The organism is Variovorax sp. J22R115 (genome assembly GCF_030317005.1).
GTDB lineage: Bacteria > Pseudomonadota > Gammaproteobacteria > Burkholderiales > Burkholderiaceae_C > Variovorax.
On the sequence record NZ_JASZYM010000025.1, the window covers coordinates 1 to 57,261 of the forward strand.

Annotated in this window: 54 protein-coding genes, 1 tRNA gene and 1 pseudogene (1 of these 56 only partly in view); 48 read left to right on the forward strand and 8 right to left on the reverse strand. The window is 61.9% G+C overall.

What is annotated here, in order from left to right; all coding sequences use genetic code 11:
• Positions 1–107: 107 nt before the first annotated feature.
• The gene (locus QTI04_RS30965; protein WP_286619016.1) at positions 108–1,628 is read right to left on the reverse strand and encodes a helicase HerA-like domain-containing protein; all 1,521 of its coding nucleotides are present in this window, start codon (positions 1,626–1,628) and stop codon (positions 108–110) included.
• Positions 1,629–1,728: 100 nt separating this feature from the next.
• Here QTI04_RS30965 and QTI04_RS30970 point away from each other — a divergent pair, with 100 nt between their 5' ends.
• From QTI04_RS30970 to QTI04_RS31110, 29 genes are all read left to right on the forward strand, one after another.
• Entirely contained in the window at positions 1,729–2,040 is a 312-nt protein-coding gene (locus QTI04_RS30970) for a phosphopantetheine-binding protein (protein ID WP_286598939.1), read from the forward strand.
• 18 nt (positions 2,041–2,058) lie between these two features.
• Positions 2,059–2,682 carry a hypothetical protein gene (locus tag QTI04_RS30975; RefSeq protein WP_286619018.1) on the forward strand — a complete coding sequence of 208 codons (624 nt, stop codon included), beginning with the start codon at positions 2,059–2,061 and terminating at the stop codon, positions 2,680–2,682.
• Positions 2,683–2,695: 13 nt separating this feature from the next.
• Complete coding sequence (locus QTI04_RS30980) at positions 2,696–4,399, forward strand: AMP-binding protein (protein ID WP_286619019.1); 1,704 nt, start codon at positions 2,696–2,698, stop codon at positions 4,397–4,399.
• A complete protein-coding gene (locus QTI04_RS30985; protein WP_286619021.1) occupies positions 4,396–5,379 on the forward strand; it encodes an acyl-CoA synthetase in 984 nt (327 codons plus the stop codon). The genes QTI04_RS30980 and QTI04_RS30985 overlap by 4 nt, the downstream gene beginning before the upstream one ends.
• A 25-nt stretch (positions 5,380–5,404) precedes the next feature.
• A complete protein-coding gene (locus tag QTI04_RS30990) occupies positions 5,405–5,980 on the forward strand; it encodes a LolA-related protein (protein WP_336621919.1) in 576 nt (191 codons plus the stop codon).
• On the forward strand, positions 5,977–8,367 hold the full coding sequence (locus tag QTI04_RS30995; protein ID WP_286619025.1) for an MMPL family transporter: 2,391 nt from the start codon (positions 5,977–5,979) through the stop codon (positions 8,365–8,367). The genes QTI04_RS30990 and QTI04_RS30995 overlap by 4 nt, the downstream gene beginning before the upstream one ends.
• A 41-nt stretch (positions 8,368–8,408) precedes the next feature.
• Positions 8,409–9,236: a polysaccharide deacetylase family protein gene (locus QTI04_RS31000; protein WP_286598931.1), complete on the forward strand. Its 828-nt coding sequence runs from the start codon at positions 8,409–8,411 to the stop codon at positions 9,234–9,236.
• Positions 9,233–9,982: a trans-aconitate 2-methyltransferase gene (locus QTI04_RS31005; RefSeq protein WP_286598930.1), complete on the forward strand. Its 750-nt coding sequence runs from the start codon at positions 9,233–9,235 to the stop codon at positions 9,980–9,982. The genes QTI04_RS31000 and QTI04_RS31005 overlap by 4 nt, the downstream gene beginning before the upstream one ends.
• Entirely contained in the window at positions 9,979–10,446 is a 468-nt protein-coding gene (locus QTI04_RS31010) for a hydroxymyristoyl-ACP dehydratase (RefSeq protein ID WP_286619027.1), read from the forward strand. Before QTI04_RS31005 ends, QTI04_RS31010 begins: the two co-directional genes overlap by 4 nt.
• Complete coding sequence (gene fabG, locus QTI04_RS31015) at positions 10,443–11,174, forward strand: 3-oxoacyl-ACP reductase FabG (protein WP_286619029.1); 732 nt, start codon at positions 10,443–10,445, stop codon at positions 11,172–11,174. Before QTI04_RS31010 ends, fabG begins: the two co-directional genes overlap by 4 nt.
• A 523-nt stretch (positions 11,175–11,697) precedes the next feature.
• Entirely contained in the window at positions 11,698–12,477 is a 780-nt protein-coding gene (locus tag QTI04_RS31020) for a hypothetical protein (RefSeq protein WP_286619030.1), read from the forward strand.
• A 130-nt stretch (positions 12,478–12,607) separates the two neighbouring features.
• The gene (locus QTI04_RS31025; protein WP_286619032.1) at positions 12,608–14,863 is read left to right on the forward strand and encodes a YjbH domain-containing protein; all 2,256 of its coding nucleotides are present in this window, start codon (positions 12,608–12,610) and stop codon (positions 14,861–14,863) included.
• A 15-nt stretch (positions 14,864–14,878) separates the two neighbouring features.
• Positions 14,879–16,066 carry a polysaccharide biosynthesis/export family protein gene (locus QTI04_RS31030; RefSeq protein ID WP_286619034.1) on the forward strand — a complete coding sequence of 396 codons (1,188 nt, stop codon included), beginning with the start codon at positions 14,879–14,881 and terminating at the stop codon, positions 16,064–16,066.
• Entirely contained in the window at positions 16,066–16,500 is a 435-nt protein-coding gene (locus QTI04_RS31035; RefSeq protein WP_286619036.1) for a low molecular weight protein-tyrosine-phosphatase, read from the forward strand. The genes QTI04_RS31030 and QTI04_RS31035 overlap by 1 nt, the downstream gene beginning before the upstream one ends.
• 43 nt (positions 16,501–16,543) lie before the next feature.
• Positions 16,544–18,775, forward strand: coding sequence for a polysaccharide biosynthesis tyrosine autokinase (locus tag QTI04_RS31040; RefSeq protein ID WP_286619037.1), 2,232 nt, complete (start codon positions 16,544–16,546; stop codon positions 18,773–18,775).
• 60 nt (positions 18,776–18,835) lie between these two features.
• On the forward strand, positions 18,836–20,131 hold the full coding sequence (locus QTI04_RS31045) for a nucleotide sugar dehydrogenase (protein WP_286619039.1): 1,296 nt from the start codon (positions 18,836–18,838) through the stop codon (positions 20,129–20,131).
• 26 nt (positions 20,132–20,157) lie between these two features.
• Positions 20,158–21,105 (forward strand): Gfo/Idh/MocA family protein, encoded by a 948-nt coding sequence (locus QTI04_RS31050; protein ID WP_286619041.1) that lies wholly within the window; start codon positions 20,158–20,160, stop codon positions 21,103–21,105.
• 18 nt (positions 21,106–21,123) lie between these two features.
• The gene (locus QTI04_RS31055; RefSeq protein ID WP_286619043.1) at positions 21,124–21,714 is read left to right on the forward strand and encodes an acyltransferase; all 591 of its coding nucleotides are present in this window, start codon (positions 21,124–21,126) and stop codon (positions 21,712–21,714) included.
• The gene (locus QTI04_RS31060; protein ID WP_286619045.1) at positions 21,711–22,796 is read left to right on the forward strand and encodes a DegT/DnrJ/EryC1/StrS aminotransferase family protein; all 1,086 of its coding nucleotides are present in this window, start codon (positions 21,711–21,713) and stop codon (positions 22,794–22,796) included. Before QTI04_RS31055 ends, QTI04_RS31060 begins: the two co-directional genes overlap by 4 nt.
• A gap of 6 nt (positions 22,797–22,802) precedes the next feature.
• Positions 22,803–24,191: a lipopolysaccharide biosynthesis protein gene (locus QTI04_RS31065; protein WP_286619046.1), complete on the forward strand. Its 1,389-nt coding sequence runs from the start codon at positions 22,803–22,805 to the stop codon at positions 24,189–24,191.
• The gene (locus QTI04_RS31070) at positions 24,191–24,790 is read left to right on the forward strand and encodes a DapH/DapD/GlmU-related protein (protein WP_286619048.1); all 600 of its coding nucleotides are present in this window, start codon (positions 24,191–24,193) and stop codon (positions 24,788–24,790) included. Before QTI04_RS31065 ends, QTI04_RS31070 begins: the two co-directional genes overlap by 1 nt.
• A 61-nt stretch (positions 24,791–24,851) precedes the next feature.
• Positions 24,852–25,970 carry a hypothetical protein gene (locus QTI04_RS31075; protein WP_286619050.1) on the forward strand — a complete coding sequence of 373 codons (1,119 nt, stop codon included), beginning with the start codon at positions 24,852–24,854 and terminating at the stop codon, positions 25,968–25,970.
• A 14-nt stretch (positions 25,971–25,984) separates the two neighbouring features.
• Positions 25,985–27,139: a glycosyltransferase family 4 protein gene (locus QTI04_RS31080; protein ID WP_286619051.1), complete on the forward strand. Its 1,155-nt coding sequence runs from the start codon at positions 25,985–25,987 to the stop codon at positions 27,137–27,139.
• Positions 27,136–28,251: a glycosyltransferase gene (locus QTI04_RS31085; protein ID WP_286619053.1), complete on the forward strand. Its 1,116-nt coding sequence runs from the start codon at positions 27,136–27,138 to the stop codon at positions 28,249–28,251. The genes QTI04_RS31080 and QTI04_RS31085 overlap by 4 nt, the downstream gene beginning before the upstream one ends.
• Positions 28,252–28,583: 332 nt before the next feature.
• Positions 28,584–29,630, forward strand: coding sequence for a UDP-glucose 4-epimerase GalE (galE, locus tag QTI04_RS31090; protein ID WP_286619054.1), 1,047 nt, complete (start codon positions 28,584–28,586; stop codon positions 29,628–29,630).
• A gap of 13 nt (positions 29,631–29,643) precedes the next feature.
• Entirely contained in the window at positions 29,644–30,750 is a 1,107-nt protein-coding gene (locus QTI04_RS31095; RefSeq protein ID WP_286619056.1) for a glycosyltransferase family 4 protein, read from the forward strand.
• Between the two features lie 16 nt (positions 30,751–30,766).
• Entirely contained in the window at positions 30,767–31,726 is a 960-nt protein-coding gene (locus QTI04_RS31100; protein WP_286619058.1) for an SDR family oxidoreductase, read from the forward strand.
• On the forward strand, positions 31,710–32,270 hold the full coding sequence (locus tag QTI04_RS31105) for a sugar transferase (RefSeq protein WP_286619059.1): 561 nt from the start codon (positions 31,710–31,712) through the stop codon (positions 32,268–32,270). The genes QTI04_RS31100 and QTI04_RS31105 overlap by 17 nt, the downstream gene beginning before the upstream one ends.
• A gap of 239 nt (positions 32,271–32,509) precedes the next feature.
• Positions 32,510–34,810: a VanZ family protein gene (locus tag QTI04_RS31110; protein WP_286619060.1), complete on the forward strand. Its 2,301-nt coding sequence runs from the start codon at positions 32,510–32,512 to the stop codon at positions 34,808–34,810.
• A gap of 16 nt (positions 34,811–34,826) precedes the next feature.
• Here the strand turns inward: QTI04_RS31110 and QTI04_RS31115 are convergent, their stop codons facing one another.
• Genes QTI04_RS31115 through QTI04_RS31125 form a run of 3 tightly spaced genes read right to left on the reverse strand, consistent with a single transcriptional unit; the run spans position 34,827 to position 37,417 of the window.
• Positions 34,827–35,603: a glycosyltransferase family 2 protein gene (locus QTI04_RS31115; RefSeq protein WP_286619061.1), complete on the reverse strand. Its 777-nt coding sequence runs from the start codon at positions 35,601–35,603 to the stop codon at positions 34,827–34,829.
• Positions 35,570–36,370, reverse strand: coding sequence for a 1-acyl-sn-glycerol-3-phosphate acyltransferase (locus QTI04_RS31120; RefSeq protein WP_286619062.1), 801 nt, complete (start codon positions 36,368–36,370; stop codon positions 35,570–35,572). The genes QTI04_RS31115 and QTI04_RS31120 overlap by 34 nt, the downstream gene beginning before the upstream one ends.
• 15 nt (positions 36,371–36,385) lie before the next feature.
• A complete protein-coding gene (locus QTI04_RS31125) occupies positions 36,386–37,417 on the reverse strand; it encodes a hypothetical protein (protein WP_286619063.1) in 1,032 nt (343 codons plus the stop codon).
• 291 nt (positions 37,418–37,708) lie between these two features.
• Here QTI04_RS31125 and QTI04_RS31130 point away from each other — a divergent pair, with 291 nt between their 5' ends.
• From QTI04_RS31130 to rng, 8 genes are read left to right on the forward strand one after another with little or no spacing between them, the layout of a single operon-like run.
• The gene (locus QTI04_RS31130) at positions 37,709–38,434 is read left to right on the forward strand and encodes a YebC/PmpR family DNA-binding transcriptional regulator (RefSeq protein WP_286598887.1); all 726 of its coding nucleotides are present in this window, start codon (positions 37,709–37,711) and stop codon (positions 38,432–38,434) included.
• A 25-nt stretch (positions 38,435–38,459) separates the two neighbouring features.
• Entirely contained in the window at positions 38,460–39,755 is a 1,296-nt protein-coding gene (gene purD, locus QTI04_RS31135; RefSeq protein ID WP_286598886.1) for a phosphoribosylamine--glycine ligase, read from the forward strand.
• Positions 39,755–40,681 (forward strand): oxygen-dependent coproporphyrinogen oxidase, encoded by a 927-nt coding sequence (hemF, locus tag QTI04_RS31140; RefSeq protein WP_286619064.1) that lies wholly within the window; start codon positions 39,755–39,757, stop codon positions 40,679–40,681. Before purD ends, hemF begins: the two co-directional genes overlap by 1 nt.
• A complete protein-coding gene (gene nadD, locus QTI04_RS31145) occupies positions 40,672–41,292 on the forward strand; it encodes a nicotinate (nicotinamide) nucleotide adenylyltransferase (RefSeq protein ID WP_286619065.1) in 621 nt (206 codons plus the stop codon). Before hemF ends, nadD begins: the two co-directional genes overlap by 10 nt.
• Complete coding sequence (rsfS, locus tag QTI04_RS31150; protein ID WP_286619066.1) at positions 41,292–41,951, forward strand: ribosome silencing factor; 660 nt, start codon at positions 41,292–41,294, stop codon at positions 41,949–41,951. Before nadD ends, rsfS begins: the two co-directional genes overlap by 1 nt.
• Complete coding sequence (rlmH, locus tag QTI04_RS31155; RefSeq protein WP_076997156.1) at positions 41,948–42,415, forward strand: 23S rRNA (pseudouridine(1915)-N(3))-methyltransferase RlmH; 468 nt, start codon at positions 41,948–41,950, stop codon at positions 42,413–42,415. Before rsfS ends, rlmH begins: the two co-directional genes overlap by 4 nt.
• Entirely contained in the window at positions 42,412–43,020 is a 609-nt protein-coding gene (locus QTI04_RS31160; protein ID WP_286598881.1) for a nucleoside triphosphate pyrophosphatase, read from the forward strand. Before rlmH ends, QTI04_RS31160 begins: the two co-directional genes overlap by 4 nt.
• Positions 43,021–43,025: 5 nt before the next feature.
• A complete protein-coding gene (gene rng / locus QTI04_RS31165; protein ID WP_286598880.1) occupies positions 43,026–44,552 on the forward strand; it encodes a ribonuclease G in 1,527 nt (508 codons plus the stop codon).
• A 21-nt stretch (positions 44,553–44,573) separates the two neighbouring features.
• Here rng and msbA read toward each other — a convergent pair whose 3' ends face one another.
• Positions 44,574–46,358: a lipid A export permease/ATP-binding protein MsbA gene (gene msbA / locus QTI04_RS31170; protein ID WP_286619067.1), complete on the reverse strand. Its 1,785-nt coding sequence runs from the start codon at positions 46,356–46,358 to the stop codon at positions 44,574–44,576.
• A 209-nt stretch (positions 46,359–46,567) separates the two neighbouring features.
• On the opposite strand from msbA, the gene tolB reads away from it, so the two are divergent.
• The 6 genes from tolB (at position 46,568) to QTI04_RS34215 (ending at position 50,498) form a co-directional block, all read left to right on the forward strand.
• Entirely contained in the window at positions 46,568–47,821 is a 1,254-nt protein-coding gene (tolB, locus tag QTI04_RS31175; protein ID WP_286599282.1) for a Tol-Pal system beta propeller repeat protein TolB, read from the forward strand.
• 20 nt (positions 47,822–47,841) lie between these two features.
• The gene (pal, locus tag QTI04_RS31180; RefSeq protein WP_286598876.1) at positions 47,842–48,354 is read left to right on the forward strand and encodes a peptidoglycan-associated lipoprotein Pal; all 513 of its coding nucleotides are present in this window, start codon (positions 47,842–47,844) and stop codon (positions 48,352–48,354) included.
• Between the two features lie 2 nt (positions 48,355–48,356).
• Complete coding sequence (ybgF, locus tag QTI04_RS31185) at positions 48,357–49,106, forward strand: tol-pal system protein YbgF (protein ID WP_286598874.1); 750 nt, start codon at positions 48,357–48,359, stop codon at positions 49,104–49,106.
• 13 nt (positions 49,107–49,119) lie between these two features.
• Positions 49,120–49,935 (forward strand): tRNA threonylcarbamoyladenosine dehydratase, encoded by an 816-nt coding sequence (locus tag QTI04_RS31190; protein ID WP_286598873.1) that lies wholly within the window; start codon positions 49,120–49,122, stop codon positions 49,933–49,935.
• A gap of 56 nt (positions 49,936–49,991) precedes the next feature.
• Positions 49,992–50,067 (forward strand) — tRNA-Lys (locus QTI04_RS31195).
• A 116-nt stretch (positions 50,068–50,183) separates the two neighbouring features.
• Entirely contained in the window at positions 50,184–50,498 is a 315-nt protein-coding gene (locus QTI04_RS34215) for a DUF2061 domain-containing protein (protein WP_336621918.1), read from the forward strand.
• A gap of 66 nt (positions 50,499–50,564) precedes the next feature.
• On the opposite strand, the pseudogene QTI04_RS31205 reads toward QTI04_RS34215, so the two are convergent.
• Positions 50,565–50,819: pseudogene (locus tag QTI04_RS31205) on the reverse strand (ABC transporter substrate binding protein); the annotation flags it as partial.
• Between the two features lie 28 nt (positions 50,820–50,847).
• Between QTI04_RS31205 and QTI04_RS31210 the strand changes: the two are divergent.
• A complete protein-coding gene (locus QTI04_RS31210) occupies positions 50,848–52,731 on the forward strand; it encodes a D-alanyl-D-alanine carboxypeptidase family protein (protein ID WP_286619069.1) in 1,884 nt (627 codons plus the stop codon).
• A gap of 137 nt (positions 52,732–52,868) precedes the next feature.
• Here the strand turns inward: QTI04_RS31210 and QTI04_RS31215 are convergent, their stop codons facing one another.
• Positions 52,869–53,264 (reverse strand): TfoX/Sxy family protein, encoded by a 396-nt coding sequence (locus tag QTI04_RS31215; RefSeq protein WP_286598865.1) that lies wholly within the window; start codon positions 53,262–53,264, stop codon positions 52,869–52,871.
• A gap of 71 nt (positions 53,265–53,335) precedes the next feature.
• Here QTI04_RS31215 and QTI04_RS31220 point away from each other — a divergent pair, with 71 nt between their 5' ends.
• Positions 53,336–53,926, forward strand: coding sequence for a hypothetical protein (locus QTI04_RS31220; protein WP_286619087.1), 591 nt, complete (start codon positions 53,336–53,338; stop codon positions 53,924–53,926).
• A 276-nt stretch (positions 53,927–54,202) separates the two neighbouring features.
• Here the strand turns inward: QTI04_RS31220 and QTI04_RS31225 are convergent, their stop codons facing one another.
• Entirely contained in the window at positions 54,203–54,460 is a 258-nt protein-coding gene (locus QTI04_RS31225) for a hypothetical protein (RefSeq protein ID WP_286598864.1), read from the reverse strand.
• Between the two features lie 625 nt (positions 54,461–55,085).
• Between QTI04_RS31225 and QTI04_RS31230 the strand changes: the two genes are divergently transcribed.
• The 3 genes from QTI04_RS31230 to QTI04_RS31240 all read left to right on the forward strand — a co-directional run.
• On the forward strand, positions 55,086–56,300 hold the full coding sequence (locus QTI04_RS31230) for a LanC-like protein (RefSeq protein ID WP_286598862.1): 1,215 nt from the start codon (positions 55,086–55,088) through the stop codon (positions 56,298–56,300).
• A 255-nt stretch (positions 56,301–56,555) separates the two neighbouring features.
• A complete protein-coding gene (locus QTI04_RS31235) occupies positions 56,556–56,879 on the forward strand; it encodes a helix-turn-helix transcriptional regulator (RefSeq protein ID WP_286598861.1) in 324 nt (107 codons plus the stop codon).
• 71 nt (positions 56,880–56,950) lie between these two features.
• A protein-coding gene (locus tag QTI04_RS31240; protein ID WP_286619071.1) for an arsenate reductase ArsC crosses the window boundary here: on the forward strand, positions 56,951–57,261 show its 5' portion. Its footprint extends 196 nt past the window's final position; 311 of the gene's 507 nt are visible here — the first part of the coding sequence; it begins with the start codon at positions 56,951–56,953; the stop codon falls past the right edge of the window.

Sequence of the window (57,261 nt, forward strand, 5' to 3'; positions counted from 1 at the left end):
GGCGCACTCGCAGTGCGCAACCCACGGTACTACTGCAGGAGGCAGACCCTTTCCCTCTTACCCAATCACTTCAGCCCGCCTCCGAGGATGAGGACGGGCCATCATGTCTAGCGCTTCTTCGAACCGAAGATGCCGCCGAGCACGCCTCGCAGGATTTCCCTGCCGACCGTGGTGCCCATCGTGCGGACCGCCGACTTGGCCATCGTCTGCGCCAGTCCGTCGCGCTTGCCGCCGCGCGGACCGGTGGAACCGAAGAGGATCTCGTTGAGGCTGCCCATCACGCCGCCGGATTCCTGCGGCGCGGCCGTGCCCGTTCCTGCCTTTCCGGTGACGACGGGCGCATCGGGCGCCGTTTCGGCCCGGCCCTTGAGCTTTTCGTAGGCCGATTCGCGGTCCACCGCCTTCTCGTACACACCGGCGACCAGCGAATTCGCGATCAGCGCCTGCCGCTGGGCCGGCGTGATCGGGCCGATCTGGCTGCCGGGCGGGAGCACGAACACTCTTTCAGTGATGGACGGGCGCCCCTTCTCGTCGAGAAAGCTCACCAGGGCCTCGCCGACCGCGAGTTCCGTGATCGCCGCCTCGATATCCAGCCCCGGCTTTTGCCGCATGGTGGTCGCCGTGGCCTTGACAGCCTTCTGGTCGCGCGGCGTGAAGGCCCGCAACGCATGTTGCACCCTGTTGCCAAGCTGGGCGAGCACCGAATCCGGGATGTCCAGGGGGTTTTGCGTCACGAAAAACACGCCTACGCCCTTGGAGCGCACCAGCCGCACCACCAGCTCGATGCGCTCGACCAGCGCCTTGGGCGCCTCGTTGAAGAGCAAATGCGCCTCGTCGAAAAAGAACACGAGCTTCGGCTGCTCGGGATCACCGATTTCGGGCAGGTGCTCGAACAGTTCCGACAGCAGCCACAGCAGGAAGGTCGCGTAGAGACGTGGCGAGTTCATGAGCTTGTCGGCCGTGAGGATGTTGATGACACCCTTGCCGCCTTCCGTCTGCATGAAGTCGGCGATGTTGAGCATCGGCTCGCCGAAGAACCTGTCGCCGCCCTGGGCCTCGATCTGGAGCAGGCCGCGCTGGATGGCGCCCACGCTGGCGGCGCTGACGTTGCCGTACTCGGTCGTGAACTGGCTGGCGTTCTCGCCGACGTGCTGCAGCATCGCGCGCAAGTCCTTGAGGTCCAGCAGCAGGAGGCCGTTGTCGTCCGCGATCTTGAACACGAGGTTCAGCACGCCGGACTGCGTTTCGTTCAGGTTGAGCATGCGGCCCAGCAGCAGCGGGCCCATGTCGGACACCGTGGCTCGCACCGGGTGGCCCTGTTCGCCGAACACGTCCCACAGCGTGACGGGGCAGGCGACGGGCTCGGGCTGGTCGAGGCCGCGGTCCTTCAGCGTGGCGGCCATCTTGGTACCGATGCTCCCTTTCTGGCTGACGCCGGTCAGGTCACCCTTGACGTCCGCCATGAACACCGGCACGCCGATGTTCGAGAGCTTTTCAGCGATGGTCTGGAGCGTGACGGTCTTGCCGGTACCGGTCGCGCCGGTGATCAGGCCGTGGCGGTTGGCGAGGCCTGGCAGCAGACTGCATTCGAAAGTGTCGTGACGGGCGATCAGAAGAGGGTCGGCCATGGGGGTTTCCGTTCGTTGGCAGGGGAGCCAGTCTAGCGAAGCCCGCCTTCTATAATTCCGACCCCATGCGATAGTTCACCTACGTTCCCGGAGTTTCCTCTTGTCATTGACAGCCCATTCCCCCATTCCCGCCGCTGGCGACGCGACCGAACAGTCACCCCTCGAGAATGAATTGGCCGTGCTCCTCGTCGAGTCGCTCAACCTGGAGGTTGCGCCGTCCGAGATCGTGCCGACCGCGCCTCTCTATGGCGAAGGGCTCGGACTCGATTCGATCGACATCCTGGAAGTGGCTCTCGAAGTCTCCCGCAAGTACGGGTTCCAGTTGCGCTCGGACGACGAGCGCAACCAGCAGATCTTCTCGTCGCTGCGCAGTCTTGCGGCGCACGTCGCGCAGCATCGCGGCGCTTCCTGATCCATGTCCCGATGGCGCATGGCGCTCCTGCTGCTTGCGGGAGTGGCCTATGCCTGTGTTTCCCACTGGATGATGCTCTACCACCCGGCGGAGCCGTGGGCCTTGGCAGTGCTGCTGGGGCCCTTGTGGCTGACCGCGCTGGGCGTCGCCGGCAGCCGTTTCGGCAGTTGGGGCCTGGCGTTCGCCGGGGCGGCGGGGGTGCTGCTGTTTGCGCTCGTGCTGCATGGCGAGGCGGGCGATCCGAACAGGCTCTATGTGTTCCAGCACGTGGGCATCAACGTCTTGCTGTGCGCCTGGTTCGGCGGCTCGCTGCGCGGCGGGCGGCTGTCTCTCATCGGCCAGTTCGCCGAGCGCGTGCATCCGCTGTCGCCGGCCATGCGTACCTACACCTCGCAAGTCACGCTCGTCTGGACGCTTTACTTCGCCTCGATGGCCGTGGCCTCGGTGGTGGTGTATGCGAGCTTCTCGTTCGCCGCCTGGTCGGTGCTGGCGAACCTGCTGACGCCGGCAATGATCGGCTTGCTTTTCGTCGGCGAGTACCTGGTGCGCTATCGGCTGCATCCTGAATTCGAGCGCACCCGTCTGATCGATGCAGTGCGGGCCTTCTACGGCGCGCCGGTCGATCGCACCGCGCGGCATTGAACCGGACACCTCGGTGAGTTCCAAATCATCCCTGCCTCTGCTCGCCGAACGCGACCTGGACCGGCCCCTGGCCTGGCGCGCCGGCGTGCCGGTGAGCGGGCGCCAATTCCTTGCCGACGTCGCGCAGTTTGCGCCTGAATTGCATGCCGGCGGCCCGGTCGTCAACCTTTGCGTCGACCGCTACGCCTTTGCCGTGAGCCTTGCCGCCGCGCTGGTGCGTGGCGAGACGAGCCTCCTGCCCCCGGACGCGCGACCCGACACGCTGGCCCGGCTGCACGAAATCGGCGACCCCGCCTTCGCGGTCACCGATGACGTGCACGTCGAGACGCCCGGCCTGCCGCGCGTGCTGGTCGAAACCCGCCGCGCTGCCGCCGGGGCATCCGACGCCACCGTGCCGAGGATCGATCGCGACATGCATGCCGTGAGCCTGCTGACCTCCGGCTCGACCGGCGCGCCGCAGCCGCATGCCAAGACCTGGGGAACGCTGGTGGGCGACGTCGCGGCGGCCGTCGGTCGGCTGTCCAGCCTGCTCGGGCGTCCATCGCTCACCGGGCTGACGCTGGTGGCGACGGTGCCGGTGCAGCACAGCTATGGACTGGAGTCCTCCGCCTTGCTGGCAATGCTGGGCGGGGCCGCATTCGACAGCGGCCGGCCGTTTTTCCCTGCCGACGTCGTGCAGTCGCTCGCGTCCGTGCCGCAACCGCGTGCGCTGGTGACGACGCCGTTCCACTTGAAGACGCTCCTGCTGTCCGGCATCGAGTTGCCGCCCGTGGACCTGATCCTCTCGGCGACTGCGCCGCTTTCGCCGCAACTGGCGGCCCAGGCCGAGCAGGCCATGGGCGGGGCGTTGATCGAGATCTACGGCAGCACCGAATCCGGCCAGGTCGCGACCCGCCGCCCGACGCAAAGCGAAGTCTGGGAGACCTTCGGTGAGATTCGCGTGCATGCGGAACACGACGATTCCGGCACCGAGCGCTTCGTCTTCGAAGGCGACTTCATCCCCGAGCCCACGCCGATGGCCGACGTGCTGGAACTGGTCGACGATCGCTCCTTCCGCCTGCTGGGCCGCGCCAACGACCTGATCCACGTGGCGGGCCGGCGCAGTTCGTTGGGCTATCTCAATCACCACCTCAACAGCATTCCCGGCATCGAAGACGGCGCCTTCTGGCTGCCGGACGACGTCGTCGACGGCGTAGTGCGCCCGGTGGCCTTCGTCGTGGCGCCGACGCTCGACGCGCACGCCATCATCGCGGCGCTGCGTGAGCGGCTGGAAGCGGTCTTCGTGCCGCGCCGCGTGGTGCACGTGGCTGCGTTTCCGCGCGAAGGCACGGGCAAGCTCACCGCGCGCTCGCTGCGCGAATTCGCGCTCGCGCATCTGGCCTCGGACAGCACGCCGGTGCAACTCACGCGCGAAGTGCCGGTGGACCATCCCGCTTTCGCCGGTCATTTTCCGGGCGAGCCGCTGATGCCCGGTGCGCTGCTGGTGTCCGAAGTGCTCGAAGCCGTGCGCAGCGTTCCCGCGCTCGCCGCGCGCATCGGCACGCAGCCGACGCTGGCCGCGGCCAAGTTCCTGGCGCCGGTGCGGCCGGGCAGCACGCTCCGGATCGATCTCGTCCCCGAAACCGGCACATCGCGGGGATTGCGCTTCGAAGTGCGTTGCGGCGACGTGATCGCCGTGAGCGGGCGCTGGACACCCGGCGTCGGCGCGCAGCCATGAATGCCGACCGCCGGCCCGAAGCCGGCGACGTGAAGTCGCGCCAAGCCGAGTGGTCGCGCGCGCCGGAGCGCAGCAACTTGCTTGCGTTGCGCGTGATCTGCTGGATCGCCATCCAATGCGGCCGGCCGCTGACGCGCCTCATCCTTCACCCGATCGCGCTCTACTTCCTGCTGTTCTCTCCCACGCCCCGGCGACACATCAAGCGGTATCTGTTCCGGGTCATCGGGCCGAAAGCCGGGTGGGGCGATGGCTACCGTCTGCTGCATGCCTTCGCCTCGACGGTTCTGGACCGCCTCTACTTCCTGCGCGGGCGCCTGGACCTGTTCGACATCCGTGTCTACGGCAACGAGCCGGTCGAAGCCGAGACCAATGCGGGGAGAGGCGCCTTCATGCTCGGCGCGCATGTCGGCAGCTTCGAAGCCGTGGGCGCGGCCACGAATCGCAGTCCCACGCCCGAACGCCTGCGCCCCGCGATGCTGATGTACCCGGATAACGCGCAGCAGATCAACGCGGTGCTCGACGCCATCAGCCTGCCCGGTTTGCGGCCGCACATCATCGCGTTGGGCCGTCCGCATTCCATGCTTGACTTGCGCGACTGGCTCGACTCGGGCGGCCTGGCGGGCTTGCTGGCCGACCGCACCCTGGCGGGGCCGGAAGAAGCGGGGCAGCAACGCGGGAGCACCATCGAGTTGTCCTTTCTGGGCAAGCCGGCGCTCTTCAACGACGGCCCGTTTCGCTTGGCGGCCTTGTTGCGCCGCAAGGTGTTCTTCATGGCGGGGCTCTATGCGGGCGGCGCCCGCTACGATGTGCTGTTTGAGCCGCTCGCCGATTTCAGCGAAAGGGTGACCGATCCCGTCGAGCGGGAACGGCGTATTCGTGCCGCGCTCGAAAGCTACGTGGCTCGGCTCGAGGAACTGTGTCGCGCCTATCCGTACAACTGGTTCAATTTCCATGATTTCTGGCTCGAAGATTCGGTTTGACCGCTGGTGCAGGGCCTTGTTGACGGTGCTGGCCCTGTCGGCATCGTCCGCCTGGGCCTTCGACCTGCCCGAACTGATGGGTCTGCTGGCACAGCAGAAGAGCGGCGAGGCGCGATTCACCGAGCAGCGCTTCGTGCGCGGGCTGGAGGGGCCGCTCGAGGCCAGCGGCGTGCTCAGCTTCACCGCGCCCGACAAACTCGTGCGGCGCACGCTCGCGCCGCGCCCCGAAACCATGAGCGTCGAAGGAAACACGCTGACCCTGTCTCGCGGCAGTCGTACCCGCACGCTGCAACTGGACAGCATGCCGGAACTGCTCGGCATGGTCGAAGCCATGCGCGGCACCTTGAGTGGCAATTCGCAAGGCTTGCAGCGCTACTTCCGCAGCACGCTTTCGGGTTCCAGCAATAGCTGGACGCTCGACCTGCAGCCGGTCGACGAGCGCCTCGCGGCCCAGGTGCGCACCATGCGCCTGAGCGGGCGAGGCGGCGAGGTGCTCGGCATCGAGATGGAGTTCATCGGCGGTGACCGCTCGGTGATGAACATCACGCCCGAACGCGGCACCGGTGGCCCGGCACGCACGCCCGCGCGTTCCGCGCCGTGACATCCACTGCTCCGGCACTCGACCGCCGGCGCGCCGCGCTGGCGCTGGGAATCTGGCTGGCACTGCTGCTCGCCGGCGTCGTGCTGATCGCACGCACGCATTTCAGCGCGGACCTCTCGGCCTTCCTGCCGGCCAGCCCGGATGCGCAGCAGCGCGTGCTGATCGAGCAATTGCAGAGCGGCATCGCGTCGCGCACCATCTTCATCGGTATCGAGGGCGGCAAGGATGCGGCGCAGCGCGCTTCTGTTTCGCGCGCCGTGGCGTCGGCGATGCGCGAGAGCAAGCTGTTCGATCAGGTCCAGAACGGCGACACCAGCGAGTGGAAGGAGACGGGCACGTGGGTGTTCGATCATCGCTACCAGTTGTCGCCGGCCGTGACGCCAGAGCGCTTCACCACGGAGGGGCTGCGCGACGCGATCGTCGACAGCCTGTCGATGCTCGGCACACCCGCCGGCAACGCGCTCAAACCGCTGCTGGAGCGTGATCCGACAGGGGAGACGCAGCGCATCGCAGAAGGCCTGATCCCTGCGACCTCGCCGCGCAGCGAGGAGGGCGTCTGGGTGTCGCGCTCGGCGCCGCGCGCGCTGATCCTGGCCACGACGCACGCGCCCGGCAGCGACCTCGATGCCATCGCCAAGGCGATCGCGCGCGTGCAGGGTGCCTTCGACGCCGCCACGCGCGATCTGGCTAGCGCCGGCCCGCAATTGCAGATGACGGGTGCGCCCGTCTTCTCGGTGCAGAGCCGCGACCAGATCAAGAGCGAGGCGATCCATCTCGCCGTCGTCGGCGGGATCGTCATGGGCACGCTGCTATTGCTCGCCTTCGCATCGCCGCGTGCGCTGGTGATTGCGCTTCTGCCGGTTGCCACCGGCGTGGTTGCGGGAACCGCGACGGTGAGCCTGGTGTTCGGCGGGGTGCACGGGCTGACCATGGGATTCGGCAGCACCTTGATCGGCGAAACCGTCGACTACGCGATCTACTACCTGATCCAGGCGCGCGGCGCCGCCGTTCCAGGCACCGGCTGGCAGCGCTGGCGCGATATTCACTGGCCCACGGTGAGGCTGGGTTTGCTGACGTCGGTCTGCGGTTTCGCTGCGCTGGTGTTTTCGGGTTTTCCGGGGCTGGCCCAGCTCGGCGTGTTCTCGCTCGCCGGGCTGATCGCCGCGGCGCTCGTCGCGCGCTACGTACTGCCCGCTCTGGCGCCGGACGGAGCGACCGGCATGGGCATGCGGCGGCAGATGGCACAGGTGGCTGGCATCCTGGTACGCGCGCTGCCGCGTCTGCGCTACGTCTTCGTGGGGCTCGGCGTCGCGGCCCTGGCGCTGGTTCTGTGGCAGGGCGGTCACCTCTGGAGAGCCGATCTCGGCGCGATGAGCCCGGTCCCCAAGGCTGCGCAGCAACTCGATGCCGAACTGCGCGAGGACGTCGGAGCCAGCGATGGCGGCACGCTGGTCGTGGTTCACGGCGCGGACGTGCAATCGGTCCTGCGCAGCACCGAAGCCGCAGGCGCGCGTCTCGAAGCGCTGGTGGACAAGGGCGATCTGGCGGGATTCGAATCCGTCACCCGCGTGCTGCCCAGCGAGGCGGCGCAAGCGGCGCGCCTTGCGAGCCTGCCCGATGCGGAGACTCTGCGTACCCGGCTTGCCGAAGCGACCCGGGGGCTGCCGTTGCCTGCGACGCGCCTCGAACCCTTCATCGCCGGCGTGCAGGCCGCCAAGGGGCAGCCGATGATCCAGCGCACCGATTTGCAGGGCGGCCCGCTCGACGCCGTGGTCAGTGCGCTGATGTTCGAGCGCCAGGCGGGGGGATGGTCGACGCTGATCTCGCTGCATCCGGGCGCCAGCTTCGACGCAGGGCGCCTTGCTGCGGCGCTCCACGGTCTTCCCGATGTGCAGGTCGTCAATGTGGGGCAGGAACTTTCCAGCCTCTACAAGCGCTACTTGCACGAAGCCTTCGTTCAGGTCCTGGTGGGCGCGCTGGCGGTGGTTGTACTTCTTGCCATCTACTTGCGTTCCGGCCGGCGGCTGCTGGCCGTGTGCCAGCCGTTGGTGGTGGCGGTCGTGCTCACGCTGGGCGGCATGGCGGCGCTCCAAGTGCCGCTGGGCATCCTGCACCTGGTCGGGCTGCTGCTGATCGTTGCCGTGGGATCGAACTACGCGCTCTTCTTCGATCAGTTGCGCGAAACCGGGCGCGCCGACGAGGACACGCTCGCTTCGTTGATGCTGGCGAATCTGACCACCGTCGTCTCCTTTGGATTGATCGCGATCTCCAACATCCCGGCGCTGTCGTCGATCGGCCGCGTGGTTGCGCCCGGCGCCTTGCTGGCACTGCTGCTGTCGGCCGCTTTCGCGCGCGCCGTGTCGCCCATGGCCTCGAACCGCCGCTGATGGGAAAATCCACCACGCCCCGCGCTACGCTCCCTTCCCCCATGCAGCAATTCGCTCCCGTCCCTGCCTCTCCTTCATGGCCTTGGCCGCCGATCATTCGCGCCAGCGTCGGCTGGCATCTGCTCGCCGGCGGCGCGGCCATGCTCGTGCCCGGCGCAGCGCCCTGGGCCATCGGCGGGATCGTGCTGAATCACGCGCTGATCACCGCCGCGGGCCTGACGCCGCGCAGCAGCCTGCTGGGGCCCAACGTGACGAGGCTGCCGCAGGCAGCAGTGGCACGGCGCGAAATCGCGATCACCATCGACGACGGCCCGGACCCGGAGGTCACGCCGCAAGTGCTGGACCTGCTCGATGCGCACGGCCAGCGCGCAACCTTCTTCTGTATCGCGGAGCGAGTGCTCGAATACCCGGCGCTGGCCCGCGAGATCGTGGCGCGCGGCCACAGCGTGCAGAACCACACGGTTCGGCATCGCCACAACTTTTCATTTCTCGGCCCGCGCGGCTTCGCGGCAGAGATCTCGCGCGCGCAGCAGGTGCTGCAGGAAGTCACCGGCCACCGCGCGACATGCTTCCGCGCACCCGCGGGCTTGCGCAACCCATTCCTGGGGCCGGTGCTGCATCGGCTGGGGCTGTCGCTGGTGAGCTGGACACGCCGCGGCTTCGACACACGCGAAGGCAATGCTGGCACCGTGCTCGCGCGCCTGACCGACGAACTGCAGGCTGGCGACATCCTTCTGCTGCACGATGGCAATGCCGCGCGCACGGATGCCGGACGCGCCGTGGTGCTGGACGTGCTGCCGCCGCTGCTGGCGCGTATCCGTGCCGACGGCCTGCGAACCGTGACCTTGCCGGAAGCCTTCGCGGCATGAGTGCCCAGGTCTCGACGGACGCCGCGTGGCGTCGATTGCATGAGCGCGCGACTGCGCCCTACAAGAAGGCCGGCAAGTTCGCCTGGCATTTCGCGCGCGGCAAGCTGGGACGCGATCCGGTTTTTCGCGGACTCGTCGAACGCGGCCTGATTGGCGAGCGCCGCGGCCGGGTCGTGGACATTGGCTGCGGGCAGGGCTTGTTCGTGAGTCTCTTGTCCGCCATGAGCGCCATGCAGGCTCAAGCGGGCGAATGGCCCTCGAACTGGCCGGCCACGCCGCCGACGGTCCGGTACATGGGCATCGAACTCATGCCGAAGGATATTGCGCGGGCCGAGGCGTCGGTGGGGCATCTGCAGCCCGAGCCGCGATTCGTCTGCGCAGACATGTGCTCGGCCGGACTTCCGCCCAGCGACCTTGTCGTGATCCTCGACGTGCTCCACTACGTCGACCTGGACGCGCAGGAGGGCGTGCTGCGCCGCGTGCGCCATGCGCTGCAGCCCGGTGGTCGATTGCTCCTGCGCATCGGCGATGCGGACAGCCGCCGCGGCTTCGCGATCAGCCAGTGGGTCGACCGCACCGTGACCCGTATTCGCGGGCATCGCGTGTCGCCGACCTGGGGGCGCCCGCTCAAGGATTGGATGGCGCTGCTGGAGCGCCTGGGTTTCTCGGTGCAGAGTATTCCGATGAGCGAAGGCACACCCTTCGCCAACGTGCTGCTGGTGGCCGATCTGAAGGATATTGAATGACCGCGCCACAGACGCTCGATCAGGCCGGCATCGCCCGGTGCATTCCGCACAGCGGCACGATGTGCCTGCTGGAGCGGCTGGAATCGTGGGACGCGAATGCCATTCACTGCACGACCGGCACGCATACGCATGCGGACAACCCCCTGCGCACTGCGAGTGGATTGCTCTCGCCGAACCTGATCGAGTACGCCGCGCAGGCCATGGCGTTGCATGGCGGATTGCTCGCCGCGGAGGGCAGTGAGCCCTCGGCGGGCTTTCTGGCGAGTGCACGCAACGTGCGTCTTGCGGTCGAACGCATCGATGACATCGCCGGCGTGCTGCACGTGCACGCCCAGCGGATCTCCGGCGATGTCAGCCAGATCCTTTACGAATTCGCGGTGAAGGACGCGCACGGTCGGCCGCTCGCCGAAGGCCGTGCGGTGGTCGTCCTGAACACGCCGCTTGCCATGGAAGCATCCTCATGAGTCTCACCGGAAAACGTGCACTGATCACCGGCGCCAGCGGCGCACTCGGCGCGGCCTTCGCGCAACGCCTCGCGCGCGATGGCGCCACTGTGCTGCTCCACGCCAATTCCCGTCCGGAATCCGTCGAGCAGTTGGCCGCGACGATCAACGCTTCGGGCGGCAAGGCCGAGTGCGTGGTGTTCGACCTGCGCAGCGACGAAGCCTCGCGCATCGCCTGCGAACGCATGCTCGAAGGCGGCCCGGTGCAGGTCATCGTGAACAACGCCGGCGTGCACGACGACGCGGTGCTTCCCGGAATGCGGCCGGAGCAGTGGCACAAGGTCATCGACGTCTCTCTCAACGGCTTCTTCCGTGTGACGCAACCGTTGCTGCTGCCAATGCTGCGCACGCGCTGGGGACGCATTCTCAATATCTCTTCGGTCGCCTCGCTGACGGGCAATCGGGGGCAGGTCAACTACGCTGCGGCCAAGGGGGCGCTCAACAGTGCGACCAAGGCGTTGTCGCTCGAAGTGGCGGCGCGCGGCGTGACTGTCAATGCCATCGCGCCGGGCATCATCGCTTCGCCGATGGCGGATGGGGTGTTCGACGCGGCGATGATCAATCAGATGGTGCCGGTCAAGCGTGCCGGCAAGCCGGAGGAGGTGGCGGCTCTTGCTGGTTTTCTGGCCAGCGATGAAGCGGCCTATATCACCGGGCAGGTGATCTCGATCAACGGCGGAATGATTTAGTCCTATTCGTCGAATTCGCCGGTTGAATTCGATTTGCAGTCAGGTAGCCGAGAAGCCACGACTCGAATTGCTTGACAGAATGGCTCGGAAATTTTGTGTTATATTTCATACACAAAGTAATACTTTATAATTAATATTTGTTTCGAGACTCTGATTGGATTTGTAACAGAGTGGTATTTTTTCATGCCCGGCCCGAATCTGGTCAGCTTCAATGCGTTGTCATTGAGTCCGACCATGCTCGGCGCCTTGGCGCAAAAGTCGCTAAAACCGTCAAACATCGTCTAACTTGTTGATATTTGATCGGTAGTGAGTGGATCGGCTGGCTCGCTTAAGCGATCGCGTCTCCGGGGTTTGCCTGACTGGTCCCTGTTAGACTCACGTTCGGAAACAGTTGTATTCGAAAAAAGAACTCTCGTTGCCCCGCGCAGCGTCGGATTCAACTCGACACACTTCGGTCGTGTCGCTCTCCAAATCGCCCCAAACCTGCAGCGTACCTACCTCGAAATCTCAAATGAAAAGAATCATGACATTGGATGGAGCTAAATTCTTCGCATGCGCCGTTGCGCTGGCATCTCTCGCCGCCTGCGGCGGCGGCGGCGGCGGTGGTGGGGGCTTTTTGCCGAGCGGCGGCGGCAACGGCGCCGGCACCTCCATTCAGGTCACGGGTACGGGTGCCAAGGGCGCGGCCCTTGTCGGCGCGACGGTCGCAATGACCTGCGCCAACGGCGCCACGCTCGCTGGTACGACCAACGGAAACGGCGCGTACACCACCAATCAGGCTGCGCTCACCTATCCCTGCATTGGCACCGCGAAGTCCGGCGCCATCAGCTACCGCAGCGTTCTTTTCTCGGGCTCGGTGGTCAACTTCACGCCGCTGACTGACACGATGACCGAAGTCGTGCTCGCAGCGTCGATCAGCGGCAACGGCTCCTTCAGCATGGAGCAGTTCATTTCCAAGATCGCCGCCGATGCGGCCTTCGCCAACAACGTGACTTCTGCCACCGCTGCAGCCAGCTACCGTACCGCCGCGCTCGACGTCGTGAAGGCACAACTCGTGGCCTCTGGCAAGAGCGATGCAGATGCTGAAGCGATCCTGAGCGCCGCGCGTTCGCAGAACTTCGATTCGACCACCTTCACGATCGGTTCCGAGCTGGACAAGGTTCTCGACAACACCGCTTCGGTGATGCAAGAGGCCGATGGATCGGTGAAGGCCGGCGTGCTCGTCGCCGCCAAGGCCAAGGGCGATGCACTGCCTGTTCCGGGCAGTGGCGCAACCGGCGGCACCGGCGCTACGGGCGGCTGACACACAGCGCTCCTGGTGAGCCTCACCAACCGAAGGGCAGCGAAGGCTGCCCTTCGGTTCGTTTGGCCACGCTCTACGTAACTTAAAGTTTCTTGATTCGATGGGACGCGTTCACAGAGTAGGCGCAGGCATGGCCCTGCTGGCCCTGGCGACGCAGTCTGCTCTCGCGCAGCAAGAGGCTGTGCTCAATTCGGCGGGCTACTCGGGCTTGTCCGTCACGCCGACTGCGCGCCTCATGCGATGGGGCACGACGGCACTGGCCTACGACAACCAGGTGCCGGGCGCCCCTGCCAACAGCCGCTACGGCACGAGCGGGCACAACTTCGTGGCGGGTTTCGGGCTTCTGCCGAATCTCGAGGTCTCCGGGCGCATCGCCGCGAGCACGCTGAACACCCATTGCTACACCGAGCCTTGTGGCGTGCGCGACCTGTCCTTCAACTTCAAGGCCGGACTTCCTCTCGATCGCGCCGGCCGCTGGTACGCCGCTGTCGGTGCGACCGACCTGGGCGGCGCGGCCACCTATTTCCGGTCCGCCTATGGCGTGCTGACGTACAGCCCTGATCGCCAACTCGACCTGAGCCTGGGCTATGCCCGGCGTGAGAACGATCGCTTCAATCGAGCGTCCGCACCGCCGATCGATGGTCCATTCGCTAGCGCGCTGTACCGGCCCTTGCCATGGCTGCAAGGCCATGTGGAATACGTCGACGGCAGCGCATGGGCCGGTGCGCGAGTGTTCGCGCCTTCCGAATGGCTCCCTGCCGGGTGGTCGGCCCATGTGGGCGCCAACGTGAGATTGACAGGTGACGGGCACACGGCACGCAATTGGTGGAGCGTCGGCCTGACGGTGCCGCTCTACAAGGTGCCGACGCAGCGGCCATCCGGTCCGGCACCGATGTCCGAAGCCCTCCCCGGGGCCATGGTCGGGCCCGCGCCGCGGAAGGCCCCCACAACCGAATTCTCGACTGCGGGATTGCCCGCGTCTGCGCCCCTGCAGCCCATCGCTGCACCCCTTGCAGATCCCACGCCCGTTGCGCCGCCGAACACCACGGCCGAGAGTGCCGCGACACCGGCGGAGCACACCGACCGAATCAGCGACACGCAACTGCGCGCACTCGCCAAGGCGCTGGGCGCCAAGGGCTTCGAAGACATCGCAGTCGGCCGCTTGCCCGACGGCGCCGTCGCCATTCAAGTCAACAACGCCACCTACAACGTCAACAGCGTCGACGGCCTCGGCGTCGCGCTGGGCGTGATCGCGCGCCAGCTGGCGGATGTCCGTGTCGGCTACCGCCTGGTGCTGACCCAGCGACAAATTGCCATCGTCGGCGCGCGCGGCCGCACAGACTGCCTCGCGCAGTGGGTTGCGATGGAGACGCCCGCATGCACGGCAGCGCGGCTCTACACGCCCGGCACCACGGCACTCGATGCCACGCTCGATGAGGCCGCCTGGGTGGTCCAGGGCGCCGCTCCGAGCTGGACCACCACGCGACTGATGCTGCAGCCCGTCGTGCGCAGCACGCTCGCTACCGAATACGGCGTGTTCGACTACTCGGTGGGCGTTCGCGCCACCGTGCAGCAGCCCTTGTGGAAGGGAGGCTATGCAGAGGTCAGTCACGTCGCGCCGGTTGCTGAATCTTCGGACTTCCGCGACGGCGAGGTGTTCGGCGGAAGCCGCATCGTCAACGCGACCGACCGCGTGCTCCTGCATCAGTTCGCGCGCATTCCGGTCGAACGCCTGTTTGGGCAGGCCGATCGCGAGACGGCCGCGCGCTGGGGCCTCAACGCCGTCACCGCGCACGTTGCGGCGGGCCGCTTCGACAGCAACTACCGCGGGGCCTTCGGCGAATTGCGCTGGGAGCCGGGCGACGGCCGGAACCGGTTCAGCGTGGAAGGAGGGCGCTTCGAGCGAACGACCGACTACGACCGCTTCCTCCCGATCCATTCGCGCTCGCTGCTGGCGAACTACCGCTATGCCTACACGCCGACGCACACCTACTTCGAAGCGACGGCGGGGCAGTTTCTGTATAACGACCGAGGCGTCAGGCTCGGCATCAAGCAGTGGTTCCACGACGTCGCCGTGACGCTCTACGTGCGGCGAACCAAGTTCGACTGGGAGCGCCAGGCGCGCTCCTTCGCCGGCATCGAACTCTCGATCCCGCTCACGCCGCGCAAGGACATGAATCCCACGCACCACATCCAGGTGACCGGTTCGCCGCGCTGGTCGTATGGCGTCGAGACCGTGATCCAGGAAAGCAGCAACTACATCACCACCAACCAAGGTGTGTCGTCGACCGCATCGGCGCTGGACCGCACCTTCAATTCGGATCGCGCGGGCCTGGTCTATTTCGAAGACAACATGCGCCGCGTTCGCAGTGCCGCGCGCCAATAGGCCGCTACAGAAATCATGGATACCTCGAGTCACCTCACTTCGTTTTCTCCCTTGCTGCGCTCGCTGCTTCCGATCGCCCGGTGGCCGGCTCTGGCGTCTGTTGTTGCGCTGGTTGCCGGCTGCGCCTTTGCGCCCGGCATGAGCTTCGACGAGACGGCGCCGAACGACGATGCACGCACGTCGGCAACGGCGATGGATGCCGTTGCAGATCCGGCCCCGGCGGGCGCATTGCAGAAGATCACACCCGAGCTGATTCGCCGTCAGCGCGCCGCGCAGGCGACCGACGTCGGAGAGGATGTCAAGCGTCTGTACGGGGTGGCCAAGCCCTATCGCATCGGCTCTGGTGACATCCTCAACATCGTGGTGTGGGACCACCCGGATCTCGTGCTGGCGCCGGCGGGATCGCTCACGACCGACGCCACCAGCGGCTCGCCCGTGAGCAACGGCTACAACGTCAGCGCGGATGGCCTGATCCAGTTTCCCTATGTCGGCCCCTTCAAGGTCGGCGGGCTCACCGAGTACGAGGTGCGTGAGCGCTTGACCAAGGCCCTCGCGAAGTTCTTCGAAGCGCCGAAGCTCACGGTGCGAATCCAGTCCTACCGCAATGGCCGTGTCTACGTCGATGGCGCAGTGCGCACACCCGGCCTGCAGGCGGTCAACGACATTCCGATGACGCTGCCCGAGGCCATCAATCGCGCCGGTGGCTTTGCCACAGATGCCGACCGTTCGATGGTTTCCATCTCGCGCGATGGCGTGACCTCCGTCGTCAACATGCAGCAGCTCACGGCCCTCGGGGTCAACCCTGCGAACATTCTGCTGGGCAGCGGCGACCTCGTGCGCGTGTACAGCCGCGACGACGCCAAGGTCTATGTCATGGGTGAGGTGACGCGACCCATGGCTCAACCGCTGCGCAACGGCCGTCTCACGCTCAACGAAGCGCTGGGCGAGGCCGGCGGCGTGAGCACCACCACCGGCGAGCCGCGGCAGATCTACGTCGTGCGCTCGCGCGCCGACGGAACGCCCGAGATCTACCACCTCGATGCCAAGTCGCCTGTGGCGTACGCGATGGCCGAAGGCTTCGAGCTCAAGCCGCGCGACGTCGTGTACGTGGACCCCGCCGCACTGGTGCGCTGGAACCGCGTCATCAGCATGATCCTGCCGAGCGCGCAGGTCATGAACGTCGGCAACACGATGTACAAGTGATGCAGAGCATCCTGGTCGTGTGCATCGGCAACATCTGCCGCAGCCCCATCGGCGAAGCCTTGCTGGCTCGCGAATTTCCGCAGATGAAGGTCTGGTCCGCTGGCTTGGGCGCACTGGTGGGCGACCCTGCCGATCCGCTGTCGATTGAAGTGGCAGCGGCCCAAGGGCTCGACCTCTCGGCCCACCGCGCCCAGCAGATCACGAACTGGATGTGCCAGGCCGCCGATCTGATCCTGGTGATGGAGCAGGGCCACAAGACCGAACTCGAGCAGCGGTTTCCGCTGGTGCGCGGCAAGGTGTTCCGCCTGGGCGAACTCGACAAGTTCGACATCGCCGACCCCCACCGCCAGCCCAAGGCTGCATTCGAAGCGGCCTATGCCGATATCTCCCGTGGCGTCAGCGCCTGGGTGCCGCGCATCCGGCAGCTGAGCTGAGTCGCGCATCGAACCCATCACCGTCTTTCCAAGCTTCCCGTTAATGAATCCCGCACAGCCAAATCCGCCCGGCACGCAACGCCAAGCCGGCGCCGGAGACGAAATCAACCTGCTCGAACTGCTCGATGTGGTGCTAGACAACCGATGGCTCATTGCCTCGGTCATGGTCTTTGCGACCTTGATCGGGCTGGCCTATGCGCTGATCAGCACGCCCATCTACCAAGCCAACACGATGGTGCAGGTGGAGGACAGCAAGGGAGATATGGCGGGCAGCATGCTGGGCCAGGCCTCGAGTCTCTTCGATATCCGCTCGCCGGCATCGGCCGAAATGCAGATCCTCCGCTCGCGCCTGGTCGTGGGTCAGGTGGTGGAGAACTTGCACCTCGACGTGGAAGTCACGCCAAAGTACCTGCCAGTGTTGGGCCGGTGGCTTGCCAAGCGTGCGAAGGAGCCGTCGAGTCCGGGGTTTCTCGGCTTGAGTGGTTTCGTGAGCGGCAACGAATCGCTGAAGGTCGCGGCATTCGAAGTGCCTGAGGCCCTGGAAGGCAAGCGTTTTCGCGTACGCCTTGTCGACCAGGGCTACGAACTGCTGTCACCCGACAGTGATGTCGTGGGTCAGGGGCGCGTCGGCCAACCCCTGGCCTATGCAGTGGACGGCGAGAAGGGGAGCCTTCTGGTGGTCGAAGCCGTGGGCAAGCCCGGCGCGGAGTTCTATGTGACGCGCTTCCTGCCGCTGAATGTGACGGAGGATCTGCAGAAGGACCTGAGGATCACCGAAGAGGGAAAGCAGTCGGGCGTGATCCGGGCCACCCTCGAAGGTGACGACGCCAGGGAAATCGCGCGCGTGCTCAACGAAATCGGCTCGCTTTATGTGCGGCAGAACATCGAACGCAAGGCGGCCGAGGCGGAGAAGTCGCTGAACTTCCTGGGCTCGTTCCTGCCGGAGTTGCGGCAGCAGATGGAAGCGTCTGAATCGAAGTTCAACAAGTTTCGCAATCGCAACAGCACGTTCGACCTGGGCACCGAGGGCAAGCTGGTGCTGGAGCAATCCGTCAAGCTGCAAACCAGCCTGCTCGAGCTTCAGCAAAAGCGCAAGGAACTGCGCGCGCTGTACACGCCCGAGCATCACAGCATCAAGGCACTCGATGCGCAGATCGCGAGCATCAATGCCGAACTGGGCGGACTGAGCAGCCGCGTGAAGACGCTGCCCGACATCGAGCAGGAATTGTTGAGCCTGACGCGTGACGTCAAGGTCAACAACGAGCTGTATGTCAGCCTTCTCAACTCGTCGCAGCAACTGCGCCTGGTGAAGGAGGGCAAGGTCGGCAACGTGCGCATCGTGGACGTGGCCGCCGTTCCTAGGAAGCCGGTGAAGCCGCAACGCGCATTGGTGGTTGCGCTGGCAGCCGTGCTGGGCTTGCTGCTGGGCCTTGCGCTGGCATTCCTGCGCAACAGCCTGCGCCCCGGACTCAAGGACCCGGCTGATATCGAGCAGCGCGCCGGTCTGCATGTGTTTGCCAGCATTCCGCATTCCGAGGCGCAGGTGCGGCAGGCACAGGAAGTGAGCAAGAAAGTGCCGGGCAGCCATGTGCTGGCGGTGGCGGCGCCACAAGAACCGGCGGTCGAAAGCCTTCGCAGCCTGCGTACGGCGCTGCAGTTCGCGATGCTCGATGCGGCCAACAACATCATCCTGATCACAGGCCCGACGCCCGGCATCGGCAAGTCGTTCACCAGCGTGAATCTTGCGGCGGTGCTCGGTGCGGCCAACAAGAAGGTGCTGCTGATCGACGCCGACCTGCGCAAGGGTCACCTGAACCAGTACTTCGGCCTGCCGCGCGAACGGGGCATGAGCGAAGTGGTGAGCGGCAGCGTCAAGTTCGACGAAGCGGTGCATCGGCAAGTGGCGCCCAACGTGGACTTTCTTTCGACTGGCATCTTGCCGCCGAACCCCGCCGAATTGCTGATGACGCCTGCGAGCCCGGCCCTGGTGCAGGAGGCGGCGCAGCACTACGACCTGATCATCATCGACACGCCGCCTGTGCTGGCGGCATCTGATACCGCCATCCTCGCGCCACTTGCCGGTGCGGTGTTCCTGATTGCACGAGCAGAGGTGACGAGCCTGGGCGAATTGCAGGAGTCGGCCAAGCGCCTGCTCGATACCGGCGTGAAGGCGAAGGGCGTCATCTTCAACGGACTGAACATGTCGAAGCGGCGCTATGGGTATGGCATTGGCTACAAGTACGGCGGCTACAGGTACACCAACTACAAGTATTGAGCGAGCCACCGAAGCCGAGAGGCCGGCATGTCGTGTCTCTCAGAACTCAAAGAACAACAAATGAACTTGAACAACGAAACGATTGCGGTCATCGGACTTGGCTATGTTGGGCTGCCCTTGGCTGTCGAGTTTGGCAAACGGCGAGCCGTGCTGGGCTTTGACATCAATGCTGCGCGCATTGCTGAACTGCGGGGCGGGCGGGACGGCACTCTGGAAGTCAGCCACGCGGATCTGAAATCCGCGAGTCAACTGACCTTCAGCTGCGACTCGAAGGATCTGGAGTTCTGCAAGGTCTTCATCGTGACGGTTCCCACACCGGTGGATCAGGCCAATCGCCCCGACATGACCCCGCTTGTGAAAGCGAGCGAGACCGTAGGACGTGTCATGCCTCAAGGCGCGATAGTCATTTACGAATCCACGGTGTACCCCGGTGCCACTGAGGAAGTGTGCGTGCCGGTGCTCGAGAGGTTTTCAGGCAAGAAGTTCAACACCGACTTCTTCTGCGGCTACAGCCCGGAGCGCATCAATCCTGGCGACAAGGTCAACACGCTCACCAAGATCAAGAAGATCACCAGTGGCAGCACGCCCGAGGTGGCAGATGGCGTCGACGCTCTCTACAACAGCATCATCACCGCCGGCACTCACAAGGCCACCAGCATCAAGGTGGCTGAAGCTGCCAAGGTGATCGAGAACACCCAGCGTGACCTCAATATCGCGCTCGTCAATGAGCTGTCCGTCATCTTTGAGCGCTTGGGAATAGACACGCTGGACGTATTGGAGGCAGCAGGCAGCAAATGGAACTTTCTGCCGTTTCGCCCCGGGCTTGTCGGAGGCCATTGCATCGGCGTGGATCCGTACTACCTCACTCACAAGGCGGAAGAGGTGGGGTATCACCCGCAAGTCATCTTGGCCGGCCGACGTATCAACGACAACATGGCACGCTATGTGGCGCGCAACACCATCAAGCTCATGTTGAAGAACGGCATGGACGTACCGCGTTGCCGTGTTGGCGTGCTGGGTATCACCTTCAAAGAAAACTGCCCCGACATCCGCAACAGCAAAGTGGTGGACATGGTGCGCGAGTTTGAAGCCTGGGGTACCCAGGTCGTGGTCGTTGACCCGTGGGCCAGCGCCGAGGACGTGGAACATGAATATGGCCTGCAACTCGGCCGCATCGATGCTGACAACCCTGTCGATGCATTGATCGTGGCAGTAGGACACAACGAATATCGCCAGTCCACGCCCGCCGATCTGCGCCCCATGTGCCGGGGCAGCAAGCCGGTGATGGCCGACGTCAAGAGCCTCTACAACCGCGACCAAGCGATCGAGGCCGGCTTCACGGTCTTTCGTCTCTAACCCGACAATCCAGGTTCGATCTCGACATGAAAAACTTTGCACTTGTCGGCGCCGCCGGCTACATCGCGCCGCGACACATGCGCGCCATCAAGGACACCGGCAATCACCTTTCGGTGGCCTACGACATCAACGACTCGGTGGGCATCATTGACAGCATCTCGCCGCAGAGCGAGTTCTTCACTGAGTTCGAGCGGTTCTATGAGCATGCGCATCAACTCAAGCGCGACGCTGCCACCACGCTCGACTATGTGGCAATTTGCAGCCCCAACTATTTGCACCACCCCCACATTGCTGCCGGATTGCGTCTAGGTTGCGACGTGATCTGTGAAAAGCCTCTGGTACCCACTCCCGAGTTGATCGACGAGCTCGCGCTGATCGAAAAGGAAACCGGCAAGCGGGTCTTCAACATCCTGCAGCTGCGTCATCATGACGCCATCCTCAAGCTGCGCGACAAGGTCGCGGCAGCCCCCGCCGATACCAAGTTCGATGTGGAGCTGACTTACATCACCTCGCGCGGCAATTGGTACATGGAAAGCTGGAAGGGCGACAACCGCAAGTCCTTCGGCGTCGCCACGAACATCGGCGTGCACTTCTACGACATGCTGCACTTCATCTTCGGCAAGCTGCAACGCAACGTGGTGCATCACAGTGGTGTGGCCAAGGCGGCCGGGTACCTCGAGTACGAACGGGCCCGCGTGCGCTGGTTCCTGTCGATCGATTCCAACGACCTCCCGGCCGACGTAAAAGGCAAGAAGTCCACTTACCGCAACATCGACATCAGCGGCGAGCAACTGGAATTTTCCGAGGGCTTCACGGACCTGCACACGACCAGCTATCAGGAGATCCTGGCCGGTCGTGGCTATGGATTGAATGACGCGCGCCACTGCGTCGAGACTGTGAACGTCATCCGCAGCGCTGCTGGAGTCGGGGGCGAGCAAGGTGAAGTTCATCCCTTTGTTCGGCGCCTTGCCTGACCTGGGGCCCGATCGACCATGACCTACTCCAGCCACCCCAGCGCCATCGTTGACGAAGGTGCCCAGATTGGCGACGGCACGCGCATCTGGCACTGGGTACACGTGAGCGCACAGGCCCGTATCGGGGCGCGCTGCTCGCTCGGACAGAACGTCTATGTGGGCAACGACGTCAACATCGGCGACAACGTCAAGATCCAGAACAACGTCAGCGTCTATGACACCGTCACTTTGGAGGACGACGTCTTCTGTGGGCCCAGCATGGTGTTTACCAATGTCTACAACCCTCGTTCTGCCGTCACCCGCAAGGGCGAATACCGTCGCACTCTCGTCAAGAGGGGGGCCACGCTGGGCGCCAATTGCACGATCGTGTGCGGTCACACGGTGGGCGAATACGCCTTCGTGGGCGCCGGTGCCGTTGTCAACAAGGATGTCCCCGCATTCGCCCTCATGGTCGGCGTGCCTGCTCGGCAAATCGGCTGGATGAGTGAATTTGGCGAACAACTCGCGTTGCCCCTGCAAGGCGAGGGCGAAGTTCTTTGTCCACACACCGGCGCTCGCTATGTGCTTGACGGCCAATTCGTGGCCAAGTTTGAGCCGAAAACACCATGATCGAATTCATCGACCTCAAATCGCAGCAAGTCCGCATCAAAGACCAGATCGATGCCGGCATCCAGCGTGTGCTGGCCCACGGCCAGTACATCCTCGGCCCCGAAGTGGCTGAGCTGGAAGAAAAGCTTGCCGCTTACACCGGCGCCAAACACTGCATCACTTGTGCGAACGGAACGGATGCGTTGCAGATTGCACAGATGGCCCTAGGTATCGGCCCGGGTGACGAAGTCATCACACCCGGCTTTACCTACATTGCCACTGCTGAAACTGTGGCCCTGTTGGGTGCCAAGCCGGTGTACGTGGACATTGACCCGCGTACGTACAACTTGGACCCGACCTTGCTGGCGGCCGCCATCACGCCGCGCACCAAGGCCGTCATTCCGGTGAGTCTTTACGGCCAGTGCGCCGACTTCGATGCCATCAACGCCATTGCCGAAAGGCACGGCATCCCAGTGATCGAAGATGCTGCGCAAAGCTTTGGCGCCACCTACAAGGGGCGCAAGAGCTGCAACCTCTCGACCATTGCATGCGCCAGCTTCTTCCCGAGCAAGCCACTGGGATGCTATGGCGATGGGGGTGCCATCTTTACCAACGACGACGAACTGGCCAAGGTCATGCGGCAGATAGCTCGGCATGGACAAGACAAGCGCTATCACCATATCCGTGTTGGTGTAAACAGCCGTTTAGACACCCTGCAGGCCGCTGTCTTGCTCGCTAAGTTGGAGATATTCGATGACGAGATCGCCGGTCGCCAGCGCGTTGCTGCCGAATACGATCGTCTATTGGGTCAGCTTGGTGTGGCCGTCACGCCGTACATCGAGGTCCACAACAAGAGTGTCTATGCTCAATACACCCTGCGGGTTCCAAAACGCAATGATCTGCAAGCTCGACTGAAGCAGGCCGGCGTGCCTACGGCGGTCCATTACCCGATTCCGCTAAATAAGCAACCTGCCGTTGCTGAAGAACAGGCCTATCTACCTGTCGGGAATGAAGTGGCTGGGCAGGTGATGAGCTTGCCGATGCATGCATATTTGACCGAAACCGACCAAAAGGCAATCGTCTCGGCTTTGATCTCGGACTAGTCTTCGATGCCAGTTCAAAGCGCCCTTTTTGCGATGCGCGCGAAAATGCAATCGTTCAGCCGCACTGGCTTCGTGCGTTCGGTCGGCGTTCTGGTAGGTGGAACGGCGTTTGCGCAGGCGCTCAACGTTCTAGTGTTACCAATTATCACGCGTCTGTATGCGCCCGACGATTTCACTGTCTTCGCGGTCTACGTATCAGTTTTAACCATCATCTCTGTAGTAGCCTGTTTGCGTTTGGAGATCGCGATTCCGATGCCGGAGCGCGACGAAGATGCCGCCAACTTGCTTGCGTTGGCACTTTGCAGTTCTTTTGTGGTGACCATATTGACGGCGCTCGCCGTTTGGTTGTTCCCAAGACAGATCGTCGATTTAGTTGGTCAGGCCGCGCTACGTCCTTACCTATGGCTGCTGCCCTTAGGAATTTGGCTGACCAGCTCGCACGCCGCAATTCAGTTCTGGTCAACGCGCAAGAGGAAGTTCGGCACTATTGCCAAGACTCGTATGACCCAAGCCATTGGAGGTGCCGGAAGCCAAGTCGGGTTGGGTTGGGCGGGGTTTGCACCTCTCGGATTGTTGCTGGGCTACACGATCAGTAGCGGCGCCGGCCTGCTAGCCCTGGGACGCGATGCGGTTCATGAGGATCGCGCGGCTTTTCGGGGCATCAGCTGGTCCGGAATGCGCCGCACTTTGCGACAGTACGACCGCTTCCCCAAATATTCCACCTTCGAAGCGGTCGCCAATAGTGCTGGAATTCAACTTCCGGTAGTCATTATCGCTGCATTGGTGATGGGACCAGAGGCAGGCTATTTAGCGCTGGCGGCGCGTGTCATGGCTGCGCCAATGGGGTTAATTGGCGGTTCAATCGCGCAGGTCTATCTCTCCAGGGCACCCGAGGAGTTGCGAGCCGGAACTCTAGGATCATTTAGTGCAGAGGTACTGGGCGGTTTGCTCAGGACCGGGGTTGGCCCTTTGTTATTCATCGGCATCCTTGCACCTCAAATCTTTTCAGTGCTATTCGGCCAAAATTGGGAGCGGGCTGGCGAAATTGTCATGTGGATGACTCCTTGGTTCATTTTTCAGCTCATGTCTTCTCCTATCTCCATGGTGATGCACATAACTGGTCGACAAAGGCCAATGCTCGCGCTCACAGTATCCGGTTTGGCAATTCGCCTCGGAGCAATGGGATTGGCGGCTCATTTTGCGCGTGATCATTTTTCCGAATTCTATGCCATTTCTGGTGGTCTTTTCTATATTGTCTGTTGTTGGATGTTTTCGCGAGCAGCAGGCATGGGAATCAAGGATTTAATACGAACCTATAGAGCCGGCTCCGTTTCGCTGATTGGCTGGACTCTGATTGCCGTGATTCTTCGTATTATTTTGAAGCAGGCAGCATAATGAGGAACGCTATTAAAATCATTGCTTCCAAAATGCGCCCATTTCTCAAATTGGTGCTCTCTCTCTTTTTTGAAAGAAAGTATCTAGAAGGTCGTTATTTTGATATTGGTTACGACGGTTATTTGTGGGCTCTCAAATCCATTTGGATAAGAAATATACTACGCCTCGGCGTGCCACGTCCTTGGCCAACAGGATTGACTTGTCATGTGTCAAATGCGAAGAATATCTTCTTTCATCCTGATGACTTGAATAATTTCCAATCACCAGGCACGTATTTTCAGAACTTCAAGGGGTTGATTCATATTGGGCACGGAAGCTACATTGGTCCTAACGTGGGACTTATTACTGCCAACCACAGATTAACCGACCTCGATGCACACGAGGACGCCAAAGACATAGTCCTTGGGGAAAATTGTTGGATTGGAATGAATTCCGTCTTATTACCTGGCGTTATCCTAGGCCCGAGAACTGTCGTTGCCGCCGGATCCGTTGTCACCAAAAGCTTTCCCGAAGGGAATGTAGTTATCGGTGGTGTTCCTGCGAAATCAATCAAAATGTTGTGTTCAATCGACAGCCATGTCTTACAGGCAACGGCATAGACCCACAAGCATTATCTCGAATATGAATAGAGCAACTCTTCCGAGTTGGTGGTAAATAAAAATGAATGGAACAAATATCTATCGATGGATTACCACTCCTCTTCTAATCGCCATTCTGTTTTCTTACTATTCGATCTACGATATACGCCTGCTTCCATTGTTCCTAGGCATCAGTGTACTGGCGGTCATTTTCAGAAATCCGCATTTCAGAATTACTGCATCAGTCGATTTTTATGGCCTGATGGTCGTATATTGCCTTATCGCGTCGATATTCTCGATGGAGTTGGAAGTGCTTACGGCCATGGTGATATTTGGATGGCTCGTTTACTGGCCGATCTTTATCAGAAAACGAACTGTTCTTCTGATTGACGTGGAATGCCTGCTTCGCTACGTCGTAAATCTAGGTTTGATTTTGTCCATTGGTCTATTCCTTCAAATTTTTCTATTTAGAAGCTATGGAATAGAGATTGGCAAGATTGATCTTGTGCAGGATCGCGATGCCTTCGGCTTCATATGGAATGACTACAGTTTTCTTTCCCTTTTTCTTGTGACCTTGGTGCCTTTGACTTGGCGCGGGTCTTTGCAAAAAACGACAAAGGTTCTTTACACGGGAACCTTTATCACTGCGTCGGCGATGACTAGTGCAAGAACAGGCATTGTTGCAGTCATAGTTGCATATGGCATTGTCTGTTTTGTCAAGATTTTGCGAGCCTTGCTAACATTGAGAATTAAAAGAGCCGAGTTTTACTATTTCGGGGCCGCTATATTGTTTGCGCCCACCCTTATTTACTACGTATTTGAACTATTCCCGAGAGTAACCTCTTTGGGCGATAGCGGGCGGGTGGATGGTTATATTTCGGCGCTCCATTTTATTGGGAATAACATACTCTTCGGTTCTGCGTTTGGTGTTCAGTATTATAAAGAGCAAATTGATACCATTCCGCACAATGCCTTCTTGTACCTTTTGGCTGCGGGAGGTGTCGTCTTTTTAATATTATTCTTGGCTTGGGCAATCGTGTTGGTCGGGCGAATTTATAAGCATGTTGATTTCGGGTTGTTTCTTTCGTTGGCAATAGCAGGAATTGGATTTCAATTCATCCCTGCGTTTTTTTCAGCGTATTTTTTCGCGTTCCTTTTGTCGCTGTGCATAATTGTTGTCGACCAGAAAAACATAATTTAGAATGAACGGTGTTTATGTACGTTGACTTTGTGATGATATCGCGATTGGGGCTGTCGGACGGTGGTCGTGAAACTTGGCTAAGGAATTTCCTTAGGGAGGCAGGTAGGCAGCGGGCGGACTATAAATTCAATCTGCATACTCTCAGCAAAGACAAGGTCAATGTTCTGACATTGGTTGATTCGGCCAATCTCGGAAGTGTGAAAGAGATAGGCTGCAATCGTGGTTTGCTTCCCATTTCAATTGTCTTTGTGCTCAAGTTTGGCTTAAATGGCCTTTTAAAGAAGAAAGCCGCAGACCACGTGGTGGCTATTGGAGGGCTAGATGAGGCGTTGGCAGTGGTGTTTTCGTACTTGTTGCGGCCGGTAAATGGACGCAGGATTTTATGGCTGAGGACAATTTACACGAAAGAGAAGGCATATCGGCTAAGTAAAGTGGCGAGGCTCATTTTGCTGAAGTTTGAGATTTTTGTCGTTAAGAATTTTTTCGATCTTGTGATCGCCAACGGAGAAGACACTGCCGAATTCTATCGAGGCCTTGGTGTTGACTGCATTGTTATCAACAATGGTATTGAGATAGAACGGTGGGATAAGATATCGATTTCCCCGTCGAAGCGCACTCGGATTGCATTTATCGGTCGACTGGCTGAGGTAAAGGGAATTAAGTCTTTCTTTACGTCCGTAGAGATGCTTGCTTCAGAGCCGCGGTTCAAGGAGTTTGAGTTCCACGTTGTAGGTGACGGACCGTTTAGAGAGGAAGCCGAGCGCTTGCAAAGTGGAGGTCTTCTGAAATATCACGGCGCTTTGGCTAACGATGCTATTCCGGCATTCGTTGCCAATATGGATTGTTGTGTTGCTCTCACTTTTTTAACCGATTCCATCGGCGGTGGAGGGGTTTCAAATGCATTGGTTGAGCAAATGGCAGCCGGTCAGGCAATTGTCGCATGGGATAACGGCATATTTCGGAAAACGTTGACGCAAGGGAGTGCGTACTTTGTGCCCCAGGGAAATGTTGAGCAACTGGTGCAATCGTATTTGAATATCCGCGCGAATCCGGAGGTTGCTAAATTGAAAAGTGAAATGGCAAAGGCGGCGAGTAAAGGATACTCCATCGTGAACCATGTTCGGAAGTTTTTCAATTCTCTTGAAGGCTCTGCGAAAGTAGATTCGTGAAGATCTTGCTTTTGATTACGGGTCTGGGAATAGGCGGGGCTGAGAAGGTCGTGTGCGCCCTTGCCGACGCGTTGATAATGAAGGGGTACGAAGTCATGCTCGTGTACATTACTGGGCCAGCACTAACTTTGCCTTCGAATCCGGCGGTTAAAGTGGAAAATCTCGGCATGGTGTCGAAGTTTGGCGTGATCGCTGCTTTTGCTAAGCTTCGAAGATTAATTCGTATATTCAGGCCCGATGTCGTCCATAGCCACATGATCCACGCAAATGTTCTTGCGCGCCTTGTTAGGCTTATTACATCGATTCCGCTGCTCGTGTCGACTGCACATAATTCTTATGAGGGCGGGCGCTTGCGAACGCTGGCATATCGATGGACAGACTCTCTTCCTGATATTTCGACTAATGTTAGCGTGGAGGCTGTTAATTCGTTTTTAAAGATTAGAGCAACGGCACCAGGTCGCATGATTCCAATCCATAACGGAATTTCGACTTCGGATTTCTCGTATTGCGATATTGGCAGGCGTAGAGTTCGTGAGAGTCTAGGGGTTAAAGATAATTGCGAATTGATTCTGGCCGTCGGACGTCTTCATGAGGCAAAGGATTATCCCAATCTCTTTCAGGCGCTATCTCGCCTCCGGTCTAAGGGACTTTCGTTCGTACTGTGTATTGCCGGCGATGGGCCGCTTCGCGGTGCATTTCAGATGTTAATTTCAGATTTGAATCTTTCTGAGCACATTAGATTTTTAGGTATTAGATATGATGTAGCGGATCTGATGTCTGCTGCAGATGTATTCGTTCTGTCTTCGGCTTGGGAGGGCTTTGGGTTGGTCGTCGCCGAAGCGATGGCGTGTGAACGTGTCGTCGTCGCGACAGACTGTGGTGGGGTGCGGGAAGTTTTGGGGGAAGCGGGCTTTCTAGTGCCTCCTCGCAATCCTGTTGCTTTGGCAGACGCGTTAGCGACGGCTCTCCAGCTGCCATTCGAGGAGCGTACTGCCGTTGGAGTCGCCGCCCGGAAGCGAGTGATGGAGCGGTATTCGTTGAATATATCCGCCCAAAATTGGACGAGGATTTACGGGGGCGTTTTTGACTTTTCTTACGCGCGAGGCAAATGAAGATTGTCGAAATTACTGGGCGTGCCTTGATTGCGACCATTGCGCCAGAAATGCATGCGATAGTCTTTGAATGTCAGTCTCGCTATTCGTCTGAATTCGTGGCTAAAAACGGGGATTGAGTTTGGCTTGATTGATTGCCTAGTTCCACTGCGCGATGTGTCTGCTTTGGTACGCTTCATGCGCGACGCAGGTTGTACGTCCGATCGAACGCTTTGACAGATGGGCGAGCAAGACAACACGCGCATTGAGCGTCGGTTCAAGCGGTCAGAGCATTGGAAACGCGTGCTGCAGTTTTATCAAAACCTTTTGGGTGTCTACAAGTGAGCCGATGCATGAATTCGTCTATATTAATCACTGGCGGTGCGGGTTACATCGGCTCGCATACTACGTTGGCGCTACTTCAGGCCGGGCATGAGGTAGTGGTGCTTGATAACCTTAGCAATAGTTCACGGGAATCCTTGACACGGGTTGCGCAGTTGGCGGGTAGGGCGCCGCAGTTTGTGGAGGGTGATATCTGTGATGCAAAGCTATTGCAGAGCGTATTTGCGAGACAACCCATCCAGGCGGTATTGCATTTTGCTGGTCTCAAGGCCGTGGGCGAGAGTGCGCTGAAGCCACTGGCGTACTACCGAAATAATGTATCCGGCACATTGCAACTCTGCCAAGCCATGGGGGACGCGGGAATATATCATTTAGTATTCAGCTCCTCTGCAACGGTATATGGCGAACCAAGCCTCGTGCCCATTGGCGAGAATTGCCCCGTTGGCATTCCAACGAATCCTTATGGGCGGTCCAAGTTGATGGCGGAGGAGCTGTTGCAGGACTTGGCCCGGTCTGACAATCGCTGGCGCATTGCGGTACTGCGCTACTTTAACCCCGTAGGCGCTCACCCCAGCGGATTGATCGGCGAAGATCCTCGCGGCATTCCAAATAATCTGTTGCCGTACATCAGCCAAGTGGCAGTTGGCAAGCTGAAGGAGCTTGCGGTATTTGGCGACGACTACTCAACGCCCGACGGCACCGGTGTCCGCGACTACATCCATGTAGTTGATTTGGCGAATGGGCATTTGCGCGCGCTTGAAGCCCTCGAACGCAGACCTGGACTGGGAGTTTGGAACTTGGGGGCTGGTCGCGGCTATAGCGTGTTTGAGATGATTCGTGCTTTTGAGAAGGCAAGCGGGCTATCCGTACCCTACATAATCGCGCCTCGCCGTGCTGGCGATGTTGCCGAATGCTGGGCCGATGCGGCTAAGGCTGAGAAGGAGTTGGGTTGGAATGTTAAGCATCAATTGAGCGACATGATGAACGATGCGTGGCGCTGGCAGTCACTAAATCCCGACGGATATCGTAGCGCAAACGATTTGGATAATATCGTATGAGGCAATTCTAACGGTGCGTATATTAATAATTATTACTCGCGGTGAATTGGGAGGGGCGCAGACCCATGTTCTTGAGCTTTGCCGAGCGATGCGCAAGAAAATTGATTTCCTGGTCTTAATCGGCGGTAAAGAGCGATCTATGTTGGAAGATCGACTTTGCGAGATGAGCGTAGACGTATGCCGGGTGGATTCTTTGAGTAATTCACTTTCGCCTGGAAGGATTCTTGCTGGAATAGTCAGCATTCGTAAGAAAATCTACGAATGGCGGCCAGATATTGTGCATGTGCACAGCGCAGTAGCCAGCGTTGTCGGGCGCCTTGCTGGTTGGATTGCCGAAGTACCCGTTGTTTACACTGTACACGGATTTGGGTTTAAGCCTGAGGTGCCATTGCTTCAACGTAGTGCTGCATTTGTTGCTGAGCAACTTCTGGCGCCGTTGGCGGCGCGAGTTATTTGTGTTTCTAGATTTGAATTTGATTTGGCGAAACGCCTTTTAGTAAAAGATAGAAGGTTGGCAGTAATTTCGAACGGTATAAGTGACACCTTATTTTGTGCAAATCCTGGTGCAGAACCGTTGACATTTATCATGGTTGCTCGCATGGATGCACCCAAGCGACAGGATATATTTACAAAAGCAATCGTTATTCTTCGAGAAAGAGGTGTCACTCTGCCTCGTGTCATATTGGCAGGCGGCGGTCCATTGTTGGAGGACGTTAGGGAATTCTGTGCACGCCATGATCTAAATAACATCGAAACACCGGGTGATTTGGACACGATATCGGAGAGATTGGCTGCTTCTCAGGTTTTCGTGTTGCTCTCAGATCACGAAGGACAGCCAATTTCGATCATTGAGGCGATGCGCGCGGGGTTGCCGATAATTGCAAGCAATCTTCCCGGGATTCGTGGTCAAGTTACGCACGGGGTAGAGGGGCTCTTAACGAGTAATTCTGTGGAAGATGTAGCCGACCGTATGGAGGAACTTATCGGATCTGCCGAGAAGCGGATCTGCATGGGCAGAGCCGCAAGAAGACGTTACGAATCAGAATTTGGTTCCGAAATAATGGCGCTAAAGGTTGTGGAAGTTTATTCGGATGTTATTGGGCGCTCCCAAGTAGCCTAACCAAGCGTAGGTTTGTATGAGTGAAATATTGATAACCGGAGCCACTGGCTTTGTTGGTGCGGCGCTACTTAGTCGACTGTGTTTGGAGGGCCACGAACTTACCGCTGTCGTGCGGCAGCGGAGCCTGAATTTGCCGCTGCGCGTCAAGAGTGTTGTTGTTGGGAATATCGACGGCGGCACATATTGGGGTGAGGCTTTGTATCGCCAAGATGTCGTGGTTCACTGTGCCGCGCGTGTACACGTTATGAGGGAAGATGAGTCAGATCCTTTAATGGCGTTTCGTTTGACAAACTTGCGTGGTACCTTGAATCTCGCTCGTCAAGCGGCAAAGGCAGGAGTACGAAGATTTATATTCATTAGTTCAATTGGAGTTAATGGATCTGAGACGTTTGATACCCCGTTCTCGGCGGAAACCGAAGCGGCGCCGCATTCATCTTACGCAATTTCAAAACATGAGGCAGAGATCGGTCTGAGGGAAATTGCGGAGCACACCGGGCTAGAGGTTGTTATTGTCCGGCCGCCGCTAGTGTACGGGCCATCTGCCCCGGGTAATTTTGCAACGCTGGTGCGTTGGCTCCAATCTACGTATCCAATTCCATTGGGAGCGGTTAAAAATCGCCGAAGTTATGTGTCTTTGGACAATTTAGTGGATTTGCTTGCCACGTGCGTTCATCACCCGTTGGCCGCAGATCAAATCTTTTTAGTTTCGGATGGAGAAGACTTATCTATTGCCGAGCTGCTCAGGCGGATGGGCAGTTCGCTCGGCAAGCCGGCTCGGTTAATCCCTGTTCCGCCTTCGTTGCTTAAGGTAGGCGCAAAGATGATTGGCAAGCCTGAACTGGCGCAGCGCCTGTGTGGTTCCTTGCAAGTAGATATCGCCAAGACGAGACGACTGCTGAGTTGGACGCCACCGGTCTCGGTGCATGAAGGTCTAAGAAGAGCTGCAGAGGGCTACTTGCGTGAAGCGTCTGTTTGATCTCCTGCTTGCACTTGGCGCAGCAGCCGTGTTGCTTGTGCCAGTGGTAGGTGTCGCATTGGCTGTCCGCCTGACTTCCCGCGGCCCAGCGCTCTACTGGTCCGACCGCGTAGGGAGCAACAACCGAATCTTCAAGATGCCCAAGTTCCGCAGCATGCGTGTTGGCACGCCGGCTGTAGCTTCACACATGCTGATTGATCCCAAGGCTCACTTGACGCCCATCGGCGGATTCCTGAGAAAGACTAGCTTGGACGAGTTGCCGCAACTCTGGAGCATCCTGAGCGGACACATGAGCTTCGTGGGACCACGTCCGGCATTGTTCAACCAACACGACCTCATCGAGCTGCGCACGCAACACGGCGTCCACGAACTCGTGCCGGGTCTGACGGGTTGGGCACAAGTCAACGGCCGGGATGAGCTTGCGATTCCCAAGAAGGTGGAACTGGACGTCGAGTACCTGGAGCGTCGATCCCTTTGGTTCGACTTCCGAATCCTCTGGCTCACTTTCGTGAAGGTCCTGAAGCGAGACGGGGTGTCCCATTGACACGTGGCTACGGGTCGCCCGTGGTCGGGCGAGTTTCGTCGGCGAGCTCGGCATTCGTTCACGGAGGCGTTACCTCGACAAGGCCAACTCTCTCAAATGAATATTTCATAATGCTTCAAACGTATCATTTCGTACTATGATTGCTCATGCATCTCATCTGAGCGATCGAGTGAGTCGAGGCGGTCAGTGATCCCGAACAACAACAAGATTCACGTGCACTCATTCAAGAGAGAAGGCCAATGACGGCAGCAGCATTGGCCAGAGAAAAGTTCACCCGCCTGGGCTTCTGGGTCTGTGTGCTGACGGCGCTGGTCCTGGCGCTCATGCCGGTGTTGCCGCCACAGATGCCCACCACGGGGTGGGACAAGAGCAACCACCTGATTACCTTCGCGATCCTCGGGTTGCTGGGGCGTGCGGCGTATCGCGAACGCATCTTGATGGTGTTCCTGGGTCTGTTTGCCTACGGCGGACTGATCGAGGTGCTTCAGTCATTCACGCCCCAGAGGCTCGCCGAGTGGGGCGATTGGTTGGCGGATGGCGTGGGGCTGGCGGTCGCCTTTGCCGCAGGTTGGGCGCTGGATTGGCGGCCGCTGCAGCGGTCCGCGGGGCCCATGCTCGCGCTGCCGCGCACCGCCAAGCGCGTCGTTGCGCTCGGGGTCGATGCTTGCCTTTGCGTCTTCACGGTCTGGCTGGCGCTGTCGTTGCGGCTCGAAGGCTGGGTCACGCTGTCGGGCGCCTATTGGTGGGCGGTCGCTGGTGCGCTGGTCCTGGCGTTGCCCGTGTTCGTCGTGTTCGGCTTGTACCGCGCCATCTTTCGCTATGGCGGCGGCGCGGCGCTGACGGCGGTATGGCACGCATCGGTGATCTATGGCGTGCTGTATGGCGTGGCGTTCACGGTCGTCGGAGTGGACGGCGTGCCGCGCACGGTCGGGATGATCCAGCCGCCGTTGCTGCTGGTTGCGGTCGGAGCGGCGCGAGCCCTTGCGCGTTTTTGGCTGGGCGACAGCTACCGCAGTCTGATTTCTCGCAGCACGCTGCCCAAGGTCTTGGTCTACGGCGCAGGCTCGGCGGGGCAGCAACTGTCGGCGGCCCTTTCGCACAACCCCGAGATGCAGGTGATCGGGTTCCTGGACGACGACCGTCGGCTGCACGGCGGGATGATCCGCGGGTTGCCCATCTACAGTCCGACAGTCCTTCAGAACCGCGTGCGTTCCCTGGAGGTCGGCATGATCTTGCTGGCAATTCCCTCGGCGCCGCGCAAGCGCCGCAACGAGATCCTGGACTCGCTGCTCAAGGTGCATGTGGCAGTGCGCACCTTGCCGGGCCTGATGGATCTGGCCCATGGCCGCGTGCAGACCAGCGACTTGCGCGACCTGGAAATCGAAGACTTGTTGGGCCGCGATGCAGTCCCGCCCAACCAGATCCTGCTGGGCAAGAATATTTGCGGCAAGGTAGTGCTGGTGACGGGAGCCGGAGGCTCCATCGGCAGCGAACTGTGCCGCCAGATCGTCCGGGCGATGCCCCACACCCTCTTGTTGGTGGAGCGAAGCGAATTTGCGCTGTACGCCCTTCACGGCGAACTGCTGCATCAGTTGGCCGGCGAGGATGGCCAGGAGGTGCCCGCGATGCGCGTTGTTCCTCTGCTGGCATCGGTGCGCGACGAGCAGCGCATGCGCGAAATCATGGCTGCCTGGCGTCCTGACACCGTGTACCACGCGGCCGCCTACAAGCACGTGCCTCTGGTGGAGCACAACGCGGCCGAGGGCGTGAAGAACAACGTGCTTGGCACCCTGGTCACGGCGCGGGTGGCGGCCGATCATGGCGTGAGAGATTTCGTGCTGGTCAGCACCGACAAGGCGGTTCGGCCTACCAATGTCATGGGAACCAGCAAGCGTCTGGCCGAGATGGTCTTGCAGGCCTTGGCGGAAGAGGCGGCCACGAAACCGGGCGGCACGCGGTTCTGCATGGTGCGCTTCGGCAATGTGCTGGGGTCGTCAGGTTCGGTGGTGCCGCTGTTCCGCCAGCAGATCAAGCAGGGCGGGCCGATCACGCTGACGCACGCCGACGTGACGCGCTACTTCATGACCATTCCTGAAGCCGCGCAACTGGTCATCCAGGCTGGCGCCATGGCAAGCGGCGGCGACGTGTTCGTGCTCGACATGGGCGAGCCGGTGAAGATCATCGATCTCGCGCGCCGCATGGTGGAGCTCTCGGGCCGGACGGTGTGCGACGCCGCGAACCCCGAAGGTGACATCGAGATCCGCGTCACGGGGATGCGTCCGGGCGAGAAGCTCTACGAAGAATTGCTCATCGGTGACAACCCCCTGCCAACGCATCACCCGCGCATCATGAAAGCGCACGAGGACTTCCTGCCTTGGGACGAATTGGCCCTGCGCCTGCAGGCCCTAACGGATGCGCTGGACTCGAACGATGTCCCGGCGATTCGCGAACTGCTTCAGCAAGTGGTGCTCGGATACCGCCCTGAAGGTGAGCTCGTCGATTGGGTGCACCTGGAGCAAAGGGTGGAAGCCGTGGCGTGATGGCCAGGGTAGACGTTCAGCGCTGAAACGGCGGCGCCCCTCGCGCCTTCCGAATCAGCAGCCCAGGCAGCCGAAGCACGAACTCCAGCATCAGCCGCGTGTGCATCCAGGTCAGCAGCACGTTGTCCCGCAAATAGTGAAAGTGTGAGACCCCACCTTCTTCCGGAGTGAGGTACTTCACCGGCGCATCAATGTTGATCGGCCTGACGCCACGCCAGGCCAGACGCACGACCGCCTCGGTGTCGAAGTCGAAGCGGCGCATCCATGGCTGACGCGCCATGATGGCGATCAGAGCCGCCACCGGATACACGCGAAATCCGTAGAGCGAGTCACCGATCCCGGCGAACAGTGTTTCGAGCTGGGTCCAGCCGTTCGAGACGCGCCGGCCGCGCACTCGCAACATCGGAGCGCTGGCATCGAACAGGGGACGACCCAGCACCATGGCTTCTGGCCGGGCCTGCGAAGCTCGCATGAAGGCCGGGATCAGGTCCGCCGGATGCTGGCCGTCGGAATCCATCGTCAGCGCGTGCGTGAAGCCCGCCTCCTGCGCCGCACGCAGACCGTGCAGCACGGCAGCACCTTTGCCTTGGTTCTCGGGCAGTACCCAGACGCGAAGACCTGGATCCGATGCGGCCATCTGCTGAAGCCGCTCGCCGGTTCCGTCCGTGCTGCCGTCGACCACCACCCACACCGGGCTCCATTGCGCACGCGCCGCGCTGACCGTCGAGAACAGGCGTTCGCCCGTGTTGTAGCTGGGGATCAGGACAAGGTGGGTGCGCGAGACGTCTGGCATGCGGGCTGCGCGTCGGGGGCGCGCTGTTCCATGGATTGGCGGAAGTATTGTTCTATCTGCCGCAGCAGCGCGTGACTGTCCGGCGTCGGTGCAAAGCGCTGTCCCAGCCTCAGCGTGAAGACGATCGGGAAGGGCGGCACGCGCCACAGCGGCCAGCCCTTGGCGAGATAGGGGGAATCGGTGTCGATGAAGACCGTCTGGATCGGTGCCTGCGATAGCTTGGCGATCAGCGTCACGCCGGGCCGGAAGGCATTGAGCGGCGGCGTCACGGTCCGGGTGCCCTCGGGGAAGATCACCAACTGACCGCCGTTCTTCAGGTCGTCGACCGCGAGCCGCACCATCGTGCGAGCCGAGTCGTTGCGGATGTAGCGCGCCAGCCGTGCGCCTGCGCCTAGGAAGATATTCCGCATCAGGTCCGCCTTCATGATGCAGGCGCTGCGCGGCAGGCGTGCCACCAGCATCAGCGCATCGAGCATCGTCGGATGGTTCGCGACGAAGATCAGGCCGCGCTCGTCGCGCAACGCGTCGAGGCAACTGGCGTCGATGCGCATCATCCCGCTGGCCGAAGCGGCCGCCCAGAAGAAGCGATAGGCCCGCGCAATGACGCTCCGGCCAAGCTTGCGCGCCGTCTCGGCCGGCAGCACCGGGTAGAGCAGCATCGCGATCAGGTTCCAGGCAAGCGATATCGTCCCCAACAGCGCCAGCAGCGCGTAGAGGGGCAATGCGAAGAGCACGGAGAGCCCCAGAGGAGGCGGCCGGTTCGTCATCGAACGCTCGCGTTCTCAGGCATGCAATGCGCCGCTGGCGACGGCATGGGCTTCGATCTCCACCAGCAGATCCTGGCGGCAGATGTCCGCTTCGAGGTAGACCGCGTGGCTTAGCGTATAGGCCGCGGGACCCAGCGCCGCTTCGAGCACCTGGCGCACGAGCGGTGCATCGGCGACATGGCGGACGTAGACCACGCAATCCAGCCTGGCCAGGTCGAAGCGAGCAGTGGTGCGTTCATTGGCCGCCGCAATCACCGCCTCCAGGTTGCGAAGCGTTTCCTGCGTCTGCGTGATCACCTCGCCGACATGCACCGTCTCGTGCCCGACGATGCTTGCCGTGCCGGAGATGAAGAGCGCCACGTCACCGCCGCCAAGCTCCGCGAGCGCGGCGCGCGAGAAGGTCGGCGCGCGCGGACCATAAGCCGGCGGATAGCGGTAGGCCGAGACCTGCCGCGGGTTTTCAATGGGCAGCGGCGGGACGCGCCCCGCCAGGAAGCGAATACACAGTGCCCCTTGATGAATGCCAAGCGCGCAAGCCGCGGGCGCCCCTTCGAACGCCGCCTGTCCCGCTTCGACAAAAGCATCCTGCCGCCCGAGATTGAACTGCCGGTAGCGTTCGAGCCCGCCGCCGTCACCGTTGATCTGCGGCAGGTAGTTCCACACGCGCAGCAGGTGCGCGCAACCGGTTTGCTCCAGCGAAGCGAATAGATCGCGGTAAGCCCGCTGCGCGAGCGCGGCAAGCCCCTGTTTCTCGACCGACTCGTCGAGGTCGATGGCGCCGAGCATCCAGTGCCCGTCGCAGCGCCAGCGCACGACGCCTGTGGTGCCGGACTCGACGTGCTCGCTGGCGTGCCACACGTCCGCCATCGCACCCGCTTCGGACAGTACCCGCGCATTCACGGTGGGCATCCATGCAAGGTCGTCGGGCGTGCCATAGCCCAGCGCGCCGAAGGGCGACTGGCCGGTGGCGGCCACGGCAAGGCTTTCGGGCAAGGACAGGCGCTCGACGCGCAGGGGCGGCGCCCCGAGAGGAACGCGCGCGGTCACTTGGCCTCGACGATGTTTTCGCCCGCGAGCGGGCCCAGGTCGCCACCGATCATGACCACTCCGCACGCATCGGCAGGAGGTGTGGAGGGTTCAGGTGCTGTTGTAGGAATATTCATGCGCATTGGCGGGGTTGATCTTGAAGGCACCCGAGGCGCACGTTCGTGGCGCATCAGCGCGGGATTATCCCAAAAAGGCACTTGTGCTCCTGTCAGACGACCCCGGTCGTTGTGCGCGCCGGACAGTAAACTCGCAGCTTGCTTTTGAAAACACAAGACTGCGAGAAACAGAGCCATGGCCGGACACAGCAAATGGGCGAATATTCAGCACCGGAAGGGCCGCCAGGACGAAAAACGCGGAAAGCTGTGGACCCGCGCGATCCGTGAAATCATGGTGGCCGCGCGCACTGGCGGCGGCGATCTCGGCGCCAATCCGCGGCTGCGGCTGGCGGTCGAAAAGGCCAAGGCGGTCAATCTGCCGGCCGACACCGTCAAGCGCAACATCGACAAGGCCACCGGCAACCTCGAAGGCGTCAACTACGAGGAAATCCGCTACGAGGGCTACGGCATCGGCGGCGCGGCCATCATCGTCGACACCATGACCGACAACCGCGTGCGCACCGTCGCAGAGGTGCGCCACGCATTTTCCAAGCACGGCGGCAACATGGGCACCGAAGGATCGGTCGCCTTCCAGTTCAAGCACTGCGGGCAATTCGTTTTCGCGCCGGGCACGAGCGAAGACAAGGTGATGGAAGTGGCATTGGACGCCGGTGCCGAAGACGTCGTCACCGACGACGACGGTGCGATCGAAGTCCTCACGGCAGTCGCCGACTTCGAGGCCGTCAAGAACGCGCTCGAGGCAGCGGGCCTCAAGCCCGAGGTGGCCGAAGTCACGATGCGGGCCGAAAACACCATCGATCTGGCCGGCGAAGACGCTGCCCGTATGCAAAAGCTGCTCGACGTCCTGGAAGACCTCGACGACGTGCAGGATGTCTATCACAACGCTGCGCTGTCCGAATGACGGAAGCGCGAACGAAAGCCTGCGAATGAAGGTATTGGTCATTGGGGGAGGCGGCCGCGAGCACGCGTTGGCGTGGCGGCTGTCGCAGTCCGATCGGATCGGCAGGGTCTACGTGGCGCCGGGCAATGGCGGCACGCGCTCGGATACTCGCTACGAGTGTGTCGACATCTCGGAGCCCGCCGCGCTGCGCGCCTGGGCCCAGAAGGAAAAGATCGCGCTGACCGTGGTCGGCCCCGAGGCGCCCCTGGCCGCGGGCGTGGTCGACGAGTTCCGCGCGCATGGCCTGCGAATCTTCGGGCCGACCAAGGCCGCCGCGCAACTGGAAAGCTCCAAGGCCTTCTCGAAGGCCTTCATGAAGCGCCACAACATCCCGACTGCCGAGTACGAGGCCTTCACCGACGCCGCGGCGGCCCACGCCTACGTCGATGCCAAGGGCGCGCCGATCGTCATCAAGGCCGATGGTCTGGCCGCCGGCAAGGGCGTCGTCGTCGCGACCACGCTCGAGGAGGCGCACGAGGCGATCGATTTCATGCTGCTGGACAACAAGTTCGGCGTGTCCCACAACGAAGGCGGCGCCCGCGTCGTCATCGAGGAATTCCTGCAGGGCGAGGAAGCCAGCTTCATCGTGCTGTGCGACGGCCAGAACGTGACCGCGCTCGCCACCAGCCAGGACCACAAGCGCCTGCTCGACGGCGACGAAGGTCCGAACACGGGCGGCATGGGCGCATATTCGCCGGCGCCGGTCGTCACGGCCGAGGTGCATGCGCGCGCCATGCGCGAAATCATCCTGCCGACGATCCGTGGCATGGAAAAGGACGGGATTCCCTACACGGGCTTTCTCTACGCCGGGCTCATGATCGACGCCGCCGGCCATCCGAAGACGCTCGAATTCAACTGCCGCATGGGCGACCCCGAGACGCAGCCGATCATGTTGCGCCTCAAGTCCGACCTGTTCGAAGTGTTCTGGCATGCGACCGACGGCACGCTCGACCAGGTCGAACTCGAATGGGATCGCCGCGTCGCGCTCGGCGTGGTGATGGCGGCGCACGGCTATCCGCTCGACCCGCGCAAGGGCGATCGCATCATCGGCATCCCGCCGGAGGCACCCGATGCCGTCGTCTTCCACGCAGGCACGACGCTCGAAGGCGGAGAGCTCAAGACCAGTGGCGGACGCGTGCTCTGCGTGACCGTGCTGGCCGACAGCGTCAAGCAGGCGCAGCAGCGGGCTTACGCCGTCGCGGCGCGCATCCAGTTCGATGGTGCGCAATACCGCAAGGACATCGGGCACCGCGCGGTCCACGCGCGCGGTTCGCACGCCTGATGCAGACCCTGCCTGGAACCAGGCCGGAAGAAGTCGGCGACTACCTGCGGGCGCTGCAGCAACGCATCGTCGAAGCCATCGAGGCGGCCGATGGCAGCCAGTGCGTTCGCGACGAGTGGCGCAAGGAGCCGGGCGAACCGCTGCAGGGCAGCGGGCTGACGTGCATTCTCGAAGGCGGCGCGCTGTTCGAGCGCGCCGGCTGCGGCTTTTCGCAGGTGCGCGGCCCCAAGCTGCCGCCCTCGGCGACGCAGCACCGGCCTGAACTCGCCGGTGCGCCTTTTCAGGCCATGGGCGTTTCGCTGGTGTTTCATCCGCGCAATCCGTACGTGCCTACCGTTCACATGAACGTGCGGATGCTGGCGGCGCTGCCCCAGGATGCGGAGCCCGTGTGCTGGTTCGGCGGCGGTATGGACCTCACGCCGTATTACGGCTTCGAGGATGACGCCGTGCATTTCCACCGGACTTGCCGCGACGCGCTTGCGCCTTTCGGCGACGACAAATATCCGCGCTTCAAGCAGTGGTGTGACGAGTATTTCTTTCTCAAACATCGGAACGAGCAACGCGGCGTGGGCGGCATCTTCTTCGACGACTTCTCCGAGCCCGGTTTCGAGCAGAGCTTTGCCATGCTGCGCTCGGTTGGCGATGCGTTCCTGCCGGCTTACCTGCCCATAGTGGAACGGCGTCGCGACACGGTGTACGGCGAACGCGAGCGCGAATTCCAGCTCTACCGGCGCGGGCGCTACGTCGAATTCAACCTGGTGTGGGACCGCGGCACGCATTTCGGGCTGCAGTCGGGCGGGCGCACCGAATCGATCCTGTTGTCCATGCCCCCGCTCGCCAGTTGGGCCTATCGCAAGGAGGCCGAGCCGGGCAGCGCGGAGGCAGCGCTGTACAGCAACTTCATCGTGCGGCGCGAATGGCTCTGAGCAAGCCGCGTGTGGGTGTCTTCGGCGGCGCTTTCGACCCGCCTCACAACGCACACGTGGCGCTGGCCCAGGAAGCGCTGGTGCAGCTCGATCTGGCCGAACTGCGCATCTTTCCGACAGGGCAGGCATGGCACAAGGACCGTGCGCTGAGTGCGGCGGATGATCGCCTCGCGATGGCGCGGCTGGCCTTCGAAGGACTCGCGAATACGGTGGTCGATGCGCGTGAAATCTTGCGTCCCGGTCCCACGTACACGCTCGACACCCTGCGAGAACTGCAACGCGGGCAGCCTGCCGCGCAACTGGTGCTGATCATGGGGGCGGACCAGGCGTCGTCGCTGCCGCGCTGGCACGGTTGGGAGGAGATTCTCTCGACCGCTATAATTTCCGTAGCATTTCGTGCAACATCCACGGGCTCTGCAGGTCCATTCGATCCCAAGACTCTGCCATCCGCGCCTTCCGGCGCGCGATTCGAAAAGCTCGAACTTCAGCCGATGGACACCAGCGCGACCGACATCCGGGCGCGCGCCGCGCGTGGCGAAGACCTTCGCGGTCTGGTTCCGGCGGCGGTTGCACGCTATATTGAACAACACCACCTCTACCGATCCGCCTGATGACCACTGAAGCCGCCGCCAAGAAAGACACCCAGAAACTCCAGAGAGCCATCATCGATGGCCTCGAGGACGTCAAGGCGCAGGACATACAGGTTTTCGACACTGAGCATCTCTCCCCGCTGTTCGAGCGCGTGATCGTCGCTTCGGGCACTTCCAACCGCCAGACCAAGGCACTCGCGGCCAGCGTGCGGGACGCGGTGCGGGAGGCGGGCTTCAACAAGCCGAGGGTGGAGGGCGAGGCCAACGGCGAGTGGATCATCGTGGACTGCGGCGCCGCGGTGGCGCACATCATGCAGCCGGCCATCCGCCAGTACTACCACCTCGAGGAAATCTGGGGCGACAAGCCCGTGCGGACCAAGCTGGGCGCGACAAAGCCCACCATCGCCAAGGCTACCGAAGAGAAGGCGCCGGCTGCTGCGAAGAGCAGTACCTCCCTGCGTCGCTCGAGCGCTGCGAAAACGGCGATCCGTGCCGCGGAGCAGGCAGCCAAGGAGCAGAAGCAGAAGCCGGCTGCCAGGAAGACCGCGGCCAAGAAGGCAGGACCCAAGCCTGTGAAGACCGTAGTCGTGAACAAGGCGCCCGCCAAGAAGGCCGCGGCGAAGAAGGCCGCCCCCGCTGCCAAGAAGGTCGCGCGCAAGACCGCCTCCGCAAGATCATGAAGCTGCTGGTGGTCGCAGTCGGGCAGCGCATGCCCGACTGGGCGCAGACCGCCTGGGACGACTACGCCAAGCGCTTCCCGCCCGAACTTAAGCTCGAACTGCGCGCCGTCAAGACCGAGCCGCGTGGCTCCAAGACGCTCGAAACACTCTACGCCGCCGAACGCGAGCGGATCGAAGCCGCCATCGCCAAAGGCATGCGCATCGTCGCCCTCGACGAGCGCGGAACCGCACTTACCACCAAGGCGCTCGCTGCGCGGCTGCAAGCCTGGCAGGGCGAGGGCGATGACGTCGCGCTGGTGATCGGCGGTCCCGACGGCCTGGATCCCGCATTCAAGGCGGCAGCCCACGAACGCATCCGGCTCTCCGACCTGACCCTGCCGCATGCGATGGCCCGGGTGCTGCTGGTGGAGCAGCTGTACCGCGCGTGGTCGGTCAACGCCGGACATCCCTATCACCGCGAATGAGCAGTTCAGATTTCATTTACCTGGCGTCGCAAAGTCCACGCCGCGCGCAATTGCTGGGGCAGCTCGGCGTTCGACACGAACTGCTGCTGGCCGCGCCCGATGAGGATGCGGAGGCGCTGGAGGCCGTGCTGCACGGTGAGTCGCCGACCGCGTATGTGCAGCGGGTCACCGCGCTCAAGCTCGACGCGGCCGTGGCAAGGCACGGACGGCTGGGCTTGCCCGCGGCGCCCATCCTTTGCGCGGACACCACCGTCGCCATTGGCCGCACCATCCTCGGCAAGCCTGAGGACGAGCGCGATGCCGAGCGCATGCTGGAAATGCTCTGCGGCCGTACCCACCGCGTGATGACCGCCATTGCGCTGCAGAACGGCGCGCGGCGCCACGCAGCACTCAATGTCTCGCACGTGCGCTTTGCCTCGGTCGAGAAGCAGCTGATCGCTCAATACGTCGCCAGCGGCGAGCCAACCGGCAAGGCGGGCGCCTATGCCATTCAGGGGCGGGCGGCCGCGTTCATCGAACACATCAGCGGCTCGCATTCGGGCATCATGGGACTTCCGATGTTCGAGACCGCCCAGTTGCTGCGCCAGGCGGGCTTCAGGCTTTAAAACAAATGCAAGACATCCTGATCAACTGGTCCCCGCAGGAGACCCGAGTGGCGCTGGTCGAGCACGGCGCGGTGCAGGAGCTCCATTTGGAGCGCACGCTGGAGCGCGGGCTGGTCGGCAATATCTACCTCGGCAAGGTGTCGCGGGTGCTTCCCGGGATGCAGTCGGCGTTCATCGACATCGGGCTCGACCGCACGGCTTTCCTGCACGTCGCCGACATCGTCGCGCCGTTCACGCCCGGATCGCGGCCGAGCTCTCCTGCGCCGGAGCGCGACCATCGCAACGGCGGCGCGATGGTGCCCATCGAGAAGCAGGTCTTCGAAGGGCAGTCGTTGCTGGTCCAGGTGATCAAGGACCCGATCGGGACCAAGGGCGCACGCCTCTCGACGCAGATCAGCATCGCGGGACGGCTGCTCGTTTTCCTGCCGCAGGACAACCACGTGGGCGTGTCCCAGAAGATCCCGCCCGATCTGCGCGACGCGCTGCGCACGCGCATGCAGGTGCTCATAGAGGCCGCCGCCGCGGCCGACAGCGGCGGCGTGGTGCCGGCGAACACGGGTGGCTTCATCCTGCGCACCAACGGCGAGGATTCGAGCGACGCCGAACTGGCCGAGGACATCGCCTACCTGCGCAAGATGTGGTCGCGCATTCGCGAACTCTCGTCGCGCATGCCACCCATGTCGCTGCTGCACCAGGACTTGAGCCTGCTGCAGCGGGTGCTGCGCGACATGACCAGCGAGGACACGCAGACGATCCGCATCGACTCGCGCGAGCAGTTCGATTCGCTGCTCAAGTTCGGGCTCGAATTCATGCCGCAGGCGGCCGGCAAGTTGCAGCTCTACAAGGGCGAGCGGCCGATCTTCGACCTCTATTCGATCGACGAGGAGATCGCGAAGGCGCTGGGCCGCCGTGTCGACCTGAAGTCGGGCGGCTACCTCGTGGTGGATCAGACCGAAGCGCTGACCACGGTCGACGTGAACACCGGCGGGTTTGTCGGCGCGCGCAATTTCGACGACACCATCTTCAAGACCAACCTGGAAGCCGCGCAGGCCATTGCGCGCCAGTTGCGGCTGCGCAATCTGGGCGGAATCATCATCGTCGATTTCATCGACATGGCGCGCGACGACCACCGTGAACAGGTGCTGGCGGAGTTTCGCAAGCAGCTCGCCCGCGATCGCGTCAAGACCACGGCCGGCGGCTTCTCGCAGCTGGGGCTGGTCGAGATGACGCGCAAGCGCACTCGCGAATCCCTGGCGCACATGCTGTGCGAGCCTTGCCTGGCCTGCGCAGGGCAGGGCATCGTGAAGACGGCGCGCAGCGTGGCCTACGACGTGCTGCGCGAGATCCTCCGCGAGGCGCGCCAGTTCACGCCGCGCGAGTTCCGCATCGTGTCGTCACCCCAGGTGATCGAGCTGTTCCTCGACGAGGAAAGCCAGCATCTCGCCGGCCTGAGCGATTTTATAGGCAAGCCGATCTCGCTCCAGGCAGAGCCCGCAATGGGCCAGGGTCAGTACGACATAGTCTTGCTATAGCGCCACCAGCCGGCGCTCTGCCTACAGCGTTGGGTCCTGACCGGGTTGTGCGCCTCGTACTGCGAGGTTTTGAAGTCGGGCATAGAGGCCGTCCAACGCCATCAACTGGGCATGGCTGCCTTGCTCGGCAATGCGGCCGTGGTCCATGACGACGATGCGATCCGCGTGCTGAATCGTCGACAGGCGATGGGCGACGATCAAGGTCGTGCGGCCTTGCATCAGGCGCTGCAGGGCCTCCTGCACGAGTCGTTCGGATTCGGTATCGAGCGCCGAAGTCGCCTCATCCAGCAGCAGGATCGGCGCGTTCTTGTAAAGGGCCCGCGCGATCGCGAGGCGCTGGCGCTGGCCGCCCGAGAGCTGGGTCGCGTTGTGGCCGAGCACTGTATCGATGCCGTTCGGCAGGCTGTCGACATGCACCGTCAGGTTGGCGGCCGCGACGCATTCGTCGACGCGGTCTCGATCGATCTCTGCGCCGAGCGCAACGTTGGCCGCCAGGGTGTCGTTGAGCATCACGACGTCCTGGCTCACCATCGCGAACTGCGCACGCAGGCTCTTGAGTTGCCATTGGCCGATGTCGTGGCCATCGAGCAGCACCTGGCCTGCACTCGGCAGCACGAAACGCGGCAGCAGGTTGACCAGCGTGGTCTTGCCCGATCCGGACGGGCCGACGAAGGCGACGGTCTCGCCGGGATCGATCGTCAGATCGACGTCGTCGAGCGCGCGCGCCTCGTCCTCGCCGCGGTAGTTGACGCGCACCTTGCGCAACTCGATGCGACCCTCGGCGCGTTGCGCCTCGTAGCGGCCCTGGGGTTCGGCGCCGACGCTGTCGACCAGTTCGAGCCCGCGCTCGAGTGCCGCAAGTCCGCGCGTGATCGGGTTCGCCATGTCGGCGAGCCTGCGGATCGGCGCGATCAACATCAGCATCGCCGCGATGTAGGCGACGAAGCCACCGACAGTCAGCCCCTGCTCGTTGCTCTGCCAGAGCGCAATCACGACCACCACCGACAGCGCGACGGCGGCAAGCAGCTGCGTGAGCGGTGTCATTGCAGCCGACGCGATGGTCGACTTGACCGCCAGTCGGTTGAGACTGTGGCTCAGGCGCTCGAAGCGGTCGGTCTGGCTTGCCTCGGCGTTGTGCAGCCTGACCACCCGGTGCGCCAGGACGTTCTCCTCGACCACGTAAGCGAGTTCATCTGTGGCGATCTGGCCGAGCCGGGTCAAGTGATAGAGCCGCTTGGACAGCACCTTCATGATCCAGCCGACGCCGGGCACAAGCACGCCGACGATCAGCGTGAGCTTCCAGTTCAGATAGAGCAGATAGAACAGCAGCGCAATCAGCGTCAAGCCGTCGCGCGAAAGGCCCAGCAGAGCTTGAACCAGCAGCATGCCGCCGGTCTGTACTTCATACACAACCGTGTTCGACAGCGTGCTGGCCGACTGCCGCGAGAACAGGGCAAGTTCGGCTGCAAGGAGTTTCTGGAACAGCATGCGCCGAAGCCGCTGCATGCCCTCGTTGGCTATTCGCGCGAGTGCATATTGCGAAATGAACTGTGCGAGCCCACGCACTGCGAAGAGCAGGATCATCGCCACGGGGACGATCCACAACGCGAGTTGCCCGCGCGTGAACCCGCGATCGAGCAGCGGTTTCACAAGCGCAGGCATCAGCGGCTCGGTCAGGGCGGCAATGAGAGCGGTGAAGAATCCGACAGACCACCAGCGGCGCGAGCCACCAAACCAGGTCATCAGGCGCGCGAGTCGTCGCGTCAACGGGGGGCGCGCTACTTCGGCGACGGGGGAGGGCTGCATGGCGGCGCATTCTACGGGCGCGTCTTGTGTAGGACCGGGGCGAATTCATACACGTTTTGTGACGCCGTGACCATTGCAATGTGTACCATGTGAGATCTTTCCGTCCGAGACAAGAAACTAAATCCTCGGAACCCTCTCCGAACTGCATGAAAAAGCCGTTGCAAGACTTTCCCCCAGCCCCTTCTTCATCGTTCTTCGCTCGCCGCGCCTTGATTGCGGCCCTTGCCGCCTCCCCAGTACTGCCTTCATTCGCCCAGTTTCGGGTCGAGGTGTCGGGTGTTGGCGTGACGCAGTTGCCGATCGCGCTCGCCCCGTTCAAGGGGGAGGACGGTTCGCCGCAGAAGATTTCCGCGATCGTCCAGGCCGACCTCGAGCGCAGCGGGCAGTTCCGCGGCGTCGATGCCTCCGGGCAGTCCCTGGATGAAAGTTCCCGTCCCGACCTGAGCCTGTGGCGTCAGCGCACGGCTGACTCGTTGGTCGTGGGCAGCGTCAACAAACTCGCCGATGGCCGCTACGACGTGCGCTTCCGTCTCTGGGATGTGGTGCGCGGTCAGGACCTCGGTGGCCAGAGCTATACCGTGCCGCAGGGAGACCTACGCCTTGCGTCGCACCGGATCGCGGACTATGTCTATGAAAAGCTGACCGGCGAGAAGGGCATCTTCTCGACACGCATCGCCTATATCACCAAGGGCGGTAGCCGCCACACGCTGTGGGTGGCCGACGCAGACGGCGAGAACGCCCAAGCCGCGCTGGCCAGCCCGGAGCCGATCATTTCCCCGCGCTGGTCGCCCAACGGTACTCAACTCGCGTACGTATCCTTCGAATCTCGCAAGCCGGTGGTGTACGTGCACAACGTGGCCAGCGGTCAGCGGCGCCTCGTCGCCAACTTCAAGGGCAACAATAGCGCGCCGGCGTGGTCGCCCGATGGCAGCACGCTCGCCGTCACCTTGAGCCGCGACGGCGTCTCGCAGATCTACACCATCCCGTCGAGCGGCGGCGAACCGAGACGCCTCACGCAAAGCCCCAGCATCGACACCGATCAGGTGTATTCGGCGGACGGCAGCTCGATCTACTTTGTGAGTGATCGCGGCGGTGCTCCGCAGATCTACAAGATGGGCGCCAGCGGCGGCAACCCGACTCGGGTGACTTTCAGCGGCACCTACAACATTTCTCCGGCAATCAGCGGCGATGGCCGGTGGTTGGCCTACATCTCGCGCGTGGGGGGCGGGTTCAAACTCCACGTGATGGAATTGGCGACGGGCAACGTGCAGGCAATCACCGACACGACCGCCGATGAGCGTCCCAGTTTCGCGCCGAACAGCAAGCTCGTCGTCTACGCCACACGGCTGCAAGGCCGCGAAGCGCTGATGACCACGACGCTGGACGGAAAAATAAAAGCTCGCCTGGCGGGACAGGCCGGAGACATCCGCGAACCGGACTGGGGTCCGTTTCAAAAGCAATGATTAACTTGAGGAGTTCGAAAATGTTGAAACGTACGATTTATTCGTTGGCCATCGTGGCGCTGATTGCGGGTTGCTCGTCGGGCACGAAGCTCAACGACACGCCGGTGGTCGACCGCAATGCAGGGCAGGGCTCGGGTGGGGCGGCCAGTGGCGTCGCACCGGTCAGCATCGACCCGAATGCGCAGACCGCGCAGGGCCCGGTCGGCGTTGCACGAATCATCTACTTCGACTTCGACAGCTACACCGTCAAGCCTGAGTTCCAGCAACTCATTGACGGCCATGCGCGCTTCCTCAAGGCGAACCCGAATCGTCGCATCTCCATCGAAGGGCACACCGACGAACGCGGTGGTCGCGAATACAACCTGGCGCTGGGCCAGAAACGTTCCGAAGCCGTGCGTCGCTCGCTGGTGCTCCTGGGTGTTTCCGACAGCCAGATCGAAGCTGTGAGCTTCGGCAAGGAAAAGCCGGCGGCCCAAGGCTCGGGTGAGGATGCCTGGGCGCAAAACCGTCGCGCTGAAATCACCTACCGTTGATCATGCGCGGTGTTTCATTGCGAGGGGCTGCCCTCGCAGCCGCTTTGATGTGCGCCTCTCTCGGTGCGCAGGCTGCGCTGTTCGAGGACGATGAGGCGCGTCGCGCCATCCTCGACCTGCGGCAGCGCGTCGAAGCCATGCGCTTGCAGAGTGAGCAACGGCAGAACGACGAAAACGCCCAATTGCGCCGCAGCCTGCTCGATCTGCAAAACCAGATCGAGCAGATGCGCGGCGAATTGGCGCGCATGACCGGACAGAACGAACAACTCACGCGAACGCTGACTGAAATGCAGCAGCGTCAGACGGAAGTCGACGACAAGCTCAAGAAGAACGAGCCCTCGAAGGTGGCCGTCGATGGTCGCGAGTTCACGGCCGATCCGCGCGAGAAGGCCGACTTCGATGCGGCATTGGGCATCTTCAGGGCTGGCCAGTTCGCGCAGGCGCAGACGGCGTTTGCCGAGTTCGTCAAACGTTATCCGCAAAGCGGCTACAACGCGTCCGCGCTGTTCTGGCTCGGCAATGCGCAGTACGCGACACGCAACTACAACGAGGCTATCGCCAACTTCAGGTCCATGCTGTCGCTGGCACCTGATCACGCGAAGGCGCCTGAAGCCGTGTTGTCCATCGCCAACTGCCAGATCGAACTGAAGGACACGCGTGCGGCGCGCCGCACGCTGGAAGATCTGACCAAGGCCTATCCGCAGTCGGAAGCTGCACAGGCAGGGCGCGAGCGCCTCTCGCGCCTTCGCTAACGTCGGCTGGATCTTGTCGAGCACTGTTGTTTCTCCCGTCGCCAAGACGGACGACGCCGATCTGGCCCGCCGCTTCGGCGGGCTTGAGCGTCTCTACGGCGTGGCAGGGGCGGCGGCCATTCGCGATGCGCACGTGCTGGTCGCTGGCATCGGCGGCGTCGGCTCGTGGGCCGTCGAAGCGCTGGCGCGAAGCGGAGTGGGGCGACTGACACTGGTCGATCTCGATCACATCGCTGAATCCAACATCAACCGGCAGATCCATGCGCTGGATGCCACCGTGGGTCAAGCCAAGGTCGAGGCGATGCGCGACCGGATCGCGCAGATCAATCCCGCCTGCAAGGTGCTTGCGCTCGACGAGTTCGTGGAGCCGGGCAATTGGCACCAGCTGCTTGCCACGGCACAAGCAGCGAACGGCCCGGCTACTGCGGTCATCGATGCTTGCGACCAGGTGCGCGCCAAGGTGGCCATGGCTGCATGGGCACGCGAGGCAGGTGCCGGCTTCATCACGGTGGGGGCGGCGGGCGGCAAGCGCCTGGCGCACAAGGTCGACATCGATGACCTCGCACTGGTCACCCACGATCCCTTGCTTGCACAGCTTCGCCAGCGTCTGCGCAAGGAGCATGGCGCTCCGCGCGAGGGCCGCAAGATCGGCGTGAACTGCGTCTTCAGCCGCGAAAGCGTCGCGCCACCCGACGCTTCATGCGCAGTGGAGGGCGATGGCTCGCTCAACTGCCACGGCTACGGATCCGTGGTGAGCGTGACCGCCACCTTCGGACAATGTGCTGCAGGCTGGATTCTCGACAGGATTGCCCGAGAAGCCACGCTATAATCTCAGGCTTTGCCGGATTCAATGCCGGTGAAGATCAGGTCAAAGAAATTGGTATTGGGACGTTAGCTCAGTTGGTAGAGCAGCGGACTTTTAATCCGTTGGTCACTGGTTCGAATCCAGTACGTCCTACCAGAAACCACGCGCCAGCACTAGAAAGCCTGCTACAAAAACAGTAGCGGGCTTTTTATTTTCCGGCTCCGTATCCACTTTTTCGCCTGATGGCCCGAAGTCTGAACCGGTAGTCGCCTTTGCGCAGCGCCTACAACGCCAAGGGCTTTTTTGAGAAGCACACTGTATCGGCCCAGGGCAGAAATTCTCAACGGGAAATGGAAGTTTCCGGAGACACAGCCAGCCCAGTAGTTGGCGAAAAGTTGCAGTCCGGGCTCGCGCCATTGCGGCCTACCTTCGCAGTGACGTATCTGTTGACCGGTGACTGGCTCGTGTCAGGTGCGGTGGCGCTCATCGAGCCATGCGTGAACACCGTGGCGTTTTACTTCCACGAGCTCTTCTGGGCGACGCGCAAGGAGCGGCAGGAGGCTGGGCTCGCTCCGCTTACCGCGTGATCGGCACCCTCGCGGTCGTCTTCGCCCGCCATTGAGGACATTCCCGGCAAGCTCCACGTGGGCCGCTCAGTCCACCACAGCGTCGGCCCGCCGGAGCAAGGAATGCGGGATGATGACCCCGAGATCGTTCGCCGACTTGCGATTGATCACCAACTTGAAAAGTGTCGGCTGCTCTATCGGAAGATCTCCAGCCTTTTCGCCCCGCAGAATGCGCGCAATTTGCTTGGCTGATTGACGCCACATACCGGAGATTTTCCGCCCGTACGACATGAGACCGCCGGCGTCTGGCACCTCGCGGAATGCGAACATCGACGGCAGCCGCCTCGATGGTGCCGTCGTTGCGGGGCGCGTGTCCGGTGCCGTTGGTGGCGGACATCCCGAAGGCCTAGTCCAAGTTCAACTCGATCACGCCGGTAGCGGTGTTCGTCACGACCGATCGATTGCTGGCCTGCTCGAACAGGCCGCCGCCCTGAAGAGTGTTCAGCGTGATGCGCCCTGCATTGATCAGGCTGTTGCCTTTGCTGTTAGAGGCCAGCATGCCGGCGGCGAGGTCGCCCGAGATGGTGATCGTCCCCCCGAACTCGTTGTGCAGGACGTTGTTGGCTCCGACGGCGACAAAGCTCAGCGCGTTGAACCCGTTCGTCGCGAGCGTTCCGAAGTTGCGAAGCGTGGCGTTCTCGCCCAGAGCGACCACGCCGATGGTGCTGGCTATCGGCTCGATGGGTCAATGGGGCGAGGCGTTGGCGACCCGAGTGGCCTGTGTGCGGCCTCCCGCCGCAGCCCCAGTCTTTTCTATCATCCTCCTTCGCGATTGCGCAAGCGAAGGTACAGATTTCGTGGGCCTGTGCCCCTCGGGGCAAAGGCCCGATCCTATCTGTGCATTACTTTTGGAACTTGGTTGGCTGAACTTGCGTTGCGATTTTCGATCTTCTATGCACGATCAAGATCGGCGCTTGATCCGCCACAATTTCCGTTCTGCCTCTTGAAGCCCATGCAACTCAACACTTTCTCCATCCTTCCGGTCGTCTTCGCAATTGCCGCGGGCGCTCTGGTTCCCAATTCGGTGTCCTTTGCGGCCTCCCACGCCACCAAGCATGCAACCCAAAAGAAGCCCACGCCCGACGCGCCTGCCCCCACGCCGTTAGCTGGACAGACCGCTGTTGCCGGCGGGACCCCGGCGATCGCCGCCAAGGCATGGTTGCTGATGGACTTCGACTCTGGCGAGGTGCTCGCCTCGGCCAACCCCGACGAACCGCTGCCGCCGGCGTCACTGACCAAGATGATGACCAGTTTCCTGGTCGAACAGGCACTTCGCTCGGGCAAGCTCAAGAAGGACGACCTTGTTTCGGTCAGTCAGACTGCCTGGTGCCGCGGCTCGAGCACTGAGTCATGCATGTACCTGCCGCTGAACAGCCAGGCCACGGTGGTCGACATCCTGCGCGGCATCATCATCCAGTCGGGCAACGACGCGTCCAAGGCAATCGCCGAGCATATGGCCGGCTCCGAAGAGGGCTTCGCCAAGCTCATGAATGCCGAAGCCAAGCGCCTCGGGATGACGCACACGAATTTTGTGAACGCGACGGGCCTGCCCGACCCGGAGCACAAGGCGTCTGCGCGGGACCTCGCGATCCTGGCGCGTGCGATCATCCGCGACAGTTCCGACTACTACCCGATCTACGCCGAGCGCGAATTCAAGTACAACGGCATCAAGCAGGGAAATCGCAATGCCCTGCTCTATACCGATCCAACGGTTGACGGATTGAAGACCGGCCACACCCAGGAGGCCGGCTACTGTCTCGTCACTTCGTCCAAACGCAACGGGATGCGCCTGATCACGGTGATCCTCAACACCAACAGCGCGCAGGCCCGTGCCGACCAGACGCGTACGTTGCTCGGGTGGGGCTTCGGCAACTTCGAGAAGGCCACTCCCATTCAGCCGAACACGGTCGTCACGACGGCCAAGGTCAACTTTGGCAAGGCTGATACTGTTGCTGCGGCTCTGGGATCGCCATGGACGGTGACCGTGCCGCGCGGCCAGCAAGTGCAGACTTCGGTGCAGGTCAAGCCTGACCTGGAGGCACCGGTGGCAAAGGGTGCGGTGATCGGGAAGGTGGTCGCGAGTTCAAACGGCAAGCCGGTGGGAGAAGCGCCGCTGATCGCGCAGGCCGATGTGGAACGCGCAGGCTTCATGCTGCGCACGTGGCAACGCGTGGCCAAGTTGTTTGGCAAGTGAAGCACGCATGGCGCAAGGCCATTGCACCCTGGTTGCAGGTGCTGTTCAAACCCGGCGGCCTTAGATGCATGCTGGCGCGGTAACTGACCGGAGATGGCCAGTTTTGCCCTGAGCAACTGAGCAGCAGGTAGAGCGGGTCAGCGCTTCTTCGTAGCGGCCTTCTTCGCCGCCATCTTCCTGGCAGCCGGCTTCCGCCGCGCGGCCGCGCCGGCCTTCCGCAGGACGGCCTCCCAGGCCAGGCAGGCCCAGCGTGCCGCTTCTTCGCGGTCTTCGTAGATTTCGGGCGGCGCTTCTACGTACGAGGTCGGTGTCAGCTTGCCCGAGCGCATGTACTCGAAGGGTGCGAGCCCTTTCGCCTCGAACTGAGCCCGGCTCTCCTCGTCGGTCTTGAGGTACAGGCGCTCGCCGCTCACTAGGCCGAACATGCGCCCCTCGTGGAAGATGCCGTGGCCTCCGAACATGGGGCGGGCCGACACGCGGCCGAAGCGCTCGAACACTTCGGGAAGTTCCTCGGCCAGCCTCAACGTGCCCACAGCTCACTATCGAGGTCCTCGGGACCCCAACCCTCACTTTGTTCAGGTGTGAAATCACGGGAGGCAATCTCATGGATGGCCGTGAAACGAACGCGGAGCAGCGCAGGTTCATCACCGACACCGAATCGACGAATTCTCATGAAAATCCTTGTGCCGACTTGAGATGGACCGAGAGTCTGTCACATCCGCTCTGCATCGCGACCGGCCGTGAACTCACGATTCGCGATTCGGATGTTGCTGCGACCGACCTGGCTTTGGAGAAAGGGGATGACCTCGTCAATGGGCAGTTGGTCCCCGACTTTCCGATGAACTTCTATCAGCACCTTGGGACGCCTCGCTCCACAAACTGCTCCAAAAGCACGACTTGCGCCCGGTCCTGCATGAGAAGGCCATGTTCGTCAACGAGGTTGGTCCACTCCGTCGCGCAGCGACAGAGCCAGGTTGCCGCGCTGAACATGCTTGGGCGGCGCCAACCTTTTGACATCAGCCCGTTCTTCTGGAGCCAGCACTACGACGTTGCCATTCAGTACGTGGGTCATGCCGAATGCTGGGACGCGATCCAAAAGCGGCTGCGCGCGGCGGCAGTATCAGCCGGCCTGACGGGGGTCTTCTGTCCGATGAACTTGCCCTTGTTCCTTGGCTCGCAGCGACACGTCGACTAGGCGCCGGCAGGCGGTGTCTACCAGCCGGTGTGGCGGCCACTGGAGGAACGCATCACGATGCGAAGAAGGTCGCGCAGCCAATGTCGGGTCAGACTGAACTCGAACCTTCGGCGAACTCGCGGCCGGGTGCCTGGCAACGACATTGAAGAGATAGCGGCGCCAGGAACGTCGCTCCGGGCGATCCAAATGGATACCGACTTGTTCAGGTCTTGCGCCAACGTTGGCAAAGAGGCCGCAGTTCGCGGGGCAGGTCGGCGCTGACCGTCTTCGGGAGGGCTAATCCGGAACGAACTTCGCCTTGAACTTCGCAACGTCATCCGCCTGTTCCAGGGTCACGAGTTGGCCCATCTTGCCGTCAGAGAGTCGGCAGGCGGCGAATAGGCTGTAGCGGCCCCTCAGGCCATAACTCGGGAGGTCGATAAGCGCGTATGGCTGCGGCACGAACACTTGGTGTTCGAACACTACCCGGTGCACGTTACGTGGCGAGGGGAAGAGCTTGTAGTCGGTGGTCTCGAAGGACCTTGCAGTAGCCATTTCGCAATTCTCGCTCCAATGACGGTTGCATGCCTTGGTCAATGCGAGAAAGGCGCTAGCCGACTCCCTCCGGTGCAGGGCTCCAGGAGATTCGACATGTCGAATGTCGTCAAGGAGTTCATCAAGAGAGGTCCGGTTGTGGCCCGACTCTAGCCGGTCGTGGCTGCGAGTGTTCGCGCCTGTAGCGGAAATTCGACCTTATTGCCAGTTTCGCGCAGCCACCGGAAGCTGCTCGCTCGCAAACCTGCGCGAACGGGCCTTCGCGTTAGCGCTGGCATCAGGCCGCCGTAGCCGGCGGGGCGGGAATCGAGATGACGTTCGAGACGCAGCTCGGGTTGTTGGTGGCAGGTGTCTTGAAGCCGCAACTTCCGTATAGGGAACGAAGCCGCCAAGTCGCTTCGAACATCCGTTTTCCCAAGGCCGCCACTTCCGCAAAGGCCCCATTGCGGCTGTACGGATTTCCCCGAAGCGGGCGTTCAACTTCGGGAGGCTGTGAGGGCTCTTGCGGCACGAGATTGTTGACCGCAGCGTGGTCAGTGCGCACGCGCTTCGCAAGCCGAAAGCGTGCTGCTCGTGGGCAGGCGTACGACTTCACTCTGGTCTGGCTCCTTTGTAGACTGTGTTCATGGCCGCAATGCTTTTCAACTCGGACCGTCACGAACCGCTTGTCCCCGACGCCTGGGACGAAGCAATTGCTCGTAGGAAGATTGAGCAAATTGTTGACGACGCGGACGCTCGGTTCTCCCCAGAACTGCTCTGGCCGACCCACCCCAACGACAGTTCAGAGTGCGCGCCTTCTTACATGCTTTACTGGGGTGCATGCGGCGTGTTGTGGGCCCTTCGCTATTTGGAGGTTCGGGGCGCCTGCCGCCTGAAGAGAGACTACGCCCCCTACGTGAAATCGCTCCTCGAGCCCAATCGAAAGCAAATGGGCCACGAGGCCGGGAAGCCATTTGGCAGCTACCTCATGGGAGACACGGGCATTCAGCTGCTACAGCAGTGGCATGCACCTTCTAGCGAGACATGCTCCGAACTCATCAAACTTGTGGAGGCGACGCGCGACCATCCCGCGCGAGAACTGATGTGGGGTGCGCCAGGCACACTCTTGGCCTCCCTGTTCCTGCATCAGCAGACGGGCGATGCCGTCTGGTCGGAGCTCTACCGTACGACGGCCCAGCAGCTTTGGTCGCAGCTTCACTGGTCAGTAGAACATGGCTGTCACTACTGGACGCAGGACTTGTATGGCAAGACCTACACATTCTTGGATGCGATTCACGGGTTCGTGGCAACGGCTGCCGTTCTTATCAATGGACGACATCTCCTCACTCCTGCGGCTTGGTCCGAATGGCAGGAGTGCATCGCCAACACCGTACGCCAGACGGTCGAGTGCGACCGGGGTAGAGCAAACTGGCGCGCGAGACTCGACGGCTCACCCCTCAGCGAGTCGCCCGGTCTTGTCCAGTTTTGCCACGGTGCACCGGGATTCGTGATTTGTCTCGCGGACTTCCCGTCGGATAGCCTCGATGACCTGCTTGTGGCTGGCGGGGAGACCACTTGGAGCGCGGGTCCACTGCGCAAGGGGTCTAACTTGTGCCATGGCACCGGGGGCAACGGCTACGCATTCTTGAAGCTGTATCGGCGTTTTGGCGGAAGCATGTGGCTGGAACGGGCTCGGGCTTTCGCCATGCACGGTATCCACCAGACTGAACGCGACCTCGCCCAGTTTGGCCAATTGCGCTATTCGTTGTGGACGGGGGACCTGGGTTTTGCGGTGTATCTCTTGGACTGCATCGAAGGTACGGACCGATTTCCGACGCTTGACGTCTTCTTTGAGAGCTAGTGCCCGAACACCTTGGGCAGTCAGACTTTCATGAGAAGCCCATGTCAGTGGCTCGCTGGGGGCATGTAGAGACGCTGCCTGCACCCGGAGCTCGTGCGGAATCGCTAGCCCCGACGCATCCGCGGTCATTCGATTGATGACCAGATCGATTTTCATGGGCTGCTGGATGGGCAGATCCCCTGGCCTCTCGCCCTTGTAAATCTGTCGAAACCGGCTCGCTCTTGATCACCTCTATATTTCCAGTATGATGGAAATATGGAAGAAAATGATGCTGTTCGATCGCTTGCTGCATTGGCTCAAGGCGCTCGCCTGAGGGTATTCCGTGCTCTGGTGATCGCCGGCCACCAAGGCATGACACCCGGCGTGATGGCTGAGGGATCCGGCATCCCGCCCGCAACGCTGTCTTTCCATCTTAAAGAGCTGATGAACGCAGGCCTGGTAAGCCAGGAGCGCCAAGGCCGCAAGCTCATCTATCGGGCCTCGTTCGACCGAATGAATGCGTTGCTGGGCTATCTCGCCGAGAACTGCTGCCAGGGCGAGGCATGCGCCGTGGACGCGGCAACCACCTGTTCGTGCTGAAGGAAGCTATCGATGAAACGATTACATGTGCACCTGAAGGTGCAAGACCTGCCGGCAACCTGAGACGCGACATGAGCGAAACCCAACCGATCAACGTGCTGTTTCTCTGCACCCACAATTCGGCGCGGAGCATCCTGGCCGAGGCGACCCTGAATCACTTGGCTGATGGGCGCTTCAAAGCCTTTTCGGCCGGCAGCAGCCCCCGTGAGAACCAGCAGCCCAATCCGATGGCGCTGGACATTCTGCACAAGGCCGGCATCTCGACCGAGGGACTGCACAGCAAGAGCTGGGATGAGTTCGGCAAGCCTGACGCCCCGCACATGGACCTTGTCATCACCGTGTGCGACAACGCTGCGGGCGAGGTGTGCCCGTATTGGCCGGG

What these genes read in the sequence shown, in the direction of transcription:
- QTI04_RS30965 (WP_286619016.1), bottom strand. Translation starts at nt 1,628, where the DNA reads ATGGCCGACCCTCTTCTGATCGCCCGTCACGACACTTTCGAATGCAGT.
- QTI04_RS30975 (WP_286619018.1), top strand. Translation starts at nt 2,059, where the DNA reads ATGGCGCTCCTGCTGCTTGCGGGAGTGGCCTATGCCTGTGTTTCCCAC.
- QTI04_RS30985 (WP_286619021.1), top strand. Translation starts at nt 4,396, where the DNA reads ATGAATGCCGACCGCCGGCCCGAAGCCGGCGACGTGAAGTCGCGCCAA.
- QTI04_RS31000 (WP_286598931.1), top strand. Translation starts at nt 8,409, where the DNA reads ATGCAGCAATTCGCTCCCGTCCCTGCCTCTCCTTCATGGCCTTGGCCG.
- QTI04_RS31005 (WP_286598930.1), top strand. Translation starts at nt 9,233, where the DNA reads ATGAGTGCCCAGGTCTCGACGGACGCCGCGTGGCGTCGATTGCATGAG.
- QTI04_RS31010 (WP_286619027.1), top strand. Translation starts at nt 9,979, where the DNA reads ATGACCGCGCCACAGACGCTCGATCAGGCCGGCATCGCCCGGTGCATT.
- fabG (WP_286619029.1), top strand. Translation starts at nt 10,443, where the DNA reads ATGAGTCTCACCGGAAAACGTGCACTGATCACCGGCGCCAGCGGCGCA.
- QTI04_RS31020 (WP_286619030.1), top strand. Translation starts at nt 11,698, where the DNA reads ATGACATTGGATGGAGCTAAATTCTTCGCATGCGCCGTTGCGCTGGCA.
- QTI04_RS31025 (WP_286619032.1), top strand. Translation starts at nt 12,608, where the DNA reads ATGGCCCTGCTGGCCCTGGCGACGCAGTCTGCTCTCGCGCAGCAAGAG.
- QTI04_RS31030 (WP_286619034.1), top strand. Translation starts at nt 14,879, where the DNA reads ATGGATACCTCGAGTCACCTCACTTCGTTTTCTCCCTTGCTGCGCTCG.
- QTI04_RS31035 (WP_286619036.1), top strand. Translation starts at nt 16,066, where the DNA reads ATGCAGAGCATCCTGGTCGTGTGCATCGGCAACATCTGCCGCAGCCCC.
- QTI04_RS31040 (WP_286619037.1), top strand. Translation starts at nt 16,544, where the DNA reads ATGAATCCCGCACAGCCAAATCCGCCCGGCACGCAACGCCAAGCCGGC.
- QTI04_RS31045 (WP_286619039.1), top strand. Translation starts at nt 18,836, where the DNA reads ATGAACTTGAACAACGAAACGATTGCGGTCATCGGACTTGGCTATGTT.
- QTI04_RS31050 (WP_286619041.1), top strand. Translation starts at nt 20,158, where the DNA reads ATGAAAAACTTTGCACTTGTCGGCGCCGCCGGCTACATCGCGCCGCGA.
- QTI04_RS31055 (WP_286619043.1), top strand. Translation starts at nt 21,124, where the DNA reads ATGACCTACTCCAGCCACCCCAGCGCCATCGTTGACGAAGGTGCCCAG.
- QTI04_RS31060 (WP_286619045.1), top strand. Translation starts at nt 21,711, where the DNA reads ATGATCGAATTCATCGACCTCAAATCGCAGCAAGTCCGCATCAAAGAC.
- QTI04_RS31065 (WP_286619046.1), top strand. Translation starts at nt 22,803, where the DNA reads ATGCCAGTTCAAAGCGCCCTTTTTGCGATGCGCGCGAAAATGCAATCG.
- QTI04_RS31070 (WP_286619048.1), top strand. Translation starts at nt 24,191, where the DNA reads ATGAGGAACGCTATTAAAATCATTGCTTCCAAAATGCGCCCATTTCTC.
- QTI04_RS31075 (WP_286619050.1), top strand. Translation starts at nt 24,852, where the DNA reads ATGAATGGAACAAATATCTATCGATGGATTACCACTCCTCTTCTAATC.
- QTI04_RS31080 (WP_286619051.1), top strand. Translation starts at nt 25,985, where the DNA reads ATGTACGTTGACTTTGTGATGATATCGCGATTGGGGCTGTCGGACGGT.
- galE (WP_286619054.1), top strand. Translation starts at nt 28,584, where the DNA reads ATGAATTCGTCTATATTAATCACTGGCGGTGCGGGTTACATCGGCTCG.
- QTI04_RS31100 (WP_286619058.1), top strand. Translation starts at nt 30,767, where the DNA reads ATGAGTGAAATATTGATAACCGGAGCCACTGGCTTTGTTGGTGCGGCG.
- QTI04_RS31110 (WP_286619060.1), top strand. Translation starts at nt 32,510, where the DNA reads ATGACGGCAGCAGCATTGGCCAGAGAAAAGTTCACCCGCCTGGGCTTC.
- QTI04_RS31115 (WP_286619061.1), bottom strand. Translation starts at nt 35,603, where the DNA reads ATGCCAGACGTCTCGCGCACCCACCTTGTCCTGATCCCCAGCTACAAC.
- QTI04_RS31120 (WP_286619062.1), bottom strand. Translation starts at nt 36,370, where the DNA reads ATGACGAACCGGCCGCCTCCTCTGGGGCTCTCCGTGCTCTTCGCATTG.
- QTI04_RS31130 (WP_286598887.1), top strand. Translation starts at nt 37,709, where the DNA reads ATGGCCGGACACAGCAAATGGGCGAATATTCAGCACCGGAAGGGCCGC.
- purD (WP_286598886.1), top strand. Translation starts at nt 38,460, where the DNA reads ATGAAGGTATTGGTCATTGGGGGAGGCGGCCGCGAGCACGCGTTGGCG.
- hemF (WP_286619064.1), top strand. Translation starts at nt 39,755, where the DNA reads ATGCAGACCCTGCCTGGAACCAGGCCGGAAGAAGTCGGCGACTACCTG.
- nadD (WP_286619065.1), top strand. Translation starts at nt 40,672, where the DNA reads ATGGCTCTGAGCAAGCCGCGTGTGGGTGTCTTCGGCGGCGCTTTCGAC.
- rsfS (WP_286619066.1), top strand. Translation starts at nt 41,292, where the DNA reads ATGACCACTGAAGCCGCCGCCAAGAAAGACACCCAGAAACTCCAGAGA.
- rlmH (WP_076997156.1), top strand. Translation starts at nt 41,948, where the DNA reads ATGAAGCTGCTGGTGGTCGCAGTCGGGCAGCGCATGCCCGACTGGGCG.
- QTI04_RS31160 (WP_286598881.1), top strand. Translation starts at nt 42,412, where the DNA reads ATGAGCAGTTCAGATTTCATTTACCTGGCGTCGCAAAGTCCACGCCGC.
- rng (WP_286598880.1), top strand. Translation starts at nt 43,026, where the DNA reads ATGCAAGACATCCTGATCAACTGGTCCCCGCAGGAGACCCGAGTGGCG.
- msbA (WP_286619067.1), bottom strand. Translation starts at nt 46,358, where the DNA reads ATGCAGCCCTCCCCCGTCGCCGAAGTAGCGCGCCCCCCGTTGACGCGA.
- pal (WP_286598876.1), top strand. Translation starts at nt 47,842, where the DNA reads ATGTTGAAACGTACGATTTATTCGTTGGCCATCGTGGCGCTGATTGCG.
- ybgF (WP_286598874.1), top strand. Translation starts at nt 48,357, where the DNA reads ATGCGCGGTGTTTCATTGCGAGGGGCTGCCCTCGCAGCCGCTTTGATG.
- QTI04_RS31220 (WP_286619087.1), top strand. Translation starts at nt 53,336, where the DNA reads ATGGATGGCCGTGAAACGAACGCGGAGCAGCGCAGGTTCATCACCGAC.
- QTI04_RS31225 (WP_286598864.1), bottom strand. Translation starts at nt 54,460, where the DNA reads ATGGCTACTGCAAGGTCCTTCGAGACCACCGACTACAAGCTCTTCCCC.
- QTI04_RS31230 (WP_286598862.1), top strand. Translation starts at nt 55,086, where the DNA reads ATGGCCGCAATGCTTTTCAACTCGGACCGTCACGAACCGCTTGTCCCC.
- QTI04_RS31235 (WP_286598861.1), top strand. Translation starts at nt 56,556, where the DNA reads ATGGAAGAAAATGATGCTGTTCGATCGCTTGCTGCATTGGCTCAAGGC.